This is a genomic window from Pseudomonas sp. 14P5.3.2 (assembly GCF_057799175.1).
The window spans coordinates 1-57,671 of sequence record NZ_JBYOKU010000036.1 but is presented as its reverse complement, the minus strand read 5'-3'; the positions used below and the strand labels follow the sequence as shown (position 1 = coordinate 57,671).

Annotated in this window: 43 protein-coding genes and 1 tRNA gene; 7 read left to right on the top strand and 37 right to left on the bottom strand. The window is 61.6% G+C overall.

All coding sequences use genetic code 11. The features are described 5' to 3' along the window. Positions 1-39: 39 nt before the first annotated feature. The 6 genes from AC27VU_RS23745 to dibA form a co-directional block, all read right to left on the bottom strand. On the bottom strand, positions 40-1,029 hold the full coding sequence (locus tag AC27VU_RS23745; RefSeq protein ID WP_488725031.1) for a sulfate/molybdate ABC transporter ATP-binding protein: 990 nt from the start codon (positions 1,027-1,029) through the stop codon (positions 40-42). A gap of 3 nt (positions 1,030-1,032) precedes the next feature. Next, positions 1,033-1,905, bottom strand: a complete 873-nt coding sequence (cysW, locus tag AC27VU_RS23740) for a sulfate ABC transporter permease subunit CysW (protein WP_003220512.1) — start codon at positions 1,903-1,905, stop codon at positions 1,033-1,035. A 13-nt stretch (positions 1,906-1,918) separates the two neighbouring features. Beyond that, a complete protein-coding gene (cysT, locus tag AC27VU_RS23735) occupies positions 1,919-2,737 on the bottom strand; it encodes a sulfate ABC transporter permease subunit CysT (RefSeq protein ID WP_003220511.1) in 819 nt (272 codons plus the stop codon). 174 nt (positions 2,738-2,911) lie between these two features. Continuing rightward, positions 2,912-3,925, bottom strand: coding sequence for a sulfate ABC transporter substrate-binding protein (locus tag AC27VU_RS23730; RefSeq protein ID WP_027611146.1), 1,014 nt, complete (start codon positions 3,923-3,925; stop codon positions 2,912-2,914). Between the two features lie 137 nt (positions 3,926-4,062). After that, positions 4,063-4,245: a sulfur starvation response protein OscA gene (gene oscA, locus AC27VU_RS23725; protein ID WP_003220508.1), complete on the bottom strand. Its 183-nt coding sequence runs from the start codon at positions 4,243-4,245 to the stop codon at positions 4,063-4,065. A 290-nt stretch (positions 4,246-4,535) separates the two neighbouring features. Beyond that, positions 4,536-6,455 (bottom strand): phosphodiesterase DibA, encoded by a 1,920-nt coding sequence (dibA, locus tag AC27VU_RS23720; protein ID WP_473018566.1) that lies wholly within the window; start codon positions 6,453-6,455, stop codon positions 4,536-4,538. A 146-nt stretch (positions 6,456-6,601) separates the two neighbouring features. On the opposite strand from dibA, the gene desA reads away from it, so the two are divergent. Both desA and AC27VU_RS23710 read left to right on the top strand, forming a co-directional pair. Further along, positions 6,602-7,786 (top strand): delta-9 fatty acid desaturase DesA, encoded by a 1,185-nt coding sequence (desA, locus tag AC27VU_RS23715; protein WP_103485241.1) that lies wholly within the window; start codon positions 6,602-6,604, stop codon positions 7,784-7,786. Between the two features lie 248 nt (positions 7,787-8,034). Beyond that, entirely contained in the window at positions 8,035-9,024 is a 990-nt protein-coding gene (locus AC27VU_RS23710) for a GGDEF domain-containing protein (protein ID WP_488725030.1), read from the top strand. 57 nt (positions 9,025-9,081) lie between these two features. Here AC27VU_RS23710 and AC27VU_RS23705 read toward each other — a convergent pair whose 3' ends face one another. From AC27VU_RS23705 to gabD, 3 genes are all read right to left on the bottom strand, one after another. Beyond that, complete coding sequence (locus AC27VU_RS23705) at positions 9,082-10,293, bottom strand: HDOD domain-containing protein (protein WP_488725029.1); 1,212 nt, start codon at positions 10,291-10,293, stop codon at positions 9,082-9,084. A 140-nt stretch (positions 10,294-10,433) separates the two neighbouring features. Further along, positions 10,434-11,711: a 4-aminobutyrate--2-oxoglutarate transaminase gene (gene gabT / locus AC27VU_RS23700; protein WP_003220503.1), complete on the bottom strand. Its 1,278-nt coding sequence runs from the start codon at positions 11,709-11,711 to the stop codon at positions 10,434-10,436. Between the two features lie 185 nt (positions 11,712-11,896). After that, positions 11,897-13,339, bottom strand: coding sequence for an NADP-dependent succinate-semialdehyde dehydrogenase (gene gabD, locus AC27VU_RS23695; RefSeq protein WP_003220501.1), 1,443 nt, complete (start codon positions 13,337-13,339; stop codon positions 11,897-11,899). 445 nt (positions 13,340-13,784) lie between these two features. On the opposite strand from gabD, the gene AC27VU_RS23690 reads away from it, so the two are divergent. Then, positions 13,785-13,861, top strand: a tRNA-Arg gene (locus AC27VU_RS23690). A gap of 77 nt (positions 13,862-13,938) precedes the next feature. Here AC27VU_RS23690 and AC27VU_RS23685 read toward each other — a convergent pair. Together AC27VU_RS23685 and AC27VU_RS23680 are read right to left on the bottom strand one after the other, a co-directional pair. Then, on the bottom strand, positions 13,939-14,175 hold the full coding sequence (locus tag AC27VU_RS23685; RefSeq protein WP_488725028.1) for a hypothetical protein: 237 nt from the start codon (positions 14,173-14,175) through the stop codon (positions 13,939-13,941). A gap of 204 nt (positions 14,176-14,379) precedes the next feature. After that, entirely contained in the window at positions 14,380-14,940 is a 561-nt protein-coding gene (locus tag AC27VU_RS23680; RefSeq protein WP_003220497.1) for a YbhB/YbcL family Raf kinase inhibitor-like protein, read from the bottom strand. Positions 14,941-15,079: 139 nt separating this feature from the next. Between AC27VU_RS23680 and AC27VU_RS23675 the strand changes: the two genes are divergently transcribed. Then, positions 15,080-16,603, top strand: a complete 1,524-nt coding sequence (locus AC27VU_RS23675) for an FAD-dependent oxidoreductase (RefSeq protein WP_488725027.1) — start codon at positions 15,080-15,082, stop codon at positions 16,601-16,603. Positions 16,604-16,634: 31 nt separating this feature from the next. Here the strand turns inward: AC27VU_RS23675 and pgaD are convergent, their stop codons facing one another. From pgaD to AC27VU_RS23605, 14 genes are all read right to left on the bottom strand, one after another. After that, entirely contained in the window at positions 16,635-17,162 is a 528-nt protein-coding gene (gene pgaD / locus AC27VU_RS23670; RefSeq protein ID WP_488725026.1) for a poly-beta-1,6-N-acetyl-D-glucosamine biosynthesis protein PgaD, read from the bottom strand. Then, positions 17,159-18,514, bottom strand: a complete 1,356-nt coding sequence (gene pgaC, locus AC27VU_RS23665) for a poly-beta-1,6-N-acetyl-D-glucosamine synthase (RefSeq protein WP_488725025.1) — start codon at positions 18,512-18,514, stop codon at positions 17,159-17,161. Before pgaC ends, pgaD begins: the two co-directional genes overlap by 4 nt. 1 nt (position 18,515) lies before the next feature. Continuing rightward, positions 18,516-20,513 carry a poly-beta-1,6-N-acetyl-D-glucosamine N-deacetylase PgaB gene (gene pgaB / locus AC27VU_RS23660; protein WP_400506152.1) on the bottom strand — a complete coding sequence of 666 codons (1,998 nt, stop codon included), beginning with the start codon at positions 20,511-20,513 and terminating at the stop codon, positions 18,516-18,518. A gap of 12 nt (positions 20,514-20,525) precedes the next feature. Further along, the gene (gene pgaA, locus AC27VU_RS23655; protein ID WP_488725024.1) at positions 20,526-23,006 is read right to left on the bottom strand and encodes a poly-beta-1,6 N-acetyl-D-glucosamine export porin PgaA; all 2,481 of its coding nucleotides are present in this window, start codon (positions 23,004-23,006) and stop codon (positions 20,526-20,528) included. Positions 23,007-23,266: 260 nt separating this feature from the next. Then, positions 23,267-24,769 carry a YdgA family protein gene (locus AC27VU_RS23650; RefSeq protein ID WP_473018557.1) on the bottom strand — a complete coding sequence of 501 codons (1,503 nt, stop codon included), beginning with the start codon at positions 24,767-24,769 and terminating at the stop codon, positions 23,267-23,269. 292 nt (positions 24,770-25,061) lie between these two features. Then, entirely contained in the window at positions 25,062-25,697 is a 636-nt protein-coding gene (locus AC27VU_RS23645; protein ID WP_003220482.1) for a hypothetical protein, read from the bottom strand. 93 nt (positions 25,698-25,790) lie between these two features. Continuing rightward, positions 25,791-27,233, bottom strand: a complete 1,443-nt coding sequence (locus AC27VU_RS23640; RefSeq protein ID WP_262142081.1) for an efflux transporter outer membrane subunit — start codon at positions 27,231-27,233, stop codon at positions 25,791-25,793. Next, entirely contained in the window at positions 27,230-28,132 is a 903-nt protein-coding gene (locus tag AC27VU_RS23635; protein ID WP_262142080.1) for an efflux RND transporter periplasmic adaptor subunit, read from the bottom strand. The genes AC27VU_RS23640 and AC27VU_RS23635 overlap by 4 nt, the downstream gene beginning before the upstream one ends. Then, positions 28,129-28,338 (bottom strand): DUF1656 domain-containing protein, encoded by a 210-nt coding sequence (locus AC27VU_RS23630; RefSeq protein ID WP_098966584.1) that lies wholly within the window; start codon positions 28,336-28,338, stop codon positions 28,129-28,131. Before AC27VU_RS23630 ends, AC27VU_RS23635 begins: the two co-directional genes overlap by 4 nt. Further along, positions 28,335-30,398: an FUSC family protein gene (locus AC27VU_RS23625; protein ID WP_262142079.1), complete on the bottom strand. Its 2,064-nt coding sequence runs from the start codon at positions 30,396-30,398 to the stop codon at positions 28,335-28,337. Before AC27VU_RS23625 ends, AC27VU_RS23630 begins: the two co-directional genes overlap by 4 nt. After that, positions 30,395-30,823 (bottom strand): MarR family winged helix-turn-helix transcriptional regulator, encoded by a 429-nt coding sequence (locus AC27VU_RS23620; protein WP_045122246.1) that lies wholly within the window; start codon positions 30,821-30,823, stop codon positions 30,395-30,397. Before AC27VU_RS23620 ends, AC27VU_RS23625 begins: the two co-directional genes overlap by 4 nt. Positions 30,824-30,945: 122 nt before the next feature. Further along, on the bottom strand, positions 30,946-31,191 hold the full coding sequence (locus AC27VU_RS23615; protein ID WP_003220471.1) for a hypothetical protein: 246 nt from the start codon (positions 31,189-31,191) through the stop codon (positions 30,946-30,948). A gap of 87 nt (positions 31,192-31,278) precedes the next feature. Further along, positions 31,279-31,524 (bottom strand): DUF2789 domain-containing protein, encoded by a 246-nt coding sequence (locus tag AC27VU_RS23610; RefSeq protein WP_262142078.1) that lies wholly within the window; start codon positions 31,522-31,524, stop codon positions 31,279-31,281. Between the two features lie 127 nt (positions 31,525-31,651). Beyond that, a complete protein-coding gene (locus AC27VU_RS23605) occupies positions 31,652-32,113 on the bottom strand; it encodes an aminoacyl-tRNA deacylase (RefSeq protein ID WP_338800487.1) in 462 nt (153 codons plus the stop codon). Between the two features lie 153 nt (positions 32,114-32,266). On the opposite strand from AC27VU_RS23605, the gene AC27VU_RS23600 reads away from it, so the two are divergent. After that, positions 32,267-32,818 carry an NfeD family protein gene (locus AC27VU_RS23600; RefSeq protein WP_003220465.1) on the top strand — a complete coding sequence of 184 codons (552 nt, stop codon included), beginning with the start codon at positions 32,267-32,269 and terminating at the stop codon, positions 32,816-32,818. A gap of 2 nt (positions 32,819-32,820) precedes the next feature. Next, the gene (locus AC27VU_RS23595; protein WP_003220464.1) at positions 32,821-33,579 is read left to right on the top strand and encodes a slipin family protein; all 759 of its coding nucleotides are present in this window, start codon (positions 32,821-32,823) and stop codon (positions 33,577-33,579) included. Between the two features lie 18 nt (positions 33,580-33,597). Here AC27VU_RS23595 and AC27VU_RS23590 read toward each other — a convergent pair whose 3' ends face one another. The 12 genes from AC27VU_RS23590 to AC27VU_RS23535 all read right to left on the bottom strand — a co-directional run bounded on the left by AC27VU_RS23590 (position 33,598) and on the right by AC27VU_RS23535 (position 49,806). Beyond that, entirely contained in the window at positions 33,598-35,193 is a 1,596-nt protein-coding gene (locus AC27VU_RS23590) for a glycosyltransferase family 39 protein (protein WP_400496516.1), read from the bottom strand. 161 nt (positions 35,194-35,354) lie between these two features. Continuing rightward, entirely contained in the window at positions 35,355-36,833 is a 1,479-nt protein-coding gene (locus AC27VU_RS23585) for an efflux transporter outer membrane subunit (RefSeq protein WP_488725023.1), read from the bottom strand. Between the two features lie 65 nt (positions 36,834-36,898). After that, the gene (locus tag AC27VU_RS23580) at positions 36,899-37,969 is read right to left on the bottom strand and encodes an HlyD family secretion protein (protein WP_201136102.1); all 1,071 of its coding nucleotides are present in this window, start codon (positions 37,967-37,969) and stop codon (positions 36,899-36,901) included. Between the two features lie 26 nt (positions 37,970-37,995). Further along, on the bottom strand, positions 37,996-39,534 hold the full coding sequence (locus tag AC27VU_RS23575; protein ID WP_488725022.1) for an MFS transporter: 1,539 nt from the start codon (positions 39,532-39,534) through the stop codon (positions 37,996-37,998). A 213-nt stretch (positions 39,535-39,747) separates the two neighbouring features. Beyond that, complete coding sequence (locus AC27VU_RS23570) at positions 39,748-40,665, bottom strand: LysR family transcriptional regulator (protein WP_488725021.1); 918 nt, start codon at positions 40,663-40,665, stop codon at positions 39,748-39,750. A gap of 174 nt (positions 40,666-40,839) precedes the next feature. Beyond that, complete coding sequence (locus tag AC27VU_RS23565) at positions 40,840-41,706, bottom strand: ABC transporter permease (RefSeq protein WP_003220459.1); 867 nt, start codon at positions 41,704-41,706, stop codon at positions 40,840-40,842. A gap of 20 nt (positions 41,707-41,726) precedes the next feature. Then, positions 41,727-42,587 carry an ABC transporter ATP-binding protein gene (locus AC27VU_RS23560; protein WP_201136104.1) on the bottom strand — a complete coding sequence of 287 codons (861 nt, stop codon included), beginning with the start codon at positions 42,585-42,587 and terminating at the stop codon, positions 41,727-41,729. A 5-nt stretch (positions 42,588-42,592) separates the two neighbouring features. Continuing rightward, positions 42,593-43,618 (bottom strand): ABC transporter substrate-binding protein, encoded by a 1,026-nt coding sequence (locus tag AC27VU_RS23555; RefSeq protein ID WP_473018549.1) that lies wholly within the window; start codon positions 43,616-43,618, stop codon positions 42,593-42,595. Between the two features lie 18 nt (positions 43,619-43,636). Continuing rightward, entirely contained in the window at positions 43,637-44,533 is an 897-nt protein-coding gene (locus AC27VU_RS23550) for a TauD/TfdA dioxygenase family protein (RefSeq protein ID WP_003220456.1), read from the bottom strand. A 372-nt stretch (positions 44,534-44,905) separates the two neighbouring features. Continuing rightward, the gene (locus AC27VU_RS23545; RefSeq protein ID WP_003220455.1) at positions 44,906-46,273 is read right to left on the bottom strand and encodes an HlyD family type I secretion periplasmic adaptor subunit; all 1,368 of its coding nucleotides are present in this window, start codon (positions 46,271-46,273) and stop codon (positions 44,906-44,908) included. Next, the gene (locus AC27VU_RS23540; protein WP_003220454.1) at positions 46,263-48,419 is read right to left on the bottom strand and encodes a type I secretion system permease/ATPase; all 2,157 of its coding nucleotides are present in this window, start codon (positions 48,417-48,419) and stop codon (positions 46,263-46,265) included. Before AC27VU_RS23540 ends, AC27VU_RS23545 begins: the two co-directional genes overlap by 11 nt. A 34-nt stretch (positions 48,420-48,453) precedes the next feature. Further along, positions 48,454-49,806, bottom strand: a complete 1,353-nt coding sequence (locus AC27VU_RS23535; protein WP_003220452.1) for a TolC family outer membrane protein — start codon at positions 49,804-49,806, stop codon at positions 48,454-48,456. Between the two features lie 359 nt (positions 49,807-50,165). On the opposite strand from AC27VU_RS23535, the gene AC27VU_RS23530 reads away from it, so the two are divergent. Beyond that, positions 50,166-57,671: retention module-containing protein (locus AC27VU_RS23530; protein WP_488725020.1), on the top strand; the 7,506-nt coding region annotated here is incomplete at its 3' end.

Here is a 57,671-nt window from a genome sequence, read left to right as displayed (position 1 = left end):
CCAAAGGTGGGAGCGAGCCCGCTCGCGAAGCTTTTGACTTTAGAGGCTGGCGACTTTCTGCCAGACCTTCGGCTTGAAGAACAGCGTTTCACCCCTGGCCAGACCAATCAGGCTGTCATGGTCTTTCACCACTTCCGCCTCGATCAGATCGGTCTGCCCCTCCACCTTCAACGTCACTCGCGTGGTCGCACCCAACGGGCGGATATCGCGCACTTCAGCGGCGTGGTGATCTTCCAGCTCGTGCTTGGACAACGACACTTCGTGCGGACGGAACAGCACGTGGTTGTCGTCGCTGAGCAACAAGCGGTTCGAATCACCGAGGAAGTGATAAACGAAATCGCTGGCCGGGTTTTCGTAGACGTCGCCTGGTGAGCCGATCTGCTCGATCACGCCCTTGTTCATCACCACGATGCGGTCGGCGACTTCCATCGCTTCTTCCTGGTCGTGGGTCACGAACACCGAGGTCAGGTTGATGTCTTCGTGCAGGCGTGCGAGCCAGCGGCGCAGCTCTTTACGCACCTTGGCGTCGAGCGCGCCGAACGGTTCGTCGAGCAGCAGCACTTTCGGTTCCACCGCCAAGGCACGGGCCAAGGCGATACGCTGACGCTGACCGCCGGACAGTTGTTCCGGGTAGCGATCCGCCAGCCAGTCCAGCTGCACCATGTTCAGCAGCTCATGAACTTTAGTCGCGATCTGGCTTTCGCTCGGGCGCTGGTTTTTCGGTTTCATGCGCAGGCCGAACGCGACGTTGTCGAACACCGTCATATGCCGGAACAGCGCGTAGTGCTGGAACACGAAACCGACGTTGCGATCACGTACGTCGTGGCCGGAGACGTCTTCGCCGTGAAACACGATGTTGCCCTGATCCGGAGTTTCCAGGCCGGCGATGATCCGTAGCAGCGTGGTCTTGCCGCAGCCGGACGGCCCGAGCAACGCCACTAGCTCACCGCTGTGGATGTCCAGGCTGATGTTGTCCAGCGCCTTGAACGCATTGAAGTTCTTGCTGACGTTACGCACTTCGATCGACATGAATTATTCCTCCGCGGCGCTGGCGCGCAGGCGGTTGATACGGTTTTCGCTCCACTGCTTGAGCAGCAGGATGAAGAGCGCCAGGATCAGCAACAGGCTCGCCACGGCGAACGCGGCCACGTGGTTGTATTCGTTGTAGAGGATCTCGACGTGCAGCGGCAAGGTGTTGGTCACCCCGCGAATGTGCCCGGAGACCACCGACACCGCACCGAACTCACCCATGGCCCGCGCGGTACACAGCACCACGCCATAGATCAGGCCCCACTTGATGTTGGGGACGGTGACATGCCAGAACATCTGCCAGCCATTGGCGCCGAGCAGCCGCGCGGCTTCTTCTTCCTGCGTGCCTTGTTCCTGCATCAGCGGAATCAGCTCGCGGGCCACGAACGGCACGGTAACGAAGATCGTCGCCAGCACGATGCCCGGCAGGGCGAAGACGATCTGGATGTCGTGATCCTGCAGCCACGGCCCGAACAGGCCCTGAGCGCCGAACATCAACACGTAGACCAGACCGGCGATCACCGGCGACACCGAGAACGGCAGGTCGATCAGCGTCACCAGCATGCTCTTGCCACGGAACGAATACTTGCTCACGCACCATGCGGCGCTGACCCCGAACACCAGATTCAGCGGCACCGAGATCAGCACGGCGATCACCGTGAGTTTCAGCGCCGACAAGGCGTCCGGTTCAAAGATCGCGGTGAAGAACGCGCCGAGGCCGTTCTTCAAACCCTGCGACACCACGATGAACAGCGGCAGCACCAGAAACAGGAAAAAGATCAGCCAGCCGAGACCGATCAGCACGCGCCGTGACGTAGCACTGCCACGGCGTGCAGCGTTGGCCGAGGACGCGGCCGCAATAGACGATTGGGACATGGTTCGCGCCTCCTTATGGGGTTTCGATGCGCCGCTGCAACAGGTTGATCAGCAGCAACAGGACAAAGGAAACCACCAGCATCAGCACGCCGATGGAAGTGGCGCCGGTGTAATCGTATTGGTCGAGTTTGACCATGATCAGCAGCGGCAGGATCTCGGTTTTCATCGGCATGTTGCCGGCAATGAAAATCACCGAGCCGTACTCGCCGACACCCCGAGCGAACGCCAGGGCAAAACCGGTCAGCCACGCGGGCAACAGCGCCGGCACCAGAATGTGGCGGAACACCTGCAGCGGTTTGGCACCGAGGCAGGCAGCGGCCTCTTCGACTTCACGGGGAATGTCAGCCAGTACCGGCTGCACCGTGCGCACCACGAACGGCAGGGTGACGAAAGTCAGCGCGAGGGTGATGCCCAGTGGGGTATAGGCAATTTTGAAACCGAGGTCGGCGGCGAACTGGCCGACCAGACCGGTCGGGGTGTACAGCGCGGTCAGGGCGATACCGGCCACCGCCGTCGGCAGGGCGAACGGCAGGTCGATCATCGCGTCGATCACCTTGCGTCCCGGGAACGTGTAGCGCACCAGTACCCAGGCCAGCAGCGTCCCGATGATGCCGTTGATGATCGCGGCACACAGCGCCGTGCCAAAGCTCAGCTTCAAGGCGGCGAGCACGCGCGGCGCGGTGATGATCGTCCAGAACTGATCCCAGGTGAGTTGGGCGGCGTGGACGAACATCGCCGCCAGCGGGATAAGCACAATCAGGCTGAGGTACACCAAGGTGTAGCCCAGCGTCAGCCCGAAGCCGGGTATGACGGGGGAGATACGACGCGACATAAAAGTCCTTGGTTAAAAAGCATTCCGCTGAACGCATCAATGTGGGAGCGGGCTTGCTCGCGAAGAGGGAGTATCAGTCAACTTCAGGTCGTCTGACACTCCGCCTTCGCGAGCAAGCCCGCTCCCACATTTTCCGCGCCTGAGCATCAGGCTCGTGGTGTGGCTAAAGTCAGATTACTGCGCCTGATAGATCTGGTCGAACACGCCACCGTCGTTGAAGAATTTCGGCTGCGCGGATTTCCAGCCGCCGAAGTCCTTGTCGATGGTCACCAGTTCCAGTTTAGGGAACTGTTGGGCGTACTTCGCCGCCACGTCCTTGTCACGCGGACGGTAGAAGTTCTTCGCCGCGATCTCCTGACCGGCCGGGCTGTACAGGTGCTTCAAGTAGGCTTCGGCGATCTGCTCGTTGCCCTTCTTCTCGGCGTTCTTGTCGACCACGGCCACCGGTGGCTCGGCAAGGATCGACAGCGAAGGAACAACGATGTCGAACTTGTCGGCGCCGCCGTCTTCCTTCAGCGCCAGGAACGCTTCGTTTTCCCAGGCCAGCAACACGTCACCCTGACCGTTGTTGACGAAGGTGATGGTCGAGCCGCGAGCACCGGTGTCCAATACCGGCACGTGCTTGAACAGGGTCTGTACGTACTCTTTGGCTTTTTCTTCGCTGCCGCCGTTGGCTTTCAGGCCATAGGCCCACGCGGCGAGGAAGTTCCAGCGTGCACCACCGGAGGTTTTCGGGTTCGGGGTGATCACCGAGACGTCGTTCTTGACCAGGTCGCCCCAGTCCTTGATGCCTTTCGGGTTGCCCTTGCGCACCAGGAACACGATGGTCGAGGTGTACGGGGTGCTGGCATCCGGCAGACGCTTCTGCCAGTCGGCCGGCAGGGTCTTGCCGAGCTTGGCGATTTCGTCGATGTCGCCGGCCAGGGCCAGGGTCACGACGTCGGCGCGCAGACCGTCAATCACCGCCCGGCCCTGCTTGCCCGAACCGCCGTGGGATTGCTGGATTTTCACGGTGTCGCCGGCATGATCCTTCTGCCAGAACTTGATGAATTCGGCGTTGTAGTCCTGATACAGCTCGCGCGTCGGGTCGTACGACACATTGAGCAGTTCGTAATCCTTGGCAACCGCGGAACCGGCAAACACAGCACTGGCCAGCGCGGCCAAAGCGTAACGGCGAATCGACGACATGGTGAAAGCTCCTGGAATTCTTGGTGGTGGCTTTTTCTTATGTGTTGCTGGAATCGGGTGCTCATTCAAAGATCGCCGCCTGCGCCAGCGCTTGCGCACAGCCCCCCTGCAAAAGCTGGCGCAGGCTGCGATCTTTTTCAGCTCGGCTTGTTACCCGGCTGCTGCAAACGGAATTTCTCTTTGCGTTCGATCTGCACGACTTGAGCGTTGTGCACAGTGATCTCCACCGCGCCAAATCGCAGATCGCGCAGGGCGCTCTGGATCTCACGCAAAATGGTGGTTTCGTCCTGACCGTCAACGCTGCGAAGGGATGCGCTCATGGTGCTGCTCCTTTGAATGGGAAATGCCTGGCAGTGGGCGGCACTGCGTTCGGCGTGGGAGCAATATAAGAGAGGCGCAGATATTCTTAAAAAGACTATTTAAGAATGTTTATATAACTGGAAAACATTATCTGACGGAGCAAGGGTTTGCGTGGTGTTCCCGCTTCGAAAGAACACCGCCCCCCCTGTGGCGAGGGAGCTTGCTCCCGCTCGAGTGCGAAGCGCTCGCCGTTTTTTTGGGCCTGCTACGCAGTCCAGCGGGAGCAAGCTCCCTCGCCACAGAATCGGACTCAACCGATAAACGGTGCCCGCGCCCAATCAATCTCCCCCGCCGGCACCGGCCGCCCAAACCAGTAACCCTGCCCCAGATCACATTCCTGCTCCAGCAGAAACGCCGCCTGCTCGGCCTGCTCGATGCCTTCGGCATGCACCTGCATGCCCATGCTGCGAGCCAGGGCGATGATCACCCGAACGATCGCCGCATCATCCTCGTCCCACGGCAGACCGGCGACGAAACCCTGATCGATCTTCAACTTCTGCACCGGCAAGCGCTTGAGCCGCAGCAACGACGAGTACCCGGTGCCAAAGTCATCAATCGCCAGGCGAATACCCAACTCACGCAGACGATGCATCTGCTCCAGCGCCACTTCCGGGTCATCCATCACCGCGCTTTCGGTGACTTCCAGCTCCAGATACGCCGGATCCAGCCCGGTCTCGTGCAGCACCTGCGCCACCTGCTGGTACAGCTCACGCCGGGCAAACAGGCGCGACGACACATTCACCGCCACAAACGACAACACCACCCCGGCCTGCTGCCATTGGCACATCTGCGAACACGCCTGGCGCATCACCCAGGCGTCGATTTCGGCTATCAGCCCGGTGCGTTCGGCAATCGGGATGAATTCCGCCGGCGACACCAGACCGCGCTGCGGATGCTCCCAGCGCACCAGCGCTTCGACGCCGATCAGCCGACTGCTGTGCAAATCGTGAACCGGTTGGTAATAGACGCGCAGCTCCTGCTGCTCCAGCGCGCGACGCAGCTCGAAGGCAATCTCGACCCGTTGCTGCGCATGCGCGGTCAACTCTTCGGTGTACAGCGCGTAGCCGTTACGCCCGCTGCTCTTGGCCTTGAACAGCGCGGCGTCGGCATTGCGCAGCAACTGATCGGCACTCAATGCATCGCTGGGGAACAGGCTGATACCGATACTGGCGTTGATGAACAGCTCATGCCGATCGATGCAGAACCGCTGCTTGAGTGCATCAAGAATGCGTTGGGCCAGCGCCGCCGCCTGAACCAGCTGTGGACAACTCTCCGCCAGCACCGCGAACTCGTCACCGCCAAGCCGCGCCAGGGTAATCCCCGGGCCAAACAGTTCCTGCAGGCGCGCCGACACCGCTTTTAGCAGGCGATCCCCAACGTTGTGCCCGAGGCTGTCATTGATCATCTTGAAGTGATCCAGATCGATCAGCAGCAGGGCGCAGCCACGTTTGTGGATCTGCGCCGACGCCAGCGCCTGCTCGGCGCGGTCGCTGAACAACAGACGATTGGGCAGATCGGTCAGCGGGTCGTGATGGGCGAGGTGCTTGAGTTCGTGTTCGGAGTCCTTGATCGCACTGATGTCGGAAAACACTGCCACATAGTGACTGAGCCGGCCCTGATCATCGTGAATCACGCGGATGGTCTGCCACTGTGGATAAATCTCGCCGCTTTTACGCCGGTTCCAGATTTCTCCGCTCCATTCACCCTCCGCCTCCAACGTGGCGAACATCGCCTGATAGAAGCCCGGCGGATGGTGGCCGGACTTGAACAGGCTCGGTTGATGCCCGAGGACTTCTTCGCGCTGATAGCCGGTGATCTCCATGAACGCGCGGTTGACGTGCACGATCAGGCCCTGACGGTTGGTGACCAGCACGCCTTCTCGGGTGCAATCGAACACCGCTGCCGCCTGGCGCAGGCGCTCGCGATCAGCCTGCCGCTCACGCAACCGCGCGCCGATGCCGAGAAACTCGCACAAGCGCACGCGGGCCAGAAAAATCAGCCCGGCACTGAGCGCCGCCCAGACGTAACCGTTGATCAGTTGCCAGCGCAGTTGATCGACGGACTCATCGAAGAAATTGTTTAATAAATAACCAGTACCTTGCAGCCAGACGGCGGCAAGCACGAGATAGAGCAGCGCTGCACGCAAGGCATCGCGATAAGTGGCAGACATTCGGCTGTCCATGTCCCTACAAAAAGGTTGGAATTATAGGTCAAGAAACATCCAGCGACTCTTATCTGAAAGGGCGACTGGTTTTATCTGTGTGCTTGGTGATAATGCAACGGCTGTTTTTATCTTTATCGAGGGCCCTATAGCCTATGTGGTACGAAGGTTTTCTTGGCTTGTCGGCCTGGTCACTGGTCGCGGTCACCCTGCTGATGACCCACGTGACAATTGTCGCCGTCACGGTCTATCTGCACCGTTACTCGGCCCACCGTTCGCTTGAGCTGAACGCCGGTCTGAAACACTTTTTCCGCTTCTGGCTGTGGCTGACCACGGCGCAGAACACCCGCGAGTGGACCGCCATCCACCGCAAACACCACGCCAAATGCGAAACCGAAGATGACCCGCACAGTCCGGTCATCAAGGGCCTGTCCACCGTGCTGCGCAAAGGCGCCGAGCTGTATCGCGCCGAAGCCGAGAACCCGGAGACCCTGCGCATCTACGGCAAGAACTGCCCCGAAGACTGGATCGAGCGCAACGTCTACAGCCGCTATCCGCTGCTCGGCGTCGCCATCATGGGCGTCATCGACCTGCTGCTGTTCGGCACCATCGGCATCACCATCTGGGCGATCCAGATGATGTGGATCCCGGTCTGGGCGGCCGGCGTGGTCAACGGTCTGGGCCATGCCATTGGCTATCGCAACTTCGAATGCCGCGATGCGGCAACCAATCTGGTGCCATGGGGCATCCTGATCGGTGGCGAAGAACTGCACAACAACCATCACACCTACCCCAACTCGGCCAAGCTGTCGGTGAAGAAGTGGGAGTTCGACCTCGGCTGGGCATGGATCAAGGTCTTCAGCTTCTTCGGTCTGGCCAAGGTGCAGCGCGTGGCACCGATTGCCCACCGTGTCGAAGGCAAGGGCAGTCTGGACATGGACACCGCCATGGCGATCCTCAACAACCGGTTTCAGATCATGGCCCAGTACCGCAAATTGGTCATCGGCCCACTGGTCAAGCAGGAGCTGGACAAGGTCGATCATTCGGTACGCCACCAATTCCATCGGGCCAAACGCCTGCTGTCACGGGAAACCAGCCTGCTGGAAGATCGTCATCACTTGCGCATCCAGAACATGCTCGAGCACAGCCAGGCGCTGAAGGTCATTTATGAAAAACGCCTGGCCCTGCAGCAGATCTGGGTCAAGACCAGCGCCAATGGCCACGACATGCTCGCCGCCATCAAGGAATGGGTGCACGAGGCCGAGGCCAGCGGCATTCAGTCCCTGCGTGAATTCGCCGACCAGTTGAAAACCTACTCGTTACGCCCCGCCGCAGTCTGACTGCGGTGAATGAGTCCCCTGTGGTGAGGGGGACTCATCCCCGATCGACTGCGCAGCAGTCGTAGACCAGGCGACGCGTTTTGACAGACAAAACGCGTCGTTCCTACCGCCCGGCGGGAGCAAGCTCCCTCGCCACAAAAGCGCGGAACTAAGCCAACAATCCCCTATCTCAAAGACACTTCGCCACCCCGGCGGGCAGTACTGTGGCCGTTGTCGATATTGCGGCACGCCCTTTGAGATAAGTGCCGATGGTCAACAACAATCAAAAAGACTCATCCCTCCCGCAGTGGCCCGAAGCCGCGCAAACCCTGATGGCATTGATGCACGCCCAAGGTGAGGTGGCGCGCCTGAGCGAACGCGAACAGCTGTTCAGCTCATTGCTGGTGAGCGTCAACGCGGTACTCTGGGCCTTCAATTGGGAAACCCGTCAGGTGCTGTATGTCAGCCCGGCCTACGAGCGGATTTTCGGTCGCTCCGCAGGGCTCTTGCTGGCCGACTACAACCAGTGGCGCGACAGCATCTACCCCGACGATCTGGACTACGCCGAACGCAGCCTTGCCGAAGTGCTGCACAAAGGCGCAGTGGAAGACCGCGAATACCGGATCATCGCCGCCGACGGCCAGGTCCGTTGGCTCAGCGACAAGTGCTTCATCAACCGTCAGGATGAGCCTGGGCAACCGGTGATCATCGTCGGTATCGCCGAGGACATCACCGACAAAAAGCACTTGGAAACCGAGCTGCAACGTCTGGCCACCACTGACGTGCTGACCCAGAGCAGCAACCGCCGCCATTTCTTCGAATGCGCCAACCGCGAGTTCGAAGAGGCGCGCCTGCAAGGTGCGCCTCTAGCCTTTCTGCTGCTGGATATCGATGACTTCAAGCTGATCAACGACAGCTACGGCCATCCGGAAGGTGACAATGTGCTGCAGCGCATCGCCGAGTGCGGGCGCGGGTCGTTACGCCGCGGCGATCTGTTCGGACGTATCGGCGGCGAGGAGTTCGCCGCCGTGTTCCCCGCTTGCGCACCGGACATGGCGATGCAGGTGGCCGAGCGGCTGCAGCAGGAGATTCAGCGGTTGAGCTTCAATATCGACGGCCAGACCTTCAGCATCACCGTCAGCCAGGGATTGACCAGCCTCAAGGACGAAGACCAAAGCCTCGACAGCCTGTTCGCCCGGGCGGATGCGGCAATGTATGAGGCCAAGCGTCAGGGCAAGAACCGGATCATCTCTGCCTGATCCAGAATTTCAGCCACCCAGAGATCCAATGTGGGAGCGGGCTTTATGCAAATCCGGTTACTTACGCATCCGCATCAATTCCGGCAGCCCGATCTTCAGCAGCCGCGCCGTACGACTCTTCGCCAGCTCTTCAACGCCCTCATGCTCGGTCAGACGGGCCATTTGCGCTGCCATGTTCATCACCAGCGCCTCACGGGAATACACCCCGCCACCGAGCTGGTAGACCGACGCAATCAACTCCCGCAACTCCAGCGGCAAGCGCCAGCGTGTGCGCAACGCCGAACCGTAGGCCGCGCCAAATTCCGCCAGCGCCTCGCCGACTTCCTCCAGTTCATCCAGTGCGCCACCAGCCTGCTGCCACTCCTGCAAACAGCGCAGCAACGCCAGGTCACCGAGACGATGCAACATACCGGCGCAGTAGCAGCGCTCCTGATCCAGATCGAGCAGGCGCGCCAGGGTGCGGGCGTATTCGGCGGTGTGCAGCGACAGCCCCCAGTAGCGCTCGGCGTAGTCCGCCAGGCACGGGTCACTGAGCCTGGCGCTGCGTTTGAGCGCCAGGCCGAGGATCAGGTTCATGCTCTGCCCGGTGCCGAGGCGATGCAGCGCCTGTCCGAGGGTCTGCACCGCGGCGCCATGATGCTGCGCCGCGCTGTTGGCGGCGGCGATCAGCACGGCGGTGATCTGCGGATCAGTGCGGATCTCTTCTTCCAGCAGCTTCAGGTCGAGGCCATTGGGATTGAGGCTACGTTTGACCGCCACCTGCACATCGGTCATCAAGGGCGCGCCATCGGCCTGCTCGCGGCGTCGCTCGAGGAACACCGACAAGGTCATGCCCGGCGCCAGCGTCGGCACTTCGCAGAACACCTCTTCACCCGCGTTCAGCAGCAAACCCTGCAGCCGCTCGGTCAGGCTTTCCATGTTCAACGGTTTGGTCAGGTAGGCCGTCGGGGCCAGCGGTATGGCTTCGCGCACGCTGGCGCTGTCGTTGCGACTGCTCATCAGAATGAACGGCAGCGGCGGATTGCGTTTGCGCTGGCGTACGCTGCGCAGCACGCTCAGACCGTCGATGCCCGGCAACTCCCAATCGACGATGGCCAGGTCATACGGCACTTCGCTAAGCAACGACAGCGCTTGCTGGCCGTCGGCACACAGATCCAGTCGCGCATCGCAGCGCACATTGAGCAGCACTTGTTTGAGCAGGTCACGAGACCATGGGTCAGCCTCGGCAATCAGCACCCGAGGTACGGCGGGTAAATCAACGGCAGTCATGCGCGCTCTCCCTTGCAATGCCTGAACCTTAGCCAATGCTGGCCTTTCGATACAGCGCAAAAGCGCCTGATGTGTTTCAAGGGACGTAAAAAAACCCGCCGAAGCGGGTTTTTTGTCGAGCCGATCACACAGTGCCGGGCTTACAGCTCCGAGAAGCACTCTTCGATGATCGCCAGACCTTTGTCCAGTTGCTCGTCCGGCGAGGTCAGCGGTACGAGTACGCGCAGCACGTTGCCGTAGGTGCCGCAGGACAGCAGGATCAGGCCCTTGTCACGCGCCTTGGCCACGACTGCCGCAACGGCAGTCGGGTTTGGCTTGTGGCTGTCGCCGTTTTCGAACAGCTCGACCGCAATCATCGCGCCCAGGGCACGCACTTCGCCGATCACCGGGTACTTGGCCTGAATGGCCTTCAGGCCAGTCACCAGACGCTCGCCGACAGCCTTGCAGCGGTCCAGCAGTTGTTCTTCTTCGAACACTTCCATCACGGCCAGGGCCGCAGCGCAAGCGATCGGGCTACCGGCGTAGGTGCCGCCGAGGCCGCCTGGAGCGATGGCGTCCATGTATTCGGCCTTGCCGCAGACACCGGCCAGCGGGAAGCCGCCAGCGATGGATTTGGCGAAGGTGGTCAGATCGGCAGCAACGCCCATCTGTTCCATGGCGAAGAAGGTGCCGGTACGGCCAGCGCCGGTCTGCACTTCGTCAGCGATCAGCAGGATGCCGTGCTGGTCGCACAGGGCGCGCAGACGCTTCATGAATTCTTTCGGCGCGACGTAGAAACCACCTTCACCCTGCACAGGCTCGATGATGATCGCGGCGATGTCTTTCGGCTCGGCGTCGTTCTTGAAGATGCGTTCGATGGACGCGATCGAATCGTCGATGCTCACACCGTGCAGTTCGTTCGGGTACAGCGCGCGGAAGATGCCGCCTGGCATCAGGCCCATGCCGGCCGAGTAAGGCACGACTTTACCGGTCAGGCCCAGGGTCATCATGGTGCGACCGTGGTAAGCGCCGGTGAAGGCGATCACACCGGCACGGCCAGTGGCGGCACGGGCGATTTTCACGGCGTTTTCCACGGCTTCGGAACCGGTGGTCACCAGCAGGGTTTTCTTGGCGAAATCACCTGGCACCTTGGCGTTGATCTTTTCGCACAGCTCAACGTACGGCTCGTAGGCCAGTACCTGGAAGCAGGTGTGGGTCAGCTTGTTCAGCTGTTCGGTCACGGCCGCAATGATTTTCGGGTGCACGTGGCCGGTGTTCAGCACAGCGATACCGCCGGCGAAGTCGATGAATTCACGACCTTCAACGTCGGTCACGGTCGCGTTCTTCGCCGATTCAGCGAAGATCGGGTGAATCTGGCCAACACCACGTGGAACAGCAGCGGTACGGCGGGCCATCAGTTCAGCGTTAGTCTTGCTCATTACAGTCCTCATTCACCGCTCATCGGGCGGCGTGGTTCAAGGATTAAGCGGGAGAAATCGGCGGTGGCAGCATGCGATGATCGACTGCCACGGCGTTCCCGGCCGCAGAGAAAATTCCGGTTTGAAACGACGCAAAGGGACAGCGCTCTCGTGCCCTTTGCGTTTGCAGCGATCCCTTTCCCGGCTTAGATGCCCAGGCAGAGGTATTTGATTTCCAGGTAATCCTCGATGCCGTACTTGGAGCCTTCACGGCCCAGGCCCGACGCCTTGATGCCGCCGAACGGCGCGACTTCGTTGGAGATCAACCCGGTGTTGACGCCGACCATGCCGTATTCCAGGGCTTCAGCCACACGGAACACCCGGCCCAGGTCGCGAGCGTAGAAGTAGGAAGCCAGACCGAACTCGGTGTCGTTGGACATCGCGATCACTTCGGCTTCGTCTTTGAAGCGGAACAGCGGTGCCAGCGGGCCGAAGGTTTCTTCCTTGGCGACAGCGGCATCTTTCGGCACGTTGGTCAGGATGGTCGGCTCGAAGAAGTTGCCTTCCATCGGCTTGCCACCGGCCAGCACGGTGGCGCCTTTGGCCACGGCGTCAGCGATGTGCTCTTGCACCTTGGCCACGGCTTTCTCGTCGATCAGCGGGCCAGTGGTGGTGCCTTCTTCCAGACCGTTGCCGATCTTCAGCTTGGCCACCGCCACTTTCAGCTTCTCGGCGAACGCGTCGTAGACCGAATCCTGAATGTACAGACGGTTGGCGCAGACGCAGGTCTGGCCGTTGTTGCGGTACTTGGAGATGATCGCGCCTTCGACGGCCTTATCCAGGTCTGCGTCGTCGAACACGATGAACGGCGCGTTGCCGCCCAGTTCCAGCGAGACTTTCTTGATGTCCTTGGCGCATTCCGCCATCAGCTGACGACCGATTTCGGTCGAGCCGGTGAAGGACAGCTTGCGCACGATCGGGTTGCTGGTCAGCTCGCTGCCGATGTCGCCGGCGCTGCCGGAGACCACGCTGAACACGCCTTTAGGGATGCCGGCGCGCTGCGCCAGTTCGGCCAGGGCGAAGGCGGAGAATGGGGTTTGCGACGCCGGCTTGAGCACCATGGTGCAACCGGCGGCCAGCGCCGGACCGGCTTTACGGGTGATCATCGCCGCCGGGAAGTTCCACGGGGTGATCGCGGCGGTCACGCCGATCGGCTGCTTGATCACGATCAGGCGCTTGTCTGGCTGGTGGCCCGGGATCACGTCGCCGTAGATGCGCTTGGCTTCTTCGGCGAACCACTCGATGAACGAAGCGGCGTAAACGATTTCGCCCTTGGCTTCAGCCAGCGGCTTGCCCTGCTCGAGGGTCATCAGGCGCGCGAGGTCGTCCTGGTTCTCGATCATCAGTTCGAACCAGCGACGCAGCTTGCCTGCACGCTCCTTGGCGGTCAGTGCACGCCAGGCCGGCAGCGCTTTGTCAGCGGCTTCGATGGCACGGCGGGTTTCGGCGGCGCCCATTTTCGGCACGGTGCCGAGGATTTCGCCGGTGGCCGGGTTGTTGACCTTGATCGTCTGACCGTTGTCCGCATCGACCCAAGCACCATCAATGAAGGCTTGCTGGCGGAACAACTGGGTATCTTTAAGCTGCATGTCGGCTTTCCTTAACAGCACCGCGGCCTGCGCGGAGCAAAATTATGATTGTAGAAAGGCGCCTCGCAAGGCTGCCGTCAGGGAAATCATGGACCGGGCTGAAACCTCTAAATAGCGCACGGTTGCAAACACGTGCGGCTCAACACCCGATCAAAGAGCGTTTGAAATCTCAAACGGATCGTAGGAGCAAAGGGGTTAAAGGACAATAGGCCGTTCGAAAAAAAGAACAAAAACCCAGCGTTTGCTGGTTTTTTCAGATCAACGAGCAAAAACCCCCGGCCGCAGCCAAACCATAGATCAGCCGGGAAAAAGCGCCAAGCGAGGGTTTTGCAGGACGTTACAGCTTTAAGGAATGCAGCGTCTGCGCACCGACACGCGCACTGACAAAACCCGCCCAAACCCGGCATGGACGCCCCGAGCCGACCTAGGTATGATGTCGCCCGCTGCACCAGTAGCTCAGCTGGATAGAGTACTGCCCTCCGAAGGCAGGGGTCGTGGGTTCGAATCCCGCCTGGTGCGCCATGAATTGAAACGAGAAAGCCCCGGACTGTGATGGTCCGGGGCTTTTTTGTGGGCGCAACGCAGTCCTCTGGCGGCGGTCACTCCGTCGTCCAGTCAAACTCGTCGTAATCGTCGTCTTCGTCTTCCTGATCTTCCTCAACCTCCTCAAAAACCTCGTCCTCTTCGACGACGTCTTCTTCCGACTGGTTCAGCAGAAACTCCTTGCGAGCCTCGGTAATCGCTCGCCGCATCTCCTCGCCCTTCTGCGGGCAGTTGAGGAGTTGGGCGATGCGGTCGATTTTTGGTGCCACTTTGTTCTCCAGCGCTTCAGCCATGGCCCGATAGTGCGCGTTTTTGCCGGGCAATGCCAAATGGCTGGAGATTCATCCGCTCGCTGGCAGCGGATTTGTTCGCGGCACAGGCGTCGCGGTAAAGGCAGGCAACGAACATGGGCTGCCCGCCTCAGTGAATGAACGTGATCATTCATCCACTGAGGCAGGCAGCCCCTTCAGATCGGGTTAAACGCCGCCGAATTATTTTCAGCGGTGATAACGCCGCACCACGCTGCTGTTACGCAGTACGTGGCCTTTGATTTTGTCCATCAGCTCGGCGCGGGTCAGGCCGGCGGGCAAGGCGTCCGGGGCCAGATCGAGGGCGTAGATCTGAATGATGTAGTGGTGGGCGCTGTCGCCGACCGGAGGGCAAGGCCCGATGTAGTGGGTGGTGCCTTTGGTGTTGGTACCGCCCACGCCTTCCAGGTTGGATTTGGCGCCGACACCGGCCGGGATCTGCCGGGTGGTGGCCTTGATGCCGTAGTGAATCCAGTGATCGACGCCCAGGCCTTTCTGGCCGTCCGGATCGTGCATGACGATCGCGTAGCTCAGCGTACCGGCAGGGCCCGCATTCCAGGCCAGCGCTGGCGACTGGTTCTTGCCGCCACAGCCTGCCGCATCGCTCGCGGCAGCCGAGGTGAACAGGCGGTTGTCCGAGACACCGGGGATGTCGAGGGTAAAGCGCTCGGCCGCCTGCGCCGGAAACTGCACGCAAAGGGCGACGGCGACGGCCGCCAGCCAAGGGTTTAGAGAGGTCAATCGGGTCATTCCGGGAGCACCTTGTGCAGTTGGGCCTTCGTCGGCCTGCAAACTATAGCCGTACCGTTCGTGCCGTGGCAGTAGCAATTGGCTGAACCTCGCACTGCGCCGCAAACTCGTAAGAGAAATACCTGCCAGGAGCACGAACATGAGCCTGCACCGTGTCGCCCGTTTCGCCGATGTCCCTGAAGACCGTGGCCTGCCGGTGCAGATCGGCGACTGCAAGCTGGTTTTGTTGCGTGTCGCCGGCCAATTACGTGCATTTCAGGGCGAATGCCCACACGCCGGTGCGCCATTGGCTGACGGAGCGCTGTGCCATGGTCGTCTGATCTGCCCGTGGCACAAAGCCGCGTTCCGCGCCGAGGACGGTGCACTGTGCGAACCGCCGGCGCTGGACAGCCTCAAGCGTTATCCGCTGGAAATGCGTGGTGATGAAGTCTGGGTGGATGATCAGCCGATATTCGATCCGCATGTTCCACCGGCCGATGATGCGCGCACCTTTGTGATCGTCGGTGCCGGAGCAGCAGGCACGGCGTGTGCGGCGGCGCTACGGGAAAAGGGCTTTGGTGGCCGCGTCGTGATGATCGACCATGAACCCGATGCCGGCTATGACCGTACGGTGCTGAGCAAATTCGTCCTCGCCGCAGAGATGCAAGTCAGCGAAACCCCGCCGCTGCGTGATGACGATTTTTACCGTGAACAACGCCTCGAACGCCTTCAGGACGAAGTCCGTTCAATCGATGTCGACGGCAAAATCCTGCACCTGCGCGAGGGCCAATCCCTGCGTTACGACGCGGCCGTGCTGGCCACCGGTGCTGTGCCCAATTCACTGGAGCTGCCCGGCGCCGATCTGCCGCAAGTCTTTGTCCTGCGCTCGAAGGCGCAAGCCGGGCAGATCATGAGCGCAGCCAAGGCGGAGCAACGCGCGGTCATCATCGGTGACAGCTTTATCGCCCTCGAATGCGCTTCGGCGTTGCGCCAGCACGGCCTCGAAGTGACCGTGCTGGCGCGGCACCAGGTACCGTTCGCCGCGCAGTTCGGCGAAGCCGTGGGCAAAGCGATCCGTGCACTTCACGAAAAAAACGGGGTGAAGTTCATCGCTGAGCATCAAGCGCGGGAAATCGTTGGTGAAGGCAAGGTGGAGGCAGTGCTGCTGGATAACGGCCTGCGGGTGAAGGCGGATCTGGTGCTGGCAGGGATCGGCGTACGTCCGGCCACCGAGGCCTTCGCCTCGCTGCCCAGGGAAAAGGATCAGTCATTGCGGGTCGATGCCGGCATGCGCGTCGCTGAAGGCCTGTGGGCGATTGGCGACATCGCGACCTTTCCCTTGAACGGCCAGCCACAACGCATCGAACACTGGCGCCTGGCCCAGCAACACGCGCGCATCGCCGCCGCCAACATGCTCGGCGCTGACGAGCATTATCTGGACGTACCGTTTTTCTGGACCTGGCACTTCGGCAAGAACTACGACTACTTGGGCCACGCCGAACATTGGGATGAAGTGGAGTTCATCGGCGAGCCAGAACAGCCACCGTTCCTCGGCCTGTTCGGCAAAAACGGCGTCGTCGTTGCCGCCGTGGCGTGCGAGAAAGAGCGGGAGATGGCCATGCTCGCCGAACGCATGAAGCAACCGCTGGAGATGGAGGAAGCGTGGGAGCTGATTCGCGGGTGAATACAGCTCCTGCCGAGGTTGCGTGAGCCGTTCAGTGAGCCGTCGGCCCGCGATTGTCATCGTCTTCCGAGTGCAGAAAGATTATCCGTGGATGCTCCAGCGGCGCCAGCGGCGGTGGCAGTTCCGTGGCCTCCACTGGCCTGAAGTTCAGCACGACACGGCTGACATCGCCCTCCTGGTCGTTATGAATGGTGATCACCCCGGGGGTGCGCAGCTGCTGCAAGCGGTCATCGCAGATCTTGAAGCTCTTGCTCAGGCCTTCGTCATCGACAACCGGTGCCGGTAATCGACGCTGCGCGAAGCTTCGGCTTTTGCGCTGCTGATAGCGCGCCCAGCCAATCAGAATGACCGCATTGACCAGCGCCACCCACAGGTAAATCTCCAACGTACCCAGGGCCTCGAACGCCGAACTGTCGATCCGCGGTCCGCCGGCGTGCGTCTCGATCAATGGCCACAACCCGCGAATCAGCAGGTACAGCAGGCCAACCCAGGCCAGTACGGTGAGGATCACATCGACCACCACCAGAAATGGCCGCTGGCGGGTCCGGATGATTTTCATTTGATGACCTCCTCTTCGTCGTCTCCGGCCGGTTTGATACCCCGGTCAGGACTGACCCAACGCGCACGCTTCTGATGTTGGCCGAACAGCACTTTGGGAAAACTGACGAGCGTGGTCAGCAGGCTGATGAACCAGAACACCAGCGGATACCACACCACCCAGAACATGGTTCGGCCCAGCCCCGGTTCGTAGCGCCGGTCGATAACGATACTGACCGCGAACTGCACCAGACAGACGAACGCCAGCAACAGTCCGGTGAACGCCGGCGGCATCAGGTGGTGTACGGCGATGGCGTCGGGCATGACCACGAACTTGCCGACGCCCCAGAAGATCACCGACAGCAGGAAGGTGAAGGCCCAACCGGTCGACAGGCAGTATTCAAACAGCAGTGGCCACAGATAACGATGGCGGTACTGCCAGATGCCGCGGATGTTCTTGAACAGCACTTCGGCGCCACCCTGCGCCCAGCGCAGGCGCTGCTTCCACAGGCCGCGCAGGGTCTCCGGCATGAGGATCCAGCACAGCGCACGCGGTTCGTAGAAGATGCTCCAGTGATCGAGTTGCAGCTTCCAGCTGATGTCGATGTCTTCGGTGATCATGTCCGGGCTCCAGTAGCCGACCCGGTTCAGCGCCGTACGGCGGAACGCGACGATCACGCCGGACACGGTGAAGATCCGCCCGAACACCCGTTGCGTGCGCTTGATCAGCCCGATGATCGATGAGAACTCGCCAACCTGCACTCGCCCGACCAGCGTCGAACGCGTGCGAATCCGCGGGTTGCCGGTCACCGCGCCGAGGCGCGCGTTGTCGAGCATCGGCGCTACCAGATAGGCCGCGGTATTCGGCGCAAGCAACGCGTCACCGTCGATGCACACCAGATATTCGCTGCGCGCAGCAATGGCGCCCATGCGCAAGGCCACAGCCTTGCCCTGGTTTTCCGCCAGATGCAGCACCCGCAGGCGTGGGTCTTCCTTGGCCAGCCGGTCGAGCACTTCGGCGGTGTTGTCCTTGGAGCCGTCGTTGATCGCGATGACTTCGATGTTCGGGTAATGCTGGGCCAGCGCCGCGTGAATGGTGTCGGCGGCGTTTTCACCTTCGTTGTAGCAAGGAATCAGGATCGAGATCAGCGGCTCGCCTTCCAGTGGCGGCGGCAGGGTGTCGTCCTTCCATGGCCAATGGCGCTCCCAGTGCAGCCAGAAATACAGGCCGCCGGCAATCCACAGCCCGGACATGAACAACGGGTAGAAGAACACGAAGTCCATCAGGAACTGCCCGGTGACCAGGAAGATCAACCCCAGCGGCACGCCGAGGACGAGCGCCAGAACAAGCAGGGCTAACAGTCTATCCAGCATGTCATGGGTTCCATTTGTTGGAGAGCGCAGGCCTTACGGTTTTCAGGTCCGGCAGGTTGTCGAGGAAGTTGTCCGGGTAGTAACCGAAGCTGGTCGCACCCTGACGCTTGAGCCGGCCCATCCAGTCGGCCAGTTGCGCACCGTCGATGTCGGCCTGATCCTTTTTCGTCCAGTCGCGGGCCTGCAGTTCGAACACCGTGCGGTCCAGGGCGCCGGGGCGCTGTTTGATCTTTGCCACCAGCGCTTCGAGCCACGGGCCGGATTGCGCCTGGGTCTGTTTTTCCATCAGCGGCATGGCCATCGGCGCCGTCCAGTCGTAGGCCACGAGGAAGTCGTCGAGGTTCTGCGCGAACCAGGCTTCGCTGTCGGGATTGAGCACCGGTTCGGCGAAGATATTGCGCGCGGTCAGCACCTGTGGGCCACGGATAGCCCGGACTTTGGCGGTCAGCTCGTTGGTGAAGTCGATCAGGTATTGGCTCTTGAAGCGCGTCCAGCGCTGCATCGCCGCCGGATCGGCGCGCAGCGCGGCAATCGAACCCGGCAAGCCGTGTGCTGCATAAGCTTTCAGCGCTTGCGGGCTGGCATCTTCGAAGTCCGACAGCACCGCGTCGTCGTGGTAAAGGATGCCGTCGACCGAGGTCAGGCGCGCCACGTCTTCGTAGATTTCGCCAATGATCCGCCGCACTTGCGGATCGAACGGCGACAGACGCTGGTACTGGTCCGGATCCACCGCAGTGGTGCCGGTCTTCGGATCCCAGCGAGTTACGCGCGGCAGCTTCGCATCGAGGCCGAAACTCAGCACCGGCATCCACGCGAACACTTTCACGTGGGCCCGTGTCCGCAGTTGCCAGGCTACACGGTCGAAGATATCGGCGCGCACCGGCAAGTGACGGTTGGGGAAATACAGCGAGTGCACCAGACCATCGCCCTTCGGATCGGCGAAGGCCTGCAGGAACACGGTGTTCGCGCCCATGTCGGCCATGCGCTGGATCAGCTTGCCGAGGTTGATTTCCTGCTGCGCCGGATCAGGGTCGTAGACATTGTCCAGATCCACATGCACCACGCGCATGGTGAAATCCGACTGCACCGCGACGATGCTGTTGGCGAAGTGTTCGCCGTCAGGATCGGAGGCAACGAGGAAGCGCGGGCTGCTCATCAGGTTGTCGAGAGCGTCGAGGCCGTCGTCGAGCGTCAGAGCCAATTCATAGCCTTCTTCGCCAATCACCGTCAGCGAAGTGCCATCCGCCGTCCCGTACGGCCAGACCCAGACGCGCGGCTTCTTGCCGGTGACCTTGCGGATTTTTTCCGAAATGGTCACCACGTCGTTGCGAATCCGTGCGCGGAAATCATCTTCCGATTCATAGCGTTTGGTCACCGGATCATAACGCCGGGTCGCGGCCGCTGGCTGCAGGTTGCCCTGCGGATTGGCGAGGATGCCCTTGTGGCTCGCGTCGGTGTGAGCGGCGATTTCCACCAGCCCCGATTGCGAGATTTCCCGCACCTGGTCCCAGGTCAGAAACTCGGAACGCGGGCGCATATCGCCAGCGAAATCCACCCGTTGGTTGGAGGGTGTATCGATCCAGGTGCCGACCGGCGCGAGCAGTGCGTGCCAGTTGTAGGCGCGCAGCACCGGCAGCACGCGGGTATAGAAGCTCGAATAACCATCGTCGAAACTGAGCAGAATCGCCTTCGGCGGCAGCTCCGGCCCACCCTTGCGGGCGGCCATGATCTGGTCGACCGTCACCGGCTTGTAGCCGTTCTCCCGCAGCCAGGCCAACTGTTCGATCATGCGTTCGGTACGTACTGCCACCACCGCCTGATCCGGATCGCGGTCTTCGATGTCGTGATAAGCAATGCCCAGCACGTGATTTTTCGGCCACGGTTTTTCGCTGGCCGCCAGCGGTCGTTCCGACGGCGGCGCGAAGGCCGGGGCTTGCTGGGCACAGGCGCTGACCAGCAGCACTCCCAGCAGAAGGATGAAACGCGAAATCAATGGCATCTTCAAACTCTTCTAGAAGCGGAAAGTGAGGTCGACGAGCAGACGCAGATCGGTTTCCCGATCGCCGTCGTAGGGCCGGTTGATCACACTGAACAAGCCGCCCACCTCGAAAACGTCGTTCCAGGCATAACGTTGGCCATAACCGAGCATCGCCATGCCGCCAGTACCGTAATCACGCTGGCTGTAGGTGCCCGCACCGGCCTGGAACTGCTGGCTCCAGGAGGTTTCGTAGCGGTGGTACAGCACGTGATTGACGTTGACCGTGGGCATCACACTGAAGTCCGCCTTCGGGTTGAAGTACGGCACGTCTTCGGAGTTGGAGTTGTGGCTGGTGCCGACCTCCAGACCGGCGTCGACCTGCACGTGCGGCGTGCTGTAGACGCCCTCGCGCCCGGTGAGCAAGGCTTCGACGCGGTTGTTGCCGTCGCTGAAGTGCGATGGGCTGACGGAGAGTTTCCACTCGCGGCTTTCGTTGGCGCGCCAGCGGATGAACGCGTTGCCGCCGTTGGCCTTGATATCGCTGTTCAACGCACGCAACGGCGTCTCGGCCGACAGATAGGAGAAGCTGCCGCCGTACTGCCAGTTGTCGTTGATGTCGCGGGCAATCGCCACGCGCGCGCCTTGCTTGTCGCCATAGCCGTAGTCGTGGTTGGAAACTTCGGCTTCCAGGGTCATGTCGCGGGTACGCCGCTCCAGACCCACGCGCTGGAAGCGGTCGGTGCCGGTGCCTTCGGCAAAATCACCAGTGGCATAACCGGCGCCGACGAATACCCGCCAGTCTTCATCGATCGGCGGGCTGTACAGCGTGCTCTGGATACCGAAATCACGGCTGCCGCTGACCGCACCGGCACCGCTGTTGCCGCCGCCATTGGCCTTGCCGCCGTAAGCTTCGACGCGCAGTTCGGACATGTCGTGGACTTCGCGCTCACGCTCGGCGCGCTGCACCTGACGGTTGTCCGGGAAACGCTCGACGAGGTCGTCGGTCAGCGCATCCATTTGCCGCCATTCCTGCAGGGTCATGGCGGTGCGCGCCTGAGCGAGTTCCAGGCTCATGTCGCGCGGCACCATGCTCTCGACTTCCTTGAGCTGACTCTCGGCGCGGCGCGGCCAGTCACGGGCCAGATACAGATCCGCCTGGGCCACGCGCAAGCCGACGTTGCCCGGCGCCTGGTCGACGAGGGTCTGCAGGCCTTCCTCGCCGTGAGGCAGGTCGGCGCCGTACGTCCCGGCCTGCGCGGCCAATTGCTGAGCATCCATCCACTCGTCGTTGGGGTTGCCGATCGGCAGACCCTTGAGTTCGACCCGTGGCTTCTCTGACTTGGCCAGGTCATCCGCAACCTTGCGGGCCTCCTCGGGGTGATCACTTTCCAGCAGCGAGTAATACAGGGCGGTGGTGTCTTCCAGACGATCCCCCGGATCGGCGTCAGGTGCCGCCAGCACCTGACGGTACAGATCGGTGGAGATTTCCGGCTGGCGCTGATCCAGATAAGACGCCGCGACCCAACGCAAGGCGTAGGTCGGGACCTTCACGCCTTCGGCTTGCAGCTTCTGGTATTCAGTGATGACTTCAGCGGTTCGCGTCCGCGCCTTGAGGGCGCCCATGCGGTCGATGCGCCAACGAACCACGTCGTCGTGGGCACTGGCGTCGGGGGTCCAGGTGGCGAGCAGCTTGTCGTAGTCGGCCAGCGCGCGGTCGGCGATGACATAGCGCTCTTTTTCGCTGCGGGTGGCGAACTCGGCGAGGCGCACACGCTCGGCGGCCAGGTCGCCTTCGAGGCGGCGCAGGGTTACCGGATCGATCAGCCCCGGACGCTGGTTGGCCAGACGCAGTGCCGGCTCCGGCAGACGCGCCTTTTGCAGCGCCACCACGTACTCACGGGCAACGTCCGGTTTGCTGCCGGCGCGGATGAACGCCTGATCATATTCAAACAGGGCATCGTATTGCTTGCCGGCGCGGGTCAGGGCATAGCCCAGTGCGAGGCGACGAGTCGGATCATCGGGTTTGGCGGCGACCAGCGCTTTGGCGCGGGCGACGGCTTCGTCGGGTTTGCCCGAGTCGGCCTGGGTCAGCGCCAGCCCCAGTTGCAGATCAGCGTTGCTCGGCTCCAGCGCCAGGGCTTTGTTGTAGACCTGGATTGCCTGATCCCAACGCTTGAGGTTGCGATAGGCACGGGCCGTGGCGGTCAGTGCCTGCACCGGCAGCGCACGGTCGCGACCCTGGGTCTCATAGACCTGTACCACTTCGGCATCGAGACCGGCCCAACTGGCGATCTGCAGGTGATCGCTGATCTGGCCGGTGGTCGATTGCCAGGGCGGCACCTGACGCAGCACATTCAGCGCAGGCGTGGTCTGCCCGGCACGGGCATCACGCACCATCTGATCATAGGGCGTATCGGCAAACGCCAGTGCCGGCCAGAGCAACTGGCTGCACAGCGCGACACGAAACAACGGGCGTAAACCACGATGTAGAACAGGCACATCAATACGCGGCATTCGTCAGCATCCTTACATGGCCAGCCGGGTCGCAATGCCCCCCTTGCCCATTAGTAACGGCGGCCAAGTCGAAAGCACTCGGCCAAGCTTAGTCAGGCAGTCTTGCATGCAAGCGTAGACCAATATTCAGAACACAATAATTGTTCAGATTCGTGACGCAGCGTCTGCCCCCAACCTGAGCAAAGCCTGATGCCAGACAGCAAAACGCCCGGCGTCTGCATTGCGCAGAGGCCGGGCGTCGCTTTTGGAACGCGCGGGTGTTACTGGATCTGAACCCCGGCGAATTTGCTCATCAGGAAGCCGACGAACTGCTCGACGGTCATCTTCTGGCCGTTGAATTCCACCTGATTGGCGGCGTAGTGAAGTTTGGTCACCACATTGGTGCCGTCGAGAGTCGCCAACTGCGAACCGACTGCCATGCCGGCAAACATGTCGGCGCCGGCGCTGGCCTGATCGACGATGGCTTTGGCATCGGTCTGGCCATCGACTTGCGCCTGCACGCTGAGCAGATCGACCAGCATCGGCTTGGACACCTGCACATTGAGGTCGAGCAGTGCGATCAACTGTTTGACCAGTTGGTCCGGCGGCATGTCCATCGAGGCCGGTTTGGTCAGGTCGATTACCAGATTGGCGCGGCTTTCACCGTTGGCGGTTTTCAGCGACAGGTTTTCCAGCGCCAGTTGCGGGCCGGCGGCCAGCAGTTTTTGCAGATCGGATTTGACTTGCGCGTTTTCCGCCTCGGTCAGATTCAGCTCCGGAGCTGGCAGGCCAGCGGCAGCGGCTTCAGCGGCAGCCTTCTCGTAAGGCTGCAGTTTGGTCTGATAGATCTGCATCAACGACAGGGTCGACGGGATGTCGAGGTTCTTCAGGCTCATGGCCAGTTGCGCCGAACCGATCTTTTTGTCGTTCAGCGACACTTCACCGATCTGGTAATCCGCACGGCCGGAGGCGTTGCTGCCATTCTCTTCGGTGAGGTTCTTCATTTCGAAGTTCTTCACGCCCAGCACCGACTGTTTGGCACCGAAAGTGGTTTTGCTGCTGGTCAGCTCCAGGGTGTTTTCCCCGGTGTAGTAGCCGTAGCTGCTCTTGGTCAGGTTGCTGGCCAGGGTCAGACCGTTGAGTTCGACCTGCACCGGCGCCTGGTCTTGCGCCACGGTGACCAGTTTCAGGTTGTCCATGTAACCGTCAGCCTTGACCTTCTGCGCCTGGGCACTGGCGGAGATGTTCATGGTCAGGCCGGAGAATTTCAGGCTCGATTGCTCGTCCAGCGCGGTTTCCAGTGGCAGCAACTCAAGGCTACTGGTAGTGGATTCGTCGTAGCCGATGTTGGTCACGCCCTTGAGCGGCGCGGCGCCTTTGGTAGCGGCAAACCATTTTTCGGTGGCCGGGCTCTTTTCCAGCTCGTAATTGCTGGTGGCCATGACCGGCAGCCACTTCAGCGATACCAGACGCGAGAACGGCAGCGGGCCGTGTTCGATATGGTCGACGAACAGCAGCTCGACCGGCTTGTCACCGAACATCTCGCCCTCGCCCTTGAGGCGGTAGTGCGCGGTGCTGGTGAAGGTGTGACGCTCCAGCGACACCAGCTCCAGCGATGCGGTGCCATTGGAGCCGGCCATCGCGGTCTGCAGCTCTTTGTTGGCGTTGGTGACGGCGTTGTTCAGCACGCCTTCGATCTTGGTTCCGGTGTACCAGGCCCCGCCGGCGCTGATGGCACCGATGGCTACAACAATCCCGAGAAGCACGCCTGCTGATTTATTCATGAATGACCTGATCAATGTCCGTGGCTGAAAATGTGGTCGTCTTCCCTGAACCCGTGACCGGGTCGCGGCTCGACTCCGCTGAAATTAGCGGTGGAGATTAGCACTGGCAGCGCGAGGCGGCCCAATGTTTAAAGGTTAAAGAGTGTCTATGGGGAGTGTGGACAGCTGACAGGCAGGGAGAGTTGCAGTGTTTTTGAGGACGCTATCGCGAGCAGGCTCACTCCTACAATTGAAATGCGTTCCCCTGTAGGAGTGAGCCTGCTCGCGATAGGGCCACCGGATTCGCAAAAAATCAGGAATATTGGACCTCGATCTCATCGAGTTGATGATCAAAGCTCTTCAACCGCGCCGTCCACGTATACACCAGCACTTCGAAATCCCGATCGATCACCGCTGCGCCCGGTCCCTCGGCGCGCGGGTCGCAGAAATCCAGTTGATAACGCTCCCGGGCCATGGCCGTGGCGACATCCGATAATTCGCGGGCATTGTTGAGCCAGTGCCAGCCTTCATCGGCAATCTGCTTGTCGAGTTCCAGACACTGCTTTTTCAGGGCTTCGAGGCTTTTTTCCAGCGGGGTGCCGGTGAGCTCGCCCATGACTTCGGCGAAAGTACGTCCAGGTTGCCAGTAACTGCCCCAGAAGTAGCGATCGAATACGGTTTCGACCCGACGCAGAGCGACTTTGGTGTCCCAGATCAGCACCAGGGTCTTGCCTTGTTCAAGCTGTCTTTTCTTGACCCGCTGCACCTGGACCGAAGCCCACGCCACGACGACGATTGCCATCACCGCGATCAACGCCGTGGCGCTGTCGAGGAAGACCATGGCCTTGTCGATCTGATGGGCCAGCATGATGCCGTAGAAATAGGTGGCCGACAGCAGCACCAGCGCTACCAGGGCGCACCAGAAGCCGAGAGCGTAAGGGTTTTTCATTATTGGTTTCCCCTAGACCAGCGCTAGCAATGTGCGCTGAAAGGGTGCGTTGCACGTGGCACCCCTTCAACACTTCAAAGCATAGCAACGGCTTCAGGGTTTGCTGGTGCTTGAGGCTTGCGTTCGTCCGCTTTCCCAACCGCCGCCCAGCGCGAGGAACAAATCGATCTGGCTCATGGCAACCTGGGTGTTGGCGGCGGCCAGTTGCGCGGTGACGTCGGTGTAGGTGCGGGTCGCCTGCAGGTCGGCGAGGAACGACTCACGCCCGGCCTGGAAGAAGCGGTGCGTCTGATCGGCGGCGAGTTTCGCCGACTGTTCCGCATCGGCCAGCGCATCGCGGCGTTGCAGCAGCGCGGTGTACTGCGCCAGGCCGGTCTGGGTTTCGCGGATGGCGTTGAGCACCACGCCATCGAAGTGCGCCAGCGCACCCTGGGTATTAGCTTCCGCCTCGCGAATACGGGCGCGGGCGCCGTTGGTCGGGACCTTCCAGCTCAACGACGGGCCGAAGCCCCAGCGGTTGGTCGACGGATCGCCAAGATCGGAAATAATACCGACAGTGCCGATGGTCGCGCCGATGCTGATGTCCGGGTACAGCTCGCCAGTGGCGATGCCGATCCCGGCGGTCGCGGCGGCGAGGCGACGTTCGGCCTGACGCACATCAGGCCGACGCTTGAGCAGCGCCGCACCGTCGCCGACCGGCACCAGTTGGGCGATTTTCGGCAGTTCGGCGCAGGTGGCGGTGCCGGCCGGCAACTGATCGACCGGTTTGGCCAGCAACATCGACAGGCGGAACAGCCCGGCCTGACGCGCCGCTTCATAGCGCGGCATGTCGGCGCGCAACGACTTGAATTGGGTTTGCGAACGGGTGACCTGGGTTTCATCGCCACGCCCGGCATCGCGCAGGCGCTGGATCAGGGTCGTGCCTTGCGATTGCAGGTCGAGGGAATGCTGGGCGATTTCCCGCTCTTCATTGGCGGCACACACCTGGGTGTAGGCGCGAACCACGTCCGCTACCAGAGTGATGCGCGCGGTGTCGGCGGCGGCCTGGGTCGCATCGGCGTTGGCCTTGGCGGCTTCGATCCCGCGTTGCAGCGTGCCCCACAGATCGAACTGGTAAGAGGCGCTGATGCCGATATCGCCGACGTTGGCCACCGGCACCTTTTCCGTCAGCAGGTAGGCCTGACCGGACTCCTGCAAGCGCTGCGCGCCCATCTTCACCCCGGCACTCCAGCCGCCCGCCGCTTCAGCCTCATCGACCTGGGCCCGCGCCCGCGACAGGTTCGCCGCCGCCACGCGCAAGTCGGTATTCGACGCCATGGCCTGCTGCACCAGTTGGTCCAGACGCGGATCGCGATACAGCCGCCACCAGTCGGCGGGCACCGGCGCTGACACCACCGGTTTGCCCTCCACCGCCAGTTCGCCCTGAAAATCCTTGCGCTGCACCGCCGCGTCAGCGGGCAGGTGATAGTCCGGCCCGACCATCTGACAGGCCGAGAGCATCACGCCCAACCCGGCGATCATCAGGGCCCTGTTCATTGCGCGGGCTCCTGTTTGTGGTCGTCGCGTGGCTGATCGTCGATGATCGACACGGTAGCGGTCCGCCCGGCGATCATGCGGAAATCTTCCGGCACTTCGTCAAAGGCGATGCGCACCGGAATCCGCTGCGCCAGCCGCACCCAACTGAACGCCGGGTTGACGTTGGGCAGCAGGTTGTTGCCGCTGGTACGGTCGCGGTCTTCGATACCGGCGACGATGCTTTCGACATGCCCGCGCAGCCTGGCCTTGTCACCGATCACACGGATGTCCACCGACTGCCCGACATGAATGCCGTCGAGTTTGGTTTCCTCGAAATAGCCGTCGATATGGAACGAGTTACTGTCGACCACCGACAACACCGGACGCCCGGCGGTGACGAACTCCTGCACACGCGGCGCGCGGTCGTTGACGTAGCCGTCCACCGGACTGCGGATCACCGAACGGTCGAGGTTGAGCTGCGCGCTGTCCACCGTCACTAGCGCTTCGGCCAGCGCCGATTGCGCACGGGCAACTTTCGACAGGCTTTCTTCCAGCTGTTCGGCCGGCACCAGATTACCCAGCCCACGGTTACGCTTGGCTTCACGCTGCGCCTGGGCCAGGGTTTCTTCGCGATCGGCGACCGCCGCCTTGGCCTGACGCAGGGCCAGTTTGAAACGGTCCTGATCGATGCTGAACAGCACCTGGCCGCGTTTGATCAACTGGTTGTCCTTGACCTCGACCTGCTGGATCAGCCCGGATACATCCGGGGCGATCTGGATGATGTCGGCGCGGATGTGGCCGTCGCGGGTCCACGGCGCAAACATGTAATACATCACCATGCGCCAGACGAGGACGACGGCAAAAGTCACGATCAGCAGGGTCAGGACCACGCGACCGATAGTCAGAAACGGTTTTTTCATGTCATCAGGTATCGACTGAGTGAGTCCACGCCGTACAGCATCACGGCGTAGAGGGCCACGTTGAACAATGCCCGGTGCCAGACCAGACGGTAAAAGTGCAGGCGCGTGAGCACGCCATGCACCAGCAGAAACAACACATAGGTGATGCCCATCAACACCAGCAGGGTCGGCAGGAAAATCCCGCTGATATCCAGATCACCGATCATAGGGGCGCTCCATCGGGCAGCGGTTCTTCGGCATCGCTCGTGCTGACGAATTCCACGCCGGGCAGCAGCGCCAGGCGCAAACCGCTCAGGGCATGCAACAGGTTTAGTCGGGTTTCTTCGTCGCCGTGGCCTTTGAGGGCGCGACGCGCACGGTCCATGGTCATCAGTAGCGGGCTCGGTGCCGGCAGGCGTTCGCCGGCCTTCAGACACGCGCGGAAATAATCGCCGACCTCGGCCACCACTTGCCGCAGCAATGCCTGCGGTGCACCTTCCACACGCGGCGTGTAGGCCAGCAGGTCGAGCAGGTTCAGCCCAACGCGCACTTCACGCATGGCGATCCCGGTGTCCTGACCGGTCATGGCCAGACGCGGCAGGTGCTGCATCAAACGGTCGAGCAACTGCACGCCCAGTTGCCGGTGCTCGGCGAGGTTCGCCGGCTCGGTCATGCGCACGATGTCCTTCCAGCTGAAACGGGTCAGACGTTTGGCCGCCAGTTCGACACCGAACGGGCGGGTGACCAACGTCCAGATGAACGCGAACAACAGGCCCATCGGCCCGGCCAGATTGGAATTCACGAAGGCAAAAAAGTCCGCGTCGTACGCGCCCTGAATGCTGATGAAAGAAGAGGTGTTGACCAGTGTCAGGAGCATGCCGAGATAGAACCGTGGCTGCACCGTCAGGGTGCCGACACAGATGAACGGAATCGCAAAGGCCAGCACCAGCATCGGGAAATCGTGCAGGTTCGGCAGAATCAGAAACAGATAGAGACTGGCAAACAGCACCGACATCCCGGTCCAGAAAAAGAACCGGTAGATCTGCGGCGCCGGGTCGTCCATCGAGGCAAAGAAACTGCACGCTACCGCCGCCAGAATCACCGCGCTGCCACCGTCCGGCCAGCCGAGCAGAATCCACAGCACCGAAGCGACGATGATCGCCAGAATGGTCGAGGCCACCGAATACAGCATCATCCCGCGGTCAAGAAACGGCGTCAGCCGCCCGAGGCGCCAGTGCCGGTACACCGCACGCCAGCTGTCCTGGCGCTCGCAGAGAATCGCGTCCTGCAGACTGCGGCAGTCCTGCCACAGATCGATGAATTCGCCGAGGCGATAAATCGCGTTGGAGAACAGCAATTGCTTGCGATCTTCCAGCGCCTCGCAGCTCGGCTGCAGCGCCTGAAGCTGATCCTTGAGCGCCTGCCAGCGGTCCAGATCGGCGTCTTTGTGACCGAGCCACTCCTGGGTCGCGGTCAGCAGCGGGGCAAACTTTTCCACCAGTTCCGGCGTGCGTCGCTCAAGGGCATACAGCGAGTCTTCCAGAGCGTCGATCACCGGCAACAGGTGGATCATCCGCCCGCGCAGTTCCTTGGTGTTGCGCACGGTTTGCGGCCGGGCGCCTTCGTGGGGTAACTGGCCGATCATTAATTCGAGGCTGTTGAAATTGGCGACCATGGCCATGCGCAGCGCGGTGATCTGTTCAGGCTGCACGTCGCGGCTGAGAAACTTCAGGCTGTAGGTGGTGGCGTCGGCGAACCACTTGCCCACCGCGTCGTTGAATACCGGCGCCAGACGGCGCGGCCAGAACATCGCGCCGACCACCGCCGCCACGGCGATGCCGAGAAAAATCTCTTCGGTCCGCGCCTCGGCCACATCCCACACCGCCAACGGGTTATCCACGGTCGGCAAGGCAATCAGCGGCAGGGTGTAACCGGCGAGCATCAATGCGTAGTTATTGGCCGTGCGCAGGTGCAGCGACAGGAACAACAGGATCCCCGTCCACAGCGCGATGACCACCACCAACACGTACGGACTCTGCACGAACATCGGCACGAACAGCACCGCCGCCGCCGCCCCGAGAAAGGTGCCGATGGCGCGGTACAGCGCCTTGGAACTGGTCGGGCCGAGAAACGGGCTGGAGACGATATACACCGTGGCCATCGCCCAATACGGACGCGGCATTTGCATGAGCAAGGCGATGTACAGCGCAATCATCGACGCTGCAAAGGTGCGGACCCCGTAGAACCAGTCCCGGGCCGGAGGAATGCCGGAGAAAAAACCGTTCAAGAATTGATCACCACAGGCGGATGGGCCGCCTCAAAAGCTCGCAGTACCCGAAGCGTAGCCTCCAGATCACTCTGGTCGATGCCTTCGAGCACTTCATGACGCAGACGTACCAGTTCACTTTCCACCGCTTGCACCAGCTCACGGCCGGTGTCGGTCAGGCTCAGGCACTTGGCCCGACGATCCTGTGCATCTTCGGTGCGGCAGACGTAGCCGGCGTGGCACAACTGATCGAGCAGGCGCACCAGCGACGGACTCTCCATCCCGGCCGCCTGCGCCACCTGCACCTGACGCACGCCCTCGCCCAACCGCCCGATCATCAGCAACGGCACGGCGCAGGCTTCGGAGATTCCATAGTTGACCAGCGTGGTCTGGCAGATCTTCCGCCAATGCCTGGCGGCCACCACCATGGCACTGCTGATGTTCATCTGAAGAGCGTCGAGGGAATTCGGCACGGGAAAATGCACACTGTTAGTTTGCTAACTATCAATATCGCATTGGCGGGGAATTTCAGTCAAGTTTTGAAACAAATCTTCTCGGCAGAGAATTTCTATAGTTCATCCAGCTCGATGGCTACCCCTACTTCGTTCCTGCGCGAATGTGTGATTGACACCAAATCGAAATCATCCAGCTTATTCAGGATCGCTTCATAAATTTCTGGCGAAATCAGCACAGCCACTGTTGTGTCGTGCTCCCGAAACTCGACAGGCCCGTTGGAGATGCTTTCGATCACTGCCTCAATACAGTCTCCAAGCGCGTCAACATCAATAGTTCTGACTGGCAAAAATGATTGCATCGACGGCTCCGGGTTGTTGAATTGGCAAGCTACTCCAACATCGATAGGGATCCTGTGGACATTCTGTAATAAGGTTTTACTTCAGTCCTACAAAACCCGCCCCTTGCGCAACAACACATTCAACTGATCCACCACCTCCGCCCAATCCGCATCATCAAGAATCTCATCCCGCAAAAAATCCGCCTGGCTCTTGCTCCAGAAAAACGCGTCTGCGAGGTGCAACTCGGGTTTGAGTGGTGAATGGGTGGCGATGAATTGCTCGATGCTGGTCGGGTCGCTGCTCAGGCCGAGTTGGTCGAACAGGGATGGGAGGCTGTGGGTGGGCTGTTCCATGGAGGACTCCTTCAAGAATGCGGTGGATGGGCGATTACTCGCCAGCAAGCCCGCTCCCACAGGGGATTGCGGTCAACCTGTGGGAGCGGGCTTGCTCGCGAAGGCGTCAGTGGCCGCACCACAAAACCTAATGACTCAACTCCTGCACCTGCGCATGCGGCACCATTTTCAGGAACTCGGGCATGCTCATGTGCAGCAGGTAGTTGTGGTTGCCGGCTTCCAGGTAGATGTCTTTCTGCCGAGTCAGCAGCGGGTCGATGACCATGTCCAGGCCATAGGAATCACCCAGTGGCGGCACCGCGCCGCGTTCACAGTCATCGAAAATATGCGCCAGATTGCTCTCGCGGGTGATCTGCCATTCACCGCTGCTGCGCACTTTGCTCAAATCCAGGTGCCGGCTGGCGGGCAGCACGGCCATCAGGTAATGCCCGTGGTGGTCGTCGAGGATCACCGATTTGGCCACACGTTCGGCGGGCACACCGGAGACCCGCGCGGTTTCCAGGCTGCTGGCCGAGTGTCGGTGGGCCACGACGTCATATTCGCAGTGCGCCCGACTCAGGCTGCTCTGCACTTTTTTTGCCATACGCATGATGCACCTCGGTGTCACGCTGAACGTTGTACCTGTTCTGCTGAGTCTAGTTCGGCAAGCCACTGGCGAAGGGAAATCCGCTCACTGGACACATCTGTTCATTGATCAGAATTCATCCAGCGCCAGGCTCAACTAGACTCAAGGAACCAACCCATGACTCTCCCGGAGGGTCACGTGACCAGTCGATGTTGTACGTTTTTCCTGATGCTGCTGCTCAGCGGCTCGGCCCTCGCGGCTGACGTCCCGCTGACGGCGGTCAATCCGGTCGGCCTGTGGCTGATCACCCTCGGGATTGCCTTTCTGATTGCCGAAGCCGCGCTGCCCAACTACGGGGTGATCGGCCTGGGCGGGATCATCATGTTCGTCATCGGCGCGCTGATTCTGAGCAATGCCGATTTGCCGGTACCCATGATGATCGGGCTGGGCCTGATCAGCGCCCTGCTGTTGATCGCGCTGATCATCCGCGCCTTGAAAACCCGCCCGCGTCACGCCGTCAGCGGCGATGCCGGGCTGGTCGGCAGCGTGACGGCGGTGACCACCGTGCAAGCGGAAAACACGCACAACGGCTGGGTGCAATTGCAGGGTGAGCATTGGCAAGTGCAAAGCACAACACCGCTGCACACCGGGCAATCGGTGCGTGTGGTCGGGCGTAAGGGCTTATTGCTGAAAGTCGCCGCGACTGACGCGGCAGGACACGGAGAGTGATCATGGGTCTGCAAATCGGTTTCGTTGCACTGTTGCTGCTGGTCATTGCCCTCGCCGGGTCGACCTTTCGCATCCTGCGTGAGTACGAGCGCGGCGTGGTGTTCCAGCTCGGGCGCTTCTGGCAGGTCAAGGGTCCGGGGCTGATCCTGCTGATTCCAGTGGTGCAGCAAATGGTCCGGGTCGACCTGCGCACCGTGGTGCTCGACGTGCCACCACAGGATGTGATCACCCGCGACAACGTCTCGGTGAAGGTCAATGCGGTGCTGTACTTCCGCGTGCTCGATCCGCAGAAGGCGATCATTCAGGTCGAAGATTTTCTCTCGGCCACCAGCCAACTGGCGCAGACCACCCTGCGCGCGGTGCTCGGCAAACATGAGCTGGATGAACTGCTGGCCGAACGCGAGCAGTTGAACATCGACATCCAGCAGGTGCTCGACGCCCAGACTGACGCATGGGGCATCAAGGTTGCCAACGTCGAGATCAAACACGTTGATCTGAATGAGTCGATGGTGCGTGCGATTGCCAAACAAGCCGAAGCCGAACGCGAACGCCGGGCCAAGGTGATTCACGCCGAAGGCGAACTGCAAGCCTCGGAAAAACTCATGCAGGCCGCCGAAATGCTTGGTCGTCAGCCCGGCGCCATGCAGCTGCGTTACATGCAGACCTTGAGTTCGATTGCCGGCGACAAGAGTTCGACCATTGTTTTTCCGCTGCCGATCGAGCTGCTCAAAGGGATGGCGGATCTGTCAGGCAAGTCCTGAGCATGCGCACACCAGCGATTATCCCCCCGGTTTATCGGCGCTTGGCGCCATCACGTACAAGCGTGCAAAAGCGCCGCCCGCATGCACATCGCTTTGCCGCTGCCAGCCTTCGGGCAACGCCGCAAAGTCAGTGGGTTCGTCCAGGGTGCCGATCAACCATACCCGAGCGCCAACCTTGGACAAATCGCCGAGTTGGTCGAGATAAACATCCTCGCTGACCAGCGTGCCGAACCCGTAGGCATTGGGCCGCGTGGAGCGTCCGTCCGCCGCCGGTGGCGTGTACAGGCGAACCTGCGCATCGGTGCGGTTGTAATAGATGTAACTGAGGTACCACATCATGTCGCTGGTAACGATCCGGTCACCCTCAACGAAGTGCCGGTTGACGTAGTCGACCACCACGCTGAACTGATCGTTGCTGTCGACCGTGGCGTTGTTCTTCACACCCACCAGTTCGACCCCAACGAACAACACCAGAATCGCCAGCGCCAGCACGCGAGAACCTGTGTACAGCCGATCGACCGCCAGCGCCACCAGCATCGGCAGCCCCAGCGCATAGGCCGTCACATAACGTTCGATGAACACCGGTGAGATGAACGACACGCCAAACACCAGCAGAATCGGCAACACGCTGTAGAACAGCAGCAGCAAGCTGCCGCGAAATACGCTGCGATCACGTAGCAGGGCAACCCCGATCACTGCCACCAGCGCCGATGGCAAGAGCAAAAACAGCCAACCCGGCAGGGTCATGCCATCGTCTTGAATCAGCAGCGACCAGACCATCGACGGCAGTGAGCTGAGGGTGACCGGATCTTCCCAGCCAATGTCATTACTGGCCTTGAGTTCCGGGATGTGTTGCAGCAGATCCAGCAGATTGGGCACCCACGGCAGGTACAGCAACGCAATGACCAGATTCGCCAGCCACCACGCCGGTCGCTGGATATGCCGCAGCCGATACCCCGGCTGCACGCGCACTGCCGCCAGGTACAGCCAGTGGCTGATCACGCAGAGCACGGTGAAGTAATGGGTATAAAACGCCGCCGTCATCAGCAGCGCGTACGCCACCAGGTAGCGATGCCGCCGAGGCTGCCGAACCCAATAGACCAACGCAATGGTCGCCGCGATCAGCCACATGCCCAGCAGCGAATACATGCGCACTTCCTGGCTGTAGCGCACGGCCGTGGGCAACAGCGCCAGCAGCAGTCCGGCCAGCAGCGCGGCGCGGCGGGTGGCGAGCAGATCCACCAGCCACACACCGAGACCGACGGTAATGATCCCCGGCAGCGCACTCATCATGCGAATGGACAGGATGCCGTCGCCGAACAGCCCGATCCAGCCGTGCAGCAACAGGAAATACAACGGCGGGTGCACGTCGTGGGCTGCACGCCCCCAGATTTCAGTCAGCGAAAACTGGCTCAGCAGGACGCTGGAGCCTTCATCGAACCAGATCGCCGCCGCAGTCAGGTCGTAAAAACGCACCACCGCCGCCAGCAGCATGATCGGTAACAGCCAGTGTTCTCTGGCCCAACGAATCAGGCGCAAGGCAACCAGCCATGCACCCGGAACCGCACGCGGATCCTGCGTGTCGCCAACCGGCGTTTCTCTGTGTGCCGCCATTGCATCCTCTTGCTGTGCCGGAATATCGCGAACGGAAGGCTCCGAACCTGACCATCACTTTAGGTCAGCCACGGGAGGGCCGTCGATGGTGGTGTGCGGTTTCACGACATCCGGCACCCCGTCAAATCCCAAACAGCCCTCGGCATTTTCAGTTCACGCCATCAGCGTTGCGCCATCTCCCCCGGCGGATACACCGACTCCCAGCCCCCACCCAACGCCCGGTACAACCCGACCATCGCCAGCGAAACGCCGGTCGAACTCTCCACCCACTGCTCCTGCGTCGCCAGCAACGCACTTTGTACGGTGAGGACGTTGACGAAATCCACCGCGCCCTCGACGTATTGCTGCTGCGCGGTGCGCAGGGCGATCTGGTTCTGCCGTACGGCTTCGGCGAGGCTGTCGCGGCGACGCTGGCTGGCGTTGTAAGCGGTCAATTGATCGTCGATTTCATGCCAGGCGCGCAGCACGGTCTGCTGATAGGCGATGCCCGCTTCCTGTTGCTGGGCTTCGCGCAGTTGCAGCATGCCGCGCAGGCGTCCGCCGTCGAACAACGGCAGGCTGAATTGCGGGCCAATGCCGAATGCACGTGAACCCCAGGAACCGAAATCGCTCAGTTGCATCGCTTGCGATCCGAGGTTGCCGGACAGGGTGATGCGCGGATAGAAGTCGCCCTTGGCCACGCCGATGTTGGCGGTGGCGGCGTGCAGGCGTGCTTCGGCCTGACGAATGTCAGGACGGCGTTCGGCCAGTTGCGACGGCAGGCCGATGGCAACTTGCAGCGGTGACTGCGGCACCGCGCCGTCTGTGGATAACTCTTTGGCCAGGGCTTGCGGCGGCTCGCCCATCAGCAGGCTGATCGCGTTGATCAGTTGCGACTGACGCTGCTCAAGCGCCGGCAGGCGCGATTCGATGGCGGAGACCTGCGCGGCGGCTTCGGCGACGTCGAGGTCGGTCGCCACACCGTCGTTCAGGCGCAATTGCGAGAGCTTGAGGCTGTGCCGGGCGACGTCGAGGTTCTGCTCGGTGACCGCGCGAGTGTTCTGCACGCCACGCAGCTGGATGTAGTTCTGCGCGGTGTCGGCGAGCACTGCCAGAAGCACGCCGCGCCGGTCGTTTTCAGCGACTTCGAGGCTGGCATCGGCGGCTTCGGTTTCGCGGCGCACACGGCCCCAGAAATCCAGTTCCCAGGAAGCGGAGAAACCGGCGTCCCACAGGTTGAAGGCGGAATCGCCGTTGTGCCCGGACGGGTCGCTCAAGCCTTTGCCGCTGTTGCGCTGGCGGGCGTAACTGCCAGTGGCGGCGGTGTTCGGGTAGCGATCAGCGGTGATCACCTGACGCGCGGCGCGGCTTTGTTGCAGACGGCTGCTGGCCAGTTGCAGGTCGAGGTTGCTCTTGATCGCCCGCTGGGTGAGGGCCGAGAGCTGCGGGTCGTGGAAAACCTCCCACCAGCGTTCGTTCAGGGGTTCGCTGACGGCTTGACTGGGGGCGGATTTGGCGGGTTTGGCCCAGTCGGTTATTTGTGCGGCTTCGGGCTTGTGGAAGTCCGGGCCGACGGTGCAGGCGCTGAGGCCAATAGCGAGCAATGCACCGAGGGTGAGTTGCTGCCACTGGCCTCTTCGCGAGCAAGCCCGCTCCCACATTGGGTAATGCGTTCCCCCGGTGGGAGCGGGCTTGCTCGCGAAGGCGTCAGTTCTATCAAAACTGTTCATCGCTGAGTCACCTCACGTTCCGCTGACGCCGAACGGCGAGTATCGATACTCGCCTCCACCGACATGCCCACACGCAAACGCTCGGCCAACGGCTGACCCGGTTCAAGCACGATCTTCACCGGAATCCGCTGCACGACCTTGGTGAAGTTACCCGTGGCGTTGTCCGGTTTCACCGCGGCGAATGTCACGCCAGTTGCCGGGGCGATGCTTTCGACGCGACCGCTCAAGGCCTCGCCACCAAGGCTGTCGACGCGCACCTGCACGTGCTGGCCCTGCTGCACGTCCGTCAGTTGGGTTTCTTGAAAATTGGCGACCACATACGCCTGCTTCAACGGCACCACCGCCAGCAGCTTGCTGCCCGGCGTGACATAAGCGCCGACGCGCACAGCACGCTCGCCGATCATGCCGTCCTGCGGCGCGGTGATCCGGGTGTAGGACAGCTCGAAACTGGCGATTTCCAGCGCCGCTTGCGCGTGCTTCAGATTGCCTTCGGCGGCATCGCGCTGCGCCGTGAGAATCTCGACCTGCTTGCGTTCAGCCGCGAGCTTCGCGCTGGCGGTATCGAGCCGAGCGCTCGCCTGATCTATACGCGTGCGGGCCTGTTGCGCGTTCTGCACCGTGCCGGCACCCACGCCAGCGAGGTGGTTGTAACGATTGAGCTCCTGCTGGGCGAACGCCATTTCTGCCTTGGCCGAGACCACCGAGGCCTGCGCCTGAGCAATCACCGAGGTCTGCCGCTCCAGCGTGGCCTTGGCGTTTTGCAGCTGAGCGCGGGCGACCAAAGTTTGCGCATCGGCCGCTTCAGCGGCGGCGCGCAAATCGCGATCATCGATCAGCGCCAGCAGTTGCCCGGCCTTGACCTGCTGGTTGTCTTCCACCAGCACTTCCTTGATGAATCCGGCCACACGCGGCACCACCAGGGTGAAGTCGGCGGAAACGAACGCATCGTTGGTGTTTTGCTGGGTGCGCTTGCCGAACAGTCCCGGCACCGCCAGGTACAGCAACACGCCGACAGCCAGTGCGGCCGCCACGGCCACCGCGAGTTTTTGCTTTGCTTGAGTCGTCATAAAAACCTTCGGTATCAGTGAAGCAATCAGGTCGGCGCACGGGGCGGAAAGATCCGCGTCGGCAGCCAGAAAATCAGCAGGATCAGCGCCACCGCGACGCCGGCCATGCACACATAGAGATCAGAGGAAGTCAGCACCACGGCCTGTTCGTGCAGGCGATGGGCGAGGCCCGGATCGCTGCGATCGGCCAACGGTGAATTGCCGAGGCTGTCGATCAACATGGTCGAGTGGAAATGCAGGCGCGCGGTGGTCAGCGCCTCAATGATTCCGGTGGCGATCACCGCCGCCAGGCCTTTCACCGTGTTGAACCACGCCGAGGCAAACGGCCCGTCCTGCGGCTGGATGCTGCCGGTCGACAACATCAACAGCGGCAGCACCGACATCGGCTGACCGAAGATCTGCAGCCATTGCAGGACGTAGAAATTGTCGCGGATCCACTCCGAGGTCAGCAGCGAGCCACCCAGGCAGGACAGGGTCAACATGCTCAAACCGATGCCAAGCACCCAACGGCAATCGACCCAGCGCAGGTTGCACAGCGCCGCCACCAGCGGCAGCGCGATCAGTTGCGGCAACGCGGCGATCAGCATGATCGGCGCGGTCTGCACCGGGCGATAACCCTGGACCTGCGCCAGATAGCTCGATGGAATCAGCACCACCGCCTGCAACACCACCAGCACCCCGGCCAGGGTCATCAGGGCGAACGCCAGGTTGCGGATGCCGAGCATCTGCAACTTGAAGAACGGAATCGGCTGCGACCACTCATTGATCAGAAACGCCACCAGCAACAGTGAGCCGGCGCCGAGCAAACCGCAGATCAGGCTCGACTCGAACCAGTCCAGCCGATTGCCTTGCAGCAAGCCGATCACCAACATGCAGATCGCCGGAAAACCCAGCAGCAGGCCTTTCCAGTTGAATGTCTTGAGGCGTTCCAGGCGCAGCGGATCCTGCGGAATCCCCCAAGCGACCATCGCCATGGCGATCAGGCACGGCACGATGATTTGCCAGAACGTCCATTGCCAGCCGACGTACTCGCTCCACAGTCCGGCCAGCGGCGTGCCGAGGCCCGGGCCGAACGTCGCCGTCAACGCATAACCGGCCAAACCATAGAGCTTGAAGTTGGCCGGCAGAAAACGCAGGGCGACGGTCATCAGCATCGGCGGCAACGCGCCGCCGGCCAGACCTTGCAGGGTGCGCATCAGCAGCAGGCTTTCGTAATTCGGGGCGAACGGGCACAGCACGCCGAGCAGGGTAAAGACGCTGATCATGCAAAGGGTGAAACGGCGCAGCGAAAAGGTCACCGAGCACCAAGGGGCGAATGCCATCGCGGCGACCGAGGTCGCGGTGTAGCAGGCAACCAGCCACGTGCCTTCGTCGTAACCGATGTGCAGCGCGCCACGGATGTCGGCCAGCGCGACCTTGGTCACCATCTCGTTGAGGCCCGAGACCAGCACCGCCAGCAGCACGCCGACCAGGCCCGTGATGATCCGCGCCCCGAATACCGGTGGCGCGGCCGCCGTCGCCGGACTGGCCGCAGCGAGGGGCGCCGGGACCGACAGGGATGTCATGGATTCAAACTCCGGAGGAAAAATACCGGAGCATTTTAGTAAGGCTTACTGCTGACGAAAATTGACTTATTGGCAGGTTATAAGTGCGCTCAGTGCAGCAATGAATATCCAATGTGGGAGCGGGCTTGCTCGCGAAAGCGGTGGGTCATTCACCCTATGCATTGCCTGGCACGACGCCTTCGGGAGCAAGCCCCCTCCTACATTGATTCGGTGTCAGGGCTGTGCGGCCAGCCAGGTTTCGTCACAACACGCCTTGAGCGTTTCACGCAGCCAGCGGTGCGCCGGGTCCTTGTCGAAGCGCGGATGCCAGGCCTGGGTCAGCATCAGCGTCGGCAACGGAATCGGCAGATTGAACGAGCGCAGCTTCAGGCCCAATCGGCGCACGCTGAGCAACGCTTCCTTGGGCACCGGCAGGATCAGGTCGGAATCCGGCAAGGCAAACATCGCCGCGTGGAAACTCGGCGCGATCACCGCCACCCGCCGCTCCAGGCCCAGTGCATTCAGCGCGGTGTCGATGGGGCCGCGAGCAATGCCACGGCGCGACATGCTGATATGCGAGTAACCGGCATAACACTCGGCGGTGATCTCACCGTCGAGCAACGGATGATCTTCACGCACCAGACCGACGAAATGCGTGGAAAACAGGTTCTGCACTTTGACCTCCGGGGACACCGGACGGGTGTTGCTGACACTCAGATCAATCCGTCCTTCGCGCAGCGCTTCGTCGTCACCATCGCCCTCGGGGACGAAGCGCAACTCGCAGTGCGGCGCCTGCTGGTCGAGGGTATCGAACAGCTTGCCGCCATACACGCCGATGAAAAAATCGTTGGCGCGGATGCTGAAGCGCCGGCGCAACGTGCCCAGATCCACGCTGTCGGCGGAGCGAAACAGCAGCGCCGCCTGCTCGACCACATCGCGCACTTGCTCGCGCAGTTCCAGCGCCTTGGGGGTTGGCACCAGGCCGCGACCGGCGCGCACCAGGATCGGATCGCCGATCGCCTCGCGGATTCGCGTCAGCGTGCGGCTCATGGCAGCGGGACTGAGGTTCATCCGCCGCGCGGCGCCAACCACACTGCCCTCGTCGAGCAAGGCGTCGAGGGCGACCAGAAGGTTCATGTCCGGGAGTTGCATGCTGAGCACTCTTGGCTGATCTGGATTGATCTGGGTGCAATGCTAGCAAACATCCTTGAAACCGGTGGCGCATGAACCGACGCCTTCGCGAGCAAGCCCGCTCCCACAGGAGAAACGCATTCCAAAATGTGGGAGCGGGCTTGCTCGCGAAGGGGCCAGCGGGAACAACACAAATTACCGCTGCATGCCCCAGCGCTTGACGGTCACCCGCTCCAGCGTATCGAACACCAGATTCTCCACCAGCAACCCGATCAGGATCACCACCGCCAACCCGGCGAACACCTTGTCGGTGTACAGCTCGTTGCGGTTCTGGAAGATGTACCAGCCCAATCCGCCCTTGCCGCTGGTGGCGCCGAACACCAGTTCGGCGGCGATCAGCGTGCGCCAGGCAAACGCCCAGCCGATTTTCAGCCCGGCGAGGATCGACGGCAGCGCTGCCGGGATCAGGATGAACAGCACAAAACGCATGCCCTTCAGCCCGTAATTACGCCCGGCCATGCGCAGGGTTTCCGAGACACCGAGAAAACCGGCGTAGGTGTTCAACGCCAGCGCCCACAACACCGAATGCACCAGCACGAAAATCAGGCTGTTCTGCCCCAGCCCGAACCAGAGCAAGGCCAGCGGCAGCAAGGCAATCGCCGGCAGCGGGTTGAACATCGAGGTCAGGGTGCTCAGCAGGTCGCGACCAAACTGCGTCGACACCGCCAGCGTGGTCAGGGCAAACGCCAGCACGATGCCGATCAGGTAACCCTTGATCAGCACCACCAACGATATCCACACCTTGCCCAGCAACTCGCCGCTGAGCAGGCCGTCATACAAGGCATGACTGGTCTGCAGAAAACTCGGCAGCAGCAAGTCGTTGTTCTGCACCCGGGCGATCACTTCCCAGAGGATCGCCAGCAGAATCAGGATCACGCTTTTACGCAACCAGCCCTGTTGCCACAGGCGTTGGCCTAGAGGCAATTCGCGCTCGAGCGGTACGCTGGTCAATGGTTCAAGGACGGTTTCAAACTCTTGTCGTACAGACGATGGTTGGCTCATCGGGCAATCCTCCAGAACGCTCAATAAGCGATACGAATGTCGTTGAAATCGTGCTCGCGCTCGGTTTCCGGCGACTGGCCTTCATCGAACAGCAAACGGTGAATGCGCCGCGCCGACTCCTGAAACGCCACGCCGCCGAGGCTTTGCAGATCGTATTGATGGCTGTGCACTTCAGCGCGCACCCGCCCCGGATGTGGCGACAACAGCAGGATGCGATTGCCGACCACCAGCGCCTCTTCGATCGAGTGGGTGACGAACAGCAAAGTGAAGCGCACCTCTTCCCAGAGCAGCAGCAATTCTTCCTGCATCTTGCGCCGGGTCAACGCGTCCAGCGCGGCGAACGGCTCGTCCATCAAGAGGATTTTCGGCTGCATCGCCAGCGCCCGGGCAATCGCCACCCGCGCCTTCATGCCGCCGGACAGGGTGTGCGGATAGGCATCGGCAAACGCCGCCAGACCGACTTTTTCCAGATAGTGCAGCGCGCGTTCTTCGGCCTCCTTTTTCTTCAGCGTGCGCGAGGCCAGCAGCGGAAACATCACGTTCTGTTTCACGGTTTTCCACGGCGGCAGTTGATCGAATTCCTGAAACACCACGATCCGGTCCGGCCCCGGCGCATCGACGCGCTGGCCTTGCAGGCGGATCTCGCCTTCGCACGGCGCAATGAATCCGGCGACCGCTTTGAGCAAGGTGGATTTGCCGCAGCCGGACGGGCCGAGCAGGACGAAGCGGTCCGCCGGATCGACCTCGAAACTGACTTGATGGGTTGCCCGTACCACCCGTTGCGGGGTGCGGTATTCAAGGCTGACTTGGTCAACCGCCAACAGCGCCTGGCTGCTGGCGATCGGGTTGCTGGCCGCGTGGCCTTGCAAGGGGGCGTTCATCTCGATCAGCTCCCTTGCAGCGGTTTGGCGTCCTGGAAGAAGTAGTCCTTCCACGATTCCGGTTTGTTCTTGATCGCCCCGACGCGGTAGAGGAATTCGGCCAGCGGATAGGTGTTTTTCGGCGTGACGCTGAATTCGAACTGCGGGTTGTCGATGATTTTCAGCAACTCGGCGCGGTCGATCTTGGCCTTGGTCACGCGGATGTAAGTGTCCGCCGCCGCGCCCTTATCGTTCTGCGCAAATTGCGCGGCTTCGGTCAGCGCTTCGACGAAGGCTTTGTAGGTTTTCGGATTGTCGTTGCGGAATTTCTCGGTGGCGAACAGCACCGTCGGCGAGTTCGGGCCGAGGATGTCGTAGGAGTTGAGCACCACGTGCACATTCGGGTTCTGCAGCGCCTGATCCTGGAACGGCGGGTTGGAGAAATGCCCGGTCAGTTCGGTGCCGCCGGCGATCAACGCTGCGGTCGCGTCCGGGTGCGGGACGGCGATGGTGTATTTGTCGAGGCGATTGAATTCCTTGTCACCCCACTGCTTGGCCGCGGCGTATTGCAGGAAACGCGACTGCACCGAAACGCCCACCGCCGGCACCGCAATGCGGTCTTTCTCGGTGAAATCGGCAATGGTTTTGACCTTGGGATTGTTGCTGACCAGGTAGTACGGGAAGTTGCCGAGCGAGGCGACTGCCTTGACGTTCTGCTTGCCGTGGGTGCGATCCCAGATGGTCAACAGCGGGCCGACGCCGGCGCCGGCAATGTCGATAGAGCCGGACAAGAGCGCATCGTTGACCGCCGCGCCGCCCGAGAGCTGCGTCCAGTCGACCTTGATGTCGAGGCCTTCCTGCTTGCCGTACTTCTCGATCAGGCCCTGATCGCGCACCACGTTGAGCAATAAATAAACGATCCCGAACTGTTCGGCGATGCGGATTTCACCTTCGGCGTGGGCCACGGCCGGCGCTACCAGGCTGCCGGCGATGAGACTGAAACCGAGGCCAATGGCCGCCGCCAGCGGTGCAAATGGAAGACGTTTGGACATGATCGAATCTCCGGCAAATCAGAAAGGCGCGTCGCCCTGGATGGTCGTGCGATACAGCTTGCGGCGCAGGTGCGCGGGGCAGCCGGCGGCGAGGTGGATCAGCGAGCGGTTGTCCCAGAACACCATGTCGTGGGGCTGCCACTGATGGCGGTAGATGTTCTGCGGCAGCACGCTGTGGGCGTAGAGCTCGGCCAGCAGTTGCTGGCTCTCGTCCTCGGGCAGACCGACGATGCGAGTGGTGAAGCCTTCGCTGACGAACAACGCCTTGCGGCCGTTTTCCGGATGGGTGCGAACGATTGGGTGCACCACTTCGGCGACCTGCGCCAGTTGCTCCGGGGTCAGGGTCGGGCGCCAGTTGCCTTCGAATTTGGTCTCGCTGTAACGCGCCGTATAGGAGTGCGCTGCCGAGCGCCCTTCCACGGCTTTGCGCAGCGCTTGCGGCAGGTTGTCCCAGGCTTTGTGCATGTCGGCAAACAAGGTGTCGCCGCCCTCGGACGGCAATTCCTGCGCATGCAGCATCGAGCCGAGGCTCGGCAGTTCTTTATAGGACAGGTCGGAGTGCCAGAACTTGCCGGCATCGCCCAGGCCGATGTTCTGGCCGTTCTCGACGATGTTGGAAACGATGAGAATTTCCGGATGATTGGCCAGCAGGAACTGCTTGAGCACGTGAATCTGCAACACGCCGAAACGACGGCTGAAATCGATCTGCTGTTGCGGGGTGATGCGCTGGTCGCGGAACACCACAACGTGGTGATCCAGGTGCGCACGGTGAATGCGCGCGAAGTCCTGGTCGTTGACCGGCCGGGTCAGGTCCAGGCCGATGATTTCGGCACCGACGGCACCGCTGAACGGGCGAATTTCAAAGCTTTGCGGCGCGGCAGTCGCGGCGCTTGGGGTGGCAGTAGCTGCGGACATCTTTCAATCTCCCACGCACGGCGCGCTCACAGGCGCGCACGTCGATCAGAAACTCACGCTGGATTGCGTGTTGGTTCAGGTCGTGCGGCGCGCCGATTGGTCGGCAGGTACGCAGGTGGCTGACTTTAAAGCTATAAGAAAGGGAAATTAAATACCGTTAATGAATAACGATATGGCGGATGGTGAGGAATGGACTGGATGGTGAATGACGATTTGTGTCACTTACTGACAGGGCATGGTGATTTTGCTGGCCCCTTCGCGAGCAAGCCCGCTCCCACATTTGATCTTCAGTGGACACAAGTTCTGTGTTCGACCGAGATCCACTGTGGGAGCGGGCTTGCTCGCGAAGGGGCCATGTGCCGCGCTGAAGACTTACCGCTCGTGCAACGCCTCGGCCCGCGCCCGGATGATCGGCTTGAGCAAATAACTCAGCACCGACTTCTTGCCGGTGATGATATCCACCGACGCCACCATCCCCGGAATGATCAGCAGCGGTTTTTCATCAGTGCCCAAGTGGCTGCGCTCGGTGCGGACCTTGATGATGTAGTAAGTGGTTTTCTTGTCTTCGTCGGTGATGGTGTCGGCACCGATCTGCTCCAGTTTGGCTTTCAGCCCGCCATAAATGGTGTAGTCGTACGCGGTGAATTTGACGATCGCTTCCTGCCCCGGATGCAGGAAGGCAATGTCCTGCGGACGGATCTTGGCTTCGACCAGCAAGGTGTCATCCAGCGGCACGATTTCCACCATGTCGCTGCCCGGCTGGATCACGCCGCCGATGGTGTTGACCAGCAACTTGTTGACGATCCCGCGTACCGGCGAGGTGACCAGCGTCCGGCTGACCCGGTCTTCCAGGGCCTTGCCGGTGGCCTGGGCCTTGTTCAGGTCGGTGCGGGCTTCGTTGAGCTGGGTCAGCGCATCGCTGCGGAATTTGCCGCGCGTCTCGTCAATCTTGCGTTGTACTTCCTTGATGGCCGATTCGGCGCGCGGAATCGCCAGCGTGGTGGCGTCGAGCTGACCACGGGTTTCGACTTCGGCACGCTTGAGTCGCAGCACTTCCACCGGCGACACCGCGCCCTGCGCCACCAGCGGCTCGGACATGTTGATTTCCTGGCGTTGCAGGCCCAGTTGCTGGCGATATTGCGCCTGCTTGGAGGTAAATTCGCGCAGCTCTTGCTGACGCTGGATCAGCTGTTCCTGTAAACCGCCAATCTCGTCGTGCAATTGCTGGCGACGGCTGATGTACAACGATTCTTCGCTTTTCGCCTGACCCGGCACGGCTTTGAGCACGTCGTCCGGGAAATTCAGCGGGCGGTCATCGACCTCGGCGCTCAGGCGTTCGACGCGCAGCAACATCGACAGGCGATCGGCTTCGGTTTCGCCGACGTTGGAAGCAAAACGCGTGTCGTCGAGGCGAATCAGTGGCGCGCCGGCCTCGACGATCTGACCTTCCTTGACGAACATTTCCGAGACAATCCCGCCCTCGAGGTTCTGGATTTTCTGGATCTTCGACGATGGAATCGCCTTGCCGTCGCCCTTGGTCACTTCGTCGATCACCGCGAAGTTGGCCCACAGCAGCAGGAACAGGAAGAAGCCGATGATTGCCCAGATGGTCAGGCGCACGACGCGCGGGGCGTCCTCGATCAGCGCCTTGTTGACCTCCGGCAGCGGCTGGCCCTGCAGCGAGGCAGAACCCTTGAAGTAGCGACGGATCGACTCTTTGACACCCGACTTAAGCAACACTGATCTGCCCCTTCTTCAACGCTTCCATCACGGCGGCTTTCGGGCCATCGGCGAGAATCTGTCCACGGTCGACCACCAGCAGGCGGTCGACCAGCGACAGCAGCGAGGCCCGGTGCGTCACCAGCACCACGGTCTTGTTTTCAACGACGGCAGCCAGACGTTGCTTGAGGCGTTCTTCGCCGGTGTTGTCCATGGCGCTGGTCGGTTCGTCGAGCAGCAGGATCGGCGGGTTGAGCAGCAGCGCCCGCGCCAGAGCGACGTTCTGCCGTTGGCCGCCGGACAGGTTCTGCCCGCGCTCGCCGACTTGCAGCTCGTAGCCTTGCGGATGCAGGCGGGCGAATTCGTGGACGCCGGCCAGTTCGGCGGCTTGCAGCACCAACTCGTCTTCGACGTAACGCGCGCCGGAGACCAGGTTGTCACGCAGGGTGCCGGCCAGCAGCTGGATGTCCTGCGGCACGTAGCCGATGTTGTAGCGCAATTCGCTGACGTCGATCTGGCGGATGTCCACGCCGTCCACCAGCAACGCGCCGTCGTCCGGCTGATACAGGCCCACCAGCAGTTTCGCCAGCGAGCTCTTGCCCGAACCGCTGCGGCCGATGATGCCGATCTTCTCGCCGGGACGAATCACCAGGTTGATGTTCTTCAGCGCCGGGTTCTGTTGTTCCGGATAGGTGAAGTTCAGCTGACGGCACTCGATCGCGCCCTGCAGCACCTTGCGGCTCAGCGGACGTTCTTCGAAATTGCGCTCCTGCGGCAGCTCCATCATCTGGTCGACGGAAGTCATGGTCACCCGCGCCTGCTGGTAGCGGGTCAACAGACCGGACAGCGACGCCAGCGGGCTGAGCGCGCGGCCGCTGAGCATGTAGCAGGCAATCAGACCGCCCATGCTCAGGTTGCCGGCAATGATCTGGTACACGCCGAAGACGATCATGATCACCCCGGCCAGTTGCTGGATCAGCAGGGTGATATTCATCGCCAGACCGGAGAGCATTTTCACCCGCAGCTCGAGGCGGCTGAGGGTGCCGATGGTCTGTTCCCACTGGTACTGACGCTCGCTTTCGGCGTTGTTGACCTTGACCGCATCGAGGCCGGCGAGGGTTTCGATCAGACTCGACTGACGCTCGGCGCCGAGGGCCATGGTGCGTTCCATGGTCGCGACCAGCGGCTTCTGCAACGCGTAGCCGATCAACAGCGCAATCGGGAACGCCAGCACCGGAATCCACACCAGATGCCCGCCGAGAATCGCGATGACGATGAAGATCAGAATGGTGAATGGCAGATCGATCAGACTGGTCAGCGTCAGCGAGGCGAGGAAGTCGCGCAGGCTCTGAAATTCATGGATGTTCTGGGCGAAGCTGCCGACCCGGGCCGGGCGGTACTTCATGGCCATGCCGACGATACGCTCGAACAGCGTCGCGGAGATGATCAGGTCGGTTTTCTTGCCGGCCAGATCCAGGCACAGGCTGCGCAGGCTCTTGAGAATCAGGTCGAAAATGTAGGCACCAGTGATGCCCAGCGCCAGCACCCAGAGGGTCGCTTCGGCCTGGTTCGGCACCACGCGGTCGTAGACGTTCATCACGAACAGCGGCGCGGCCATGGCGATGATGTTGATCAGGAAACTCGCGGCGATCGCATCCGCATACAACCAGCGCGAACGCTTGAGGGTGTCGCGAAACCACGAGCGCGCACGCGGGATCAGCGTGCCGTGATTGACGTCGAATTTATGCTGCGGCTGGGCGAAAAACACTTTGCCGGTGTAGTCGTCGGCCAGCAGTTCGCGGCTGACCACCGATTCGCCGCCATCACTTTCGCTGAGCAGCACCCGTGCTTCGTTTTCGCCTTGCCAGCCGAGCAGGACGGCGCTGCGGCCATCCTTGAGCAGCAACAACGCCGGCATGGCAATCGCCGGAATCTCTTCCAGCTTGCGTTGCAGCACCCGGCCCTGCAGCCCGGCGCGAGCCGCCGCACGCGGCAGCAGCTCGACACTCAGGCGTTGTTTGGGCAACGGCAGGCCGGTGGTCAGCATCGCCGCGCTGGCGGGCTTCTGGTGCAGCATGCAAAGGGCGAGCAGACCATCCAGCAACGGATCGTCGTGCAACGCGCGTGGATCATGACTGAGATGAACTCGACTGACTTCTGATTCCACGCTCGACACTCTTTAACAGTTGAAAAGGGATAACTCAGTTCATCCCGGGCAGCTGAACCTTGGGCTTCACGTCGTTCTGCACAACGGATGCCAATGGTGCGACCACTCCCTGGCTTTTGAGCAATTCGCCCATGGTCGCCTTGATTCGGTATTGAGTAAATAACTGAATGTTTTTGATTTCAGCCAGACGCCGCGAAGCGGTGAACAACTCGTTTTCGCTGTCGAGCAAATCGAGCAGGGTCCGCTCACCGAGGCTGAACTGACGCTGGTAGGCGGTGCGCACGGCGGTGCTGTGATCAACGTACTGCTGAGCAATCGGCACCTGCGCATTGGCGTTGTTCAGGGCGTTCCAGGCCAGGCCCAGTTCTTCGTTCAACTGACGCAGGGCGTTGTTGCGGATGTCCAGCGCCTGGTTCGACAGGTACGACTTGGATTCCAGATCGGCCTTGTTGCTGCCGCCGGAGTACAGGTTGAAGCGCATACGCAGCATCGCCTGCCACTCGTTGTTGTGGCCGTTCTGACCGTCGAGATCGTTGTCGGCAGTGCGACCCAGCTCGGCGTCGAAACGAGGGTAAAAAGTCGACTTGGCGGTTTCGTACTGTTTCTCGGCAGCGGCGATATCGGACTCGGCCGAACGCAGGATCGGGCTGTTTTCCAGCATTTGCTGGCGCGCTTCATTGAGGTTGACCGGCATCATCGCCATAAACGGCGCCGGACGCTCCAGCTGGTCAGGCATCTGGCCGACAGCGCTGAGGAAGTTGGTCTCGGAGTCGGCGAGGTTGGTCTGTTCGGTGATCAGGTTGTTGCGCGCCTGGGCCATCCGCGCTTCGGCTTGATCAAGGTCGGCGCCGCTGCCAACGCCGCGCTGGGTACGCAGCTGGATCTGGTCGTAGATACGCTGGTGGCTCTTGAGGTTTTCCTCGGCCAGGCGCACGAATTCGCGGCGGGTCAGCACGTCCAGGTACACCTGGGCGACGGTCAGCGCAGTGCGCTCGGAAGTGCCCAGCAGAGAGTAGGCGCGGGAGTTGACGGTGGCTTGTTGACGCCCGACTTCGCTGGACGTTGCAAAACCGTCAAAAACCATTTGCGAGAGACGTAAACTTGACTCGCCGCGGTTCAGGGTTTCCCAGTGATTGCCACCACCGTTGGCCCGCGTGGTCACGCTGTCGGTGCCCTCACGGCCATACCCGCCCAGCAGATCAACTTTGGGCAGGTATCCACCTTTGGCAGCCTTTAATTGATAATCCGCGGCCAAACGACTGTTGACCCCTGCCTGGATTTCCGGGTGGACATCCAGTGCCTGTTGCATGGCTTCCGGTAAGGATTGTGCCTGGACGAAAGAGGCGGCGAGAGCGAACGGTAGAGCCTTGAACAAGTGCAAACGCATGGTAAAGATTTCCCAGGACTTCTTGTCTTGAATCACAGCAAAACGTGCTGCTGCGTCGAATAATTGGCAACCGGAATGACCGTATGTCGGAAAGTTCAAAATAGGAACTGGATCACACGCTGAGGGACAGGTCGCCGCGGAAATATCAATGTGACATTAGTGGGGCGATTGTTTAGGATGGCACCCAGAAGGTCAATAGTTTGGCATAAAGTTAATAGCGAAAGAATCTAGCCAAATTTTTGACACAGAACAGCGTCAAACTTGATTAGCAAATTTTAAAAGTACGTCCAGACTGATTCGGCGCCGAAGCCATCAGGTCTATGGAAGTCAACTGAACGTGACACCCCGGAGAGTCTTCAATGAGCAGTGTTGTTGCCATCGTCAAAAGCATTGTCGGTCAGGTATTCGTGGTCTCCCCCGAGGGTGTACGCCGCGTGCTCGTTGAAGGCGATCGCCTGTTCGTCGGCGACCAGATCGATACCGGCCTCTCCGGCGCCGTGTCGCTGGAACTGGCCGATGGCCGCACCCTGGACCTGGGCCGCGAGACTCAGTGGAGCGCCAACGCGCCCGACTCCAGCACTGACCTGGCCGAAGCCACCGCGCAGGCCGCGCCGTCTGTAGCAGAACTGCAGCAGGCTATCGCTGCCGGCGCCGACCCGACCACCGATCTGGAAGCCACCGCTGCCGGCCCGAGCGCTGCGGGGACAGGTGGTGCTGCCGGTGGTGGCCATAGCTTCGTGATGCTCGACGCCACCGCTGGCCGCGTCGATCCGACCATCGGCTTCCCGACCGCGGGCATCAACTCCGGTGCTCAAGCGGCACAGAACATCACCGGTGGCCAGACCACCGACAGCACCGCCAACGCTCTGCGTGAGTCGACCCTGAGCCTCAGCGCCACGCCGACCATCACCGAAGCCGGCGGCGTGCTGGTGTACACCGCGACCCTGACCCAGGCGCCGCTGACCGACCTGACCATCACCCTGTCCAACGGCTCGGTGATCGTGATTCCGGCCGGTTCCACCACCGGTACCGTCAACGTGCCGCTGGCACCGAACGACACCGTCTACAACGACCCGACCCAGATCAACGTGACCGTCACCGGTACCACCGGTGGCAATGGCATTACCGTCACCGTGCCGACTACTCCGGCCGTGACCCAGGTCACCGACACCATCGACACCACCACCGTTACTCTGACAGCGGGCAACAGCGTCACCGAAGGTGGCCAGATCACCTACACCGCGACCCTGACCAATCCGGCGCAGACGCCGGTTACCGTGACGCTGTCCAACGGTTCGACCATCACCATCGAAGCCGGCAAGACCACGGGCACCGTCAACGTGCCGACACCGCCGAACGACGTCTATAACAATGGCAGCACCGTCACCACCACCATCACCGGTGCTACCGGCGGCAACTTCGAAAACCTGGTGCCGAATCCGACGCCGGCGGTGACCACCATCACCGACTCGATCGACACCACCAACCTGACCCTGACCGCCACCGGCAGCGTGGTTGAAGGCGGCCAGATCACCTACACCGCGACCCTGACCAACCCGGCGCAGACACCGGTTACCGTGACGCTGTCCAACGGTTCGACCATCACCATCGAAGCCGGCAAGACCACGGGCACCGTCAACGTGCCGACACCGCCGAACGACGTCTACAACAACGGCGGCACCATCAGCACCACCATTACCGGTGCTACCGGCGGCAACTTCGAAAACCTGGTGCCGAGCACGACGCCAGCGACCACAACCGTTACCGACTCCATCGACACCACCAATCTGTCGCTGAGTGCCACCGGCACCGTCGCGGAAGGCGGCTCGATCGTTTACACCGCAACCCTGACCAACCCGGCCGGTACCCCGGTGACCGTGACCTTGAGCAACGGCTCCGTCATCACCATCGAAGCCGGCAAAACCACTGGCACTGTGACCGTTCCGGCGCCTGCGGACGACGTCTACAAAGATGCCGGCAAAGTCGAAGTCAGCATTACCGGTACAACCGGCGGTAACTTCGAGAACCTCGTTCCGAGCACTGTTCCGGCTGTCACCGAAGTCACCGACACCATCGATACCTCGACCGTCAAACTGACTGCCGATACCTCGGTCGCTGAGGGCGGCACCGTCACTTACACCGCCACCGTAGGCGCTCCGGTCACCGGTTCGCCGGTTGTTGTGACCTTGGCGAACGGCCAGACCATCACCATCGAAGTGGGTAAAACCACCGGCACCGTGACAACCACGGCACCGAACGATGCGCTCACCGGCAATCCGCCGCTGACCAACGCCATCACCAATGTCAGTGGCGGTAACTACGAGAACCTCGTCGCCGACAAAACTCCGGTTTCGACCACCGTTACCGATACCGTCGACACCACCAACCTGTCGCTGAGCGCCACCGGCTCGGTCGCCGAGGGTGGTTCGATCGTCTACACCGCGACCCTGACCAACGCGGCTGGTTCGCCAGTCACCGTGACCCTGAGCAATGGCGCGGTGATCACTATCGAGGCTGGCAAAACCACCGGCACCGTGACTGTTCCAGCGCCAGCCGATGACGTCTACAAAGATGCCGGCAAGGTTGAAGTCAGCATTACCGGTACAACCGGCGGCAATTTCGAGAACCTGGTGCCGAGCACCGTTCCAGCCGTGACCGAAGTCACCGACACCATCGATACGTCGACCGTCAAACTGACCGCCGATACCTCGGTCGCCGAGGGCGGCACCGTCACTTACACCGCCACCGTCGGTGCGCCCGTGACCGGTTCGCCAGTTGTCGTGACCCTGGCCAATGGTCAGACCATCACCATCGAAGTGGGCAAGACCACCGGCACCGTAACTACCACCGCACCGAACGACGTGCTGAACGGCCAAGCACCGCTGAGCAACTCGATCACCGGCGTGACCGGTGGCAACTACGAAAACCTCGTAGCGGACAAAACCCCGGTCAGCACCACCGTAACCGACACTGTCGACACCACCAACCTGACGTTGAGCGCCACTGGCTCCGTCGCTGAAGGTGGTTCGATCGTTTACACCGCCACCCTGACCAACCCTGCCGGCACCCCGGTAACCGTGACGTTGAGCAACGGCTCCGTCATCACCATCGAGGCTGGCAAAACCACCGGCACTGTGACCGTTCCGGCGCCTGCGGACGACGTCTACAAAGATGCCGGCAAAGTCGAAGTCAGCATTACCGGTACAACCGGCGGTAACTTCGAGAACCTGGTGCCGAGCACCGTTCCTGCCGTGACCGAAGTGACCGATACCATCGACACCTCGACCGTCAAACTGACCGCCGATACCTCGGTGGCCGAGGGCGGCACCGTCACTTACACCGCCACCGTAGGCGCGCCTGTCACCGGCTCGCCAGTGACCGTAACCCTGGCGAACGGCCAGACCATCACCATCGAAGTCGGCAAAACCACTGGCACCGTGACCACCACCGCGCCGAACGATGCCTTGAACGGTCATGAACCACTGACCAACGCGATCACGGATGTGAGCGGCGGCAATTACGAAAATCTGGTTGCGGACAAAACACCGGTTTCGACCAACGTCACCGACACCGTCGACACCACTAACCTGTCGCTGACTGCGACCGGCACCGTGGCTGAGGGCGGTTCGATCGTCTACACCGCGACCCTGACCAATCCGGCTGGCACTCCGGTGACCGTGACCTTGAGCAACGGCTCGGTGATCACCATTGAAGCCGGCAAAACCACTGGCACCGTGACTGTTCCGGCGCCTGCCGATGACGTCTATAAAGACGCCGGCAAAGTCGAAGTCAGCATCACCGGTACCACCGGCGGTAACTTCGAAAACCTGGTGCCGAGCACCGTTCCTGCCGTGACCGAAGTGACCGATACCATCGACACTTCGACCGTCAAATTGACCGCCGATACCTCGGTGGCCGAGGGCGGGACCGTCACTTATACCGCCACAGTGGGCGCGCCTGTCACCGGCTCGCCAGTGACCGTGACTCTGGCGAACGGCCAGACCATCACCATCGAAGTCGGCAAAACCACCGGCACCGTGACCACCACCGCACCGAACGATGCGTTGAATGGTCATGAACCGCTGACCAACGCGATCACCGACGTGAGCGGTGGCAACTACGAAAACCTCGTCGCCGACAAGACTCCGGTCAGCACCACCGTGACCGACACCGTCGACACCACCAACCTGTCGCTGACTGCGACCGGCACCGTGGCCGAAGGCGGTTCGATCGTCTACACCGCGACCCTGACCAATCCAGCCGGTACTCCGGTGACCGTGACCCTGTCGAACGGCTCGGTGATCACCATCGAAGCCGGCAAAACCACCGGCACCGTGACTGTTCCGGCCCCTGCCGATGACGTCTACAAAGACGCCGGCAAAGTCGAAGTCACGATCAAGGATGCTGCGGGCGGCAACTTCGAGAACCTGGTGCCGAGCACCGTTCCAGCCGTCACCGAAGTCACCGATACAATCGACACCTCGACCGTGAAACTCACAGCCGATACCTCGGTCGCTGAAGGCGGCACTGTCACTTACACCGCTACAGTTGGCGCGCCGGTCACCGGCTCGCCTGTGGTCGTGACTCTGGCGAACGGCCAGACCATCACCATCGAAGTGGGCAAAACCACTGGCACCGTGACCACCACCGCGCCGAACGACGCGCTGACCGGTCACGAACCGCTGACCAACTCGATCACTGGCGTGACCGGTGGCAACTACGAAAACCTGGTGGCCGACAAAACGCCGGTCAGCACCACCGTCACCGACACCGTCGACACGACCAATCTGTCCCTGAGCGCCACCAACTCGGTCGCCGAGGGCGGTTCGATCACCTACACCGCGACCCTGACCAATGCGGCCGGCACCCCGGTGACCGTGACCCTGTCCAACGGTTCGGTGATCACCATCGAAGCGGGCAAGACCACTGGCACCGTAACCGTTCCAGCGCCTGCCGATGACGTCTACAAAGACGCCGGCAAAGTCGAAGTCACAATCAAGGATGCTGCGGGCGGCAATTTCGAGAATCTGGTGCCGAGCACCGTTCCAGCCGTAACCGAAGTCACCGACACTATCGATACCACCTCGGTCAAACTGACCGCGACCGAGTCCGCTGCTGAAGGTGACACCGTCACCTACACCGCTACCGTTGGCGCTCCAGTGACCGGTTCGCCAGTCGTGGTGACCCTGGCCAATGGTCAGAACATCACCATCGAAGTGGGTAAAACCACTGGCACCGTGACCACTACCGCGCCGAACGACGCGCTGACCGGTCATGCACCGCTGACCAACTCGATCACCGGCGTAACCGGCGGCAATTACGAGAATCTGGTCGCCGATAAAACCCCGGTTTCGACCACCGTCACCGACACCATCGACACCACCAACCTGTCGCTGACTGCGACCGGCACCGTGGCTGAGGGCGGTTCGATCGTCTACACCGCGACCCTGACCAATCCCGCCGGTACTCCGGTGACCGTGACCCTGAGCAATGGCTCAGTGATCACCATCGAAGCCGGCAAAACCACCGGCACCGTGACTGTTCCAGCCCCAGCCGATGACGTCTACAAAGACGCCGGCAAAGTCGAAGTCACGATCAAGGATGCTGCGGGTGGCAATTTCGAGAACCTGGTGCCAAGCACCGTTCCGGCCGTGACCGAAGTCACCGACACCATCGATACTTCTACCGTCAAACTGACGGCCGATACCTCGGTCGCAGAGGGCGGCACGGTTACCTACACCGCCACCGTCGGTGCGCCAGTGACCGGCTCACCTGTGGTCGTGACCCTGGCCAACGGTCAGACCATCACCATCGACATCGGCAAGACCACCGGCACCGTGACGACCACCGCACCAAACGATGCGTTGAACGGTCACGAGCCGCTAAACAATTCGATCACCAACGTCAGCGGCGGCAACTACGAAAACCTCGTAGCTGACAAAACGCCGGTCAGCACCACCGTCACCGACACCGTCGACACCACCAACCTGTCGCTGAGCGCGACCCCGGCGGTGAACGAAGGCGGCCAGATCACCTACACCGCCACCCTGACCAACGCCGCCGGCACCCCGGTGACCGTGACGTTGAGCAATGGCGCGGTGATCACCATCGACGCCGGCAAAACTTCCGGCACCGTGACCGTCGATGCACCGAAGGATGACGTCTACAAGGACGCCGGCACCGTTGAAGCGACCATCAAGGGCGCGACCGGTGGCGACTTCGAAAACCTGGTGACCAGCAACACCCCGGCAGTGACTACCGTCAACGACACCATCGACACCTCCACCGTGTCGCTGACTGCCACCGCCAACGTCGCCGAAGGCGAAACCGTGGTTTACACCGCGAGCGTGACCGCACCAGTAACCGGCTCGCCAGTCGTGGTCACCCTGTCCAACGGCCAGACCATCACCATCGCCGTCGGTGAGACCACCGGCAGCGTGAACTTCGTCGCGCCGAACAGCCCATTGGCGGGCGGCAGCTCGTTGAGCGTCGCCATCGACAAGGTTGCCGGCGGCAACTATGAAAACCTGGTGGCCGACAAGACACCGGCTAACACCTCGGTGTCGGACACTGTCGACACCACCAACCTGAACCTGACCGCCAGCGACTCGGTGGCTGAAGGTGGCTCGATCGTCTACACCGCGACACTGACCAACCCTGCCGGCACCCCGGTGACCGTGACGCTGAGCAACGGCGCCGTCATCACCATCGAGGCCGGCAAAACCACCGGCACCGTGACTGTTCCGGCTCCGGCTGACGACGTGTACAAAGACGCGGGCAAAGTCGAAGCGACCATTTCGTCCGCCACCGGTGGCAATTTCGAAAATCTGGTGCCGAGCACCGTTCCAGCCGTGACAAATGTCACTGATACCATCGACACCACCACGGTCAAACTGACCGCAACCGAGTCTGCTGCTGAAGGTGGCACCGTCACCTACACCGCAACCGTTGGCGCACCAGTGACCGGTTCGCCTGTGGTCGTGACCTTGGCCAATGGTCAGAACATCACCATCGAAGTGGGTAAAACCACTGGCACCGTGACCACCACTGCGCCGAACGATGCGTTGACCGGCCACGCGCCGCTGACCAACGCCATCACCGACGTGAGCGGCGGTAACTACGAAAACCTCGTGGCTGACAAAACTCCGGTTTCGACCAATGTTACCGACACCGTCGACACCACTAACCTGTCGCTGTCAGCGACCGGCACCGTGGCCGAAGGTGGCTCGATCGTTTACACCGCGACTCTGACCAACGCCGCTGGTTCGCCAGTCACCGTGACGTTGAGCAACGGCGCTGTGATCACCATCGAGGCCGGCAAAACCACCGGCACCGTGACCGTTCCTGCTCCGGCGGACGACGTTTACAAAGATGCCGGTAAAGTCGAAGCGACCATTTCCACCGCTACCGGTGGCAACTTCGAAAACCTGGTGCCGAGCACCGTGCCGGCAGTGACCGAAGTCACCGACACCATCGATACTTCTACCGTCAAACTGTCCGCTGATACCTCGGTCGCCGAGGGCGGCACCGTGACCTACACCGCAACCGTCGGCGCACCAGTGACCGGTTCGCCGGTTGTGGTGACCCTGGCCAACGGTCAGAACATCACCATCGAAGTGGGTAAAACCACCGGCACCGTGACCACCACCGCGCCGAACGACGCGTTGACCGGTCATGCGCCGCTGACCAACTCGATCACCGGTGTGACCGGTGGCAATTACGAAAACCTCGTGGCTGACAAAACCCCGGTCAGCACTAACGTCACCGACACCGTCGACACCACCAACCTGTCGCTGTCCGCGACCGGTACCGTGGCCGAAGGTGGTTCGATCGTTTACACCGCAACGCTGACCAACGCGGCTGGT

Coding starts and splice junctions, on each gene's coding strand:
- AC27VU_RS23745 (WP_488725031.1), bottom strand. CDS start 1,029: ATGTCGATCGAAGTGCGTAACGTCAGCAAGAACTTCAATGCGTTCAAG.
- cysW (WP_003220512.1), bottom strand. CDS start 1,905: ATGTCCCAATCGTCTATTGCGGCCGCGTCCTCGGCCAACGCTGCACGC.
- cysT (WP_003220511.1), bottom strand. CDS start 2,737: ATGTCGCGTCGTATCTCCCCCGTCATACCCGGCTTCGGGCTGACGCTG.
- AC27VU_RS23730 (WP_027611146.1), bottom strand. CDS start 3,925: ATGTCGTCGATTCGCCGTTACGCTTTGGCCGCGCTGGCCAGTGCTGTG.
- oscA (WP_003220508.1), bottom strand. CDS start 4,245: ATGAGCGCATCCCTTCGCAGCGTTGACGGTCAGGACGAAACCACCATT.
- dibA (WP_473018566.1), bottom strand. CDS start 6,455: ATGTCTGCCACTTATCGCGATGCCTTGCGTGCAGCGCTGCTCTATCTC.
- desA (WP_103485241.1), top strand. CDS start 6,602: ATGTGGTACGAAGGTTTTCTTGGCTTGTCGGCCTGGTCACTGGTCGCG.
- AC27VU_RS23710 (WP_488725030.1), top strand. CDS start 8,035: ATGGTCAACAACAATCAAAAAGACTCATCCCTCCCGCAGTGGCCCGAA.
- AC27VU_RS23705 (WP_488725029.1), bottom strand. CDS start 10,293: ATGACTGCCGTTGATTTACCCGCCGTACCTCGGGTGCTGATTGCCGAG.
- gabT (WP_003220503.1), bottom strand. CDS start 11,711: ATGAGCAAGACTAACGCTGAACTGATGGCCCGCCGTACCGCTGCTGTT.
- gabD (WP_003220501.1), bottom strand. CDS start 13,339: ATGCAGCTTAAAGATACCCAGTTGTTCCGCCAGCAAGCCTTCATTGAT.
- AC27VU_RS23685 (WP_488725028.1), bottom strand. CDS start 14,175: ATGGCTGAAGCGCTGGAGAACAAAGTGGCACCAAAAATCGACCGCATC.
- AC27VU_RS23680 (WP_003220497.1), bottom strand. CDS start 14,940: ATGACCCGATTGACCTCTCTAAACCCTTGGCTGGCGGCCGTCGCCGTC.
- AC27VU_RS23675 (WP_488725027.1), top strand. CDS start 15,080: ATGAGCCTGCACCGTGTCGCCCGTTTCGCCGATGTCCCTGAAGACCGT.
- pgaD (WP_488725026.1), bottom strand. CDS start 17,162: ATGAAAATCATCCGGACCCGCCAGCGGCCATTTCTGGTGGTGGTCGAT.
- pgaC (WP_488725025.1), bottom strand. CDS start 18,514: ATGCTGGATAGACTGTTAGCCCTGCTTGTTCTGGCGCTCGTCCTCGGC.
- pgaB (WP_400506152.1), bottom strand. CDS start 20,513: ATGCCATTGATTTCGCGTTTCATCCTTCTGCTGGGAGTGCTGCTGGTC.
- pgaA (WP_488725024.1), bottom strand. CDS start 23,006: ATGCCGCGTATTGATGTGCCTGTTCTACATCGTGGTTTACGCCCGTTG.
- AC27VU_RS23650 (WP_473018557.1), bottom strand. CDS start 24,769: ATGAATAAATCAGCAGGCGTGCTTCTCGGGATTGTTGTAGCCATCGGT.
- AC27VU_RS23645 (WP_003220482.1), bottom strand. CDS start 25,697: ATGAAAAACCCTTACGCTCTCGGCTTCTGGTGCGCCCTGGTAGCGCTG.
- AC27VU_RS23640 (WP_262142081.1), bottom strand. CDS start 27,233: ATGAACAGGGCCCTGATGATCGCCGGGTTGGGCGTGATGCTCTCGGCC.
- AC27VU_RS23635 (WP_262142080.1), bottom strand. CDS start 28,132: ATGAAAAAACCGTTTCTGACTATCGGTCGCGTGGTCCTGACCCTGCTG.
- AC27VU_RS23630 (WP_098966584.1), bottom strand. CDS start 28,338: ATGATCGGTGATCTGGATATCAGCGGGATTTTCCTGCCGACCCTGCTG.
- AC27VU_RS23620 (WP_045122246.1), bottom strand. CDS start 30,823: ATGAACATCAGCAGTGCCATGGTGGTGGCCGCCAGGCATTGGCGGAAG.
- AC27VU_RS23615 (WP_003220471.1), bottom strand. CDS start 31,191: ATGCAATCATTTTTGCCAGTCAGAACTATTGATGTTGACGCGCTTGGA.
- AC27VU_RS23610 (WP_262142078.1), bottom strand. CDS start 31,524: ATGGAACAGCCCACCCACAGCCTCCCATCCCTGTTCGACCAACTCGGC.
- AC27VU_RS23605 (WP_338800487.1), bottom strand. CDS start 32,113: ATGCGTATGGCAAAAAAAGTGCAGAGCAGCCTGAGTCGGGCGCACTGC.
- AC27VU_RS23600 (WP_003220465.1), top strand. CDS start 32,267: ATGACTCTCCCGGAGGGTCACGTGACCAGTCGATGTTGTACGTTTTTC.
- AC27VU_RS23595 (WP_003220464.1), top strand. CDS start 32,821: ATGGGTCTGCAAATCGGTTTCGTTGCACTGTTGCTGCTGGTCATTGCC.
- AC27VU_RS23590 (WP_400496516.1), bottom strand. CDS start 35,193: ATGGCGGCACACAGAGAAACGCCGGTTGGCGACACGCAGGATCCGCGT.
- AC27VU_RS23585 (WP_488725023.1), bottom strand. CDS start 36,833: ATGTGGGAGCGGGCTTGCTCGCGAAGAGGCCAGTGGCAGCAACTCACC.
- AC27VU_RS23580 (WP_201136102.1), bottom strand. CDS start 37,969: ATGACGACTCAAGCAAAGCAAAAACTCGCGGTGGCCGTGGCGGCCGCA.
- AC27VU_RS23575 (WP_488725022.1), bottom strand. CDS start 39,534: ATGACATCCCTGTCGGTCCCGGCGCCCCTCGCTGCGGCCAGTCCGGCG.
- AC27VU_RS23570 (WP_488725021.1), bottom strand. CDS start 40,665: ATGCAACTCCCGGACATGAACCTTCTGGTCGCCCTCGACGCCTTGCTC.
- AC27VU_RS23565 (WP_003220459.1), bottom strand. CDS start 41,706: ATGAGCCAACCATCGTCTGTACGACAAGAGTTTGAAACCGTCCTTGAA.
- AC27VU_RS23560 (WP_201136104.1), bottom strand. CDS start 42,587: ATGAACGCCCCCTTGCAAGGCCACGCGGCCAGCAACCCGATCGCCAGC.
- AC27VU_RS23555 (WP_473018549.1), bottom strand. CDS start 43,618: ATGTCCAAACGTCTTCCATTTGCACCGCTGGCGGCGGCCATTGGCCTC.
- AC27VU_RS23550 (WP_003220456.1), bottom strand. CDS start 44,533: ATGTCCGCAGCTACTGCCACCCCAAGCGCCGCGACTGCCGCGCCGCAA.
- AC27VU_RS23535 (WP_003220452.1), bottom strand. CDS start 49,806: ATGCGTTTGCACTTGTTCAAGGCTCTACCGTTCGCTCTCGCCGCCTCT.